Origin of the sequence: Paranoxybacillus vitaminiphilus, from assembly GCF_003259935.1 — a bacterium.
Taxonomy (GTDB): domain Bacteria; phylum Bacillota; class Bacilli; order Bacillales; family Anoxybacillaceae; genus Paranoxybacillus; species Paranoxybacillus vitaminiphilus.
Window position 1 is genome coordinate 1 of sequence record NZ_QLMH01000015.1, and the last position, 57,671, is coordinate 57,671.

The window sequence follows — 57,671 nt, forward strand, 5'->3', positions numbered from 1 at the left end:
AAAGAGATTATCCAAAAATATATTCAAGAACAAGGTCGTTAGGGCTTACATCCCCTAGCCTAAAGGCGTAGGGGTTTTTCGCCCATCCTTATAAAAGCATTCCATCTGTTGTTCATTGTTATCACCTTTTCACGCCTATTGAGATATCGGACACTTATTTGGAGTTCTGCTTTTTTGGGGGATTAACTTTCTTAACCTTTTCTCCCCCATCAAAATGTCGACCGTATGTTTTTTACAAAGTTATTGGTCTTCATGTTTTATCCATGTTTTCATGGCAACCCCACTTCTCAAAAAATGTTAAAAATTCAATGAATCGCTAAACTTCTCTTTCTCAAATTTTACCTAATAACAAGCTAAAATAATGTTGAAACATGTCGAAAAAAGATGAAAGAAAACAATTTTCTATTGTGCGATATAGATGAAATCATCAAAAAGACTCTGTCAGAAGCTTTGTAAAAAAACCAGGTAAAACCGAAAAAATGAATCAGTTAAATGATAAGCATTAAGTCATGATTAAGGTTTTGTTCAACCATTCACAATTCACAGACTAATAAATTGAGACATTTGGCTTGTTCTCTTATAATTACCATCAATAAGTAAATATTTTTAAATGGGGGAGAAAATATGGAAGCGAAACAAACAGTATTTGTGAATGAATTTACGAATGGGATTTTAGATCCCAATGGTGAAATGCTTGGACCTGTAAAAGATGGCGGGTATATTATTGCTAATACTGCTCCTGGATGTTGGGGACCGATGATTACACCTTGTATCCGTGGCGGTCATGAGGTAACTAAACCTGTTTTTGTAGAAGGAGCAGAAGTGGGAGACGCTATTGCCATTAAAATTAAATCAATCCGTGTAACTTCAATCGCCACTTCATCGGGAAATGATAAGCCGGTAGAGGGAAGATTTTTAGGGGATCCATTTGTTGCTGTAAAATGTCCTGAATGCGGAACGCTATATCCGGAGACTAAGATTGAGGGAATAGGCCAAGAGGCCATTCGTTGTGCAAATTGTGGTGCAGATGTATCACCATTTGAATTTACTAATGGTTATACGATCGCTTTCGATTCCAACAAGAATATAGGAGTTACTTTGCATAAAGAGGCAGCAGAACAGATTGCTAGAGAAGGTCGCTATTATATGGCGACACCTGATAATTCAGTACAAAATCCGATTGTAACATTTGCTCCGCACGATTTGGTTGGAACAGTTGCAAGAGTTCGCCCATTCTTGGGTCAGCTTGGTACGACACCTGCACGACCTTTACCAGATTCCCATAATGCCGGGGATTTTGGTCAGTTTTTAATAGACGCTCCGCATGAATATGCTATAACACGGGAACAATTAAAAGATCGTACCGATGGACATATGGATATTAATCGGGTACGGGAAGGCGCTGTTCTCATTTGTCCTGTAAAAGTGCGAGGCGGCGGTGTTTACCTCGGGGATATGCACGCTATGCAAGGAGATGGTGAAATAGCAGGGCATACGACTGATGTAGCCGGAATAGTAACTCTTCAAGTGAAAGTCATTAAAGGTTTAAATATGGATGGTCCTATTCTTTTACCTGTAGAAGAGGATCTTCCTTATCTGGCAAAACCTATTACTAAGAAAGAAAAAGAGATGGCACTTGATATAGCGGAACAATGGGGTGTAAAAAAATTAGAGGAATCCCTCCCTATTTCCTTTATTGGAACGGGGGCAAACTTAAATGAAGCAACTGAAAATGGTTTAAAAAGAGCCGCCGAGGTTTTAGGGATTACAGTTCCGGAAGTAATGAATCGGGCAACGATTACAGGTTCTATCGAAATTGGCAGACATCCAGGCGTAGTAACGGTAACGTTCTTATGCCCTGTAGAATATCTAGATAAGATTGGCATTACTCAATTAGTACGCGATCAATATATCCATTCTTTAGAGTAGTTTATATAGAATCGCATGGTAGTCGTAATCATGTCAAGGAAGTACTTAACACAATTTAGCGCAAGAACAGACAGCTATTGTTGTTCTTAGGAACAAGCAAAATTATAAAGATACCCCATACCGCGATGAAGGGGTATGGGGTTGTTTTTTGTACATTTCTTATTTTATACAACCAAACGGAACTTTTCTAAATGTCGAATCATTTCCTTTCCAATTTCAATGGAAGCAGTTGCGGCCGGAGAAGGGGCATTTAAAATATGAATAGAACGATTGCCATGAACAATATAAAAATCATCAACAAGCGTCCCGTCTTCTTTTAGTGCTTGTGCCCGCACTCCTGAAGGACCTGGAAGCAAATCATTTTCTTGAATATCAGGCATTAATTTTTGGACACTTTTCACAAATTGTCTTTTTGAAAAAGACCTTACCATTTCTTCTACTCCCTCTTTCATATATTGAGATGCAAGCTTCCAAAATCCTTTAAAATAAAGTACGTCTTTCATATCTCTTAAGCTAAAATCTGTTTTTAAATATCCCTCCCGCTTAAAGCTCAACACAGCATTAGGACCAACATCAACGGTGCCATCGATCATTCTTGTAAAATGGACCCCTAAAAATGGAAAATTGGGATTCGGTACGGGATAAATTAAGTTTTTTACTAAGTATCTTTTTTCCGGCTTTAATTGATAATACTCTCCCCTAAACGGAACAATTCTTACATCCGTTTTAATATTAGCCAGCTTTGCAATGCGGTCTGAATGAAGACCAGCACAATTAATATAAAAAGAGCCTTTTATTGTCCCATGATTCGTATCGATCACCACTTCATCCGCTGTTTCTGTAATCGATTCCACCATGTGATTTAAAAGAATGTGTCCGCCTTTTTCCTGGATGAGTTCGGCCATTTTTTCAGCTACTTTTTTATAATTGACAATCCCGGCCATCGGAACATGAATCGCTTTCATTCCATTTACGTGCGGCTCCAAAGTTTATTTCAAGAAAAATTTTAAAAAATTAAGAAAATAAATCGAATATTAGTGCAACATTGTTTTTCTCCCCCATCTAATTACGTTGGTTTGAAACGATTATCTGTTATTTTTGAGGAATTTTAAACCGCTGTTGTTGTGGGGATTTTATCATCGGCTTTAACGGTCGGTGAAAGGAACGCTCTTCAACTGGTAATAGTGACTTAAAAACGGCATGTAAATAATCTTCTCCTCCATAGTGGTCAAGAATACAAGCATATCTCCCAAAATGACCACCAACTACGACAAGAATAGAGAATAAAAACGAATAAGCGAACAGTGACAGGCACTGCTCGCTATATTCGCTCCCAAACATTTTGCATATACCCGATCTTATTCTTCCACTGCATTTTGCTTATCGTAAGATTTTATTTTCTACTTTCTGTAACACTTACCGGTGGAAAAAGCTCTTAGAGACCATGGAATGAAAATCATTTTTACAAGGTTGTTTCTTTCTACTCCAAAAGATAATGAAAATAGTAGCTATTAATCCTAATATACCTGCAAAATAAAATCCAGCTACGATCCCTATAGCCGAATTCAACATTCCTGCAAGCAAGGGTCCTGCAAACATACCAATCGCATACAAAGCTTGATAAGCCCCCATAGCTGTAGCTCTTTTTTCATGCGGAACGGATTCTATCGACATTCCTAATAACAATGGGAAAAGGAGTCCTTGTGAAAATCCATTAACACCCTGAACAATACATAACAACCCTTTTGTATCAATAAGCGGAGTTATAAGCGTGAATAAGGCACTGAACAAAAATGCGATAAATAAAGATTTCCACTTTCCTAAAATAGGAACAAATACTTTTCCCATAAAAAGTGTCGCAACTGCATGGGGGATCATAAACGAAAACACGATAAAACTGAGATCATTTGCCCGAAGCCCTATATGTAATGCATACATAGGTATAAATCCAAACATTGTCGTAAAAATAATGCTATGGGCTAAAATAGATAGTAAAGAGACTTTTAAAAGTGTCGGTTCTCTAATGACCGATACGAGGTCCTTAAAATGTATCGGCGCTCGCATAATTCCTTCTTTTTTCGGTTCATAAATGAAAAAAGAGAGAACCGTGCCAATGATACCGAGAATCCCACCTATCCAGAATGGGGCATGCCATCCCCACTCATTGACAATATAACCACTGAAAGACATACCCATTAGCTGGGCTAACACCACAACAAAGGAAATACTGCTCATTGCCCGATGAACTTCCTCATCTACAAAATAACTCGAATATAAAACGGTGAAAGCAACCCATGTCGCTGCCGCAACACCGGCAAATGCCCGAGATAAAAGCGCCCATCCTAAACTATCCGTTAATGCAAACGTCAAACCGCTCACCATCGCCATCAACATTCCGAGTATAATAAACGGTTTCCTTCGCTTTATAAAATCAGAAGCCATTCCAATAGGAAGCCGAAATAAAAACTGCATAAGTCCGTAACTGCTTAAAACAACACCGATAAATGTGTACGTCCCTCCTAATAACTCAAGATATGGAGATAAAATCGGCAGATAAATAAAATTTGAAAACCAAAACACAAATGAAGCGATTAAAAAGAGGTATCGATCTCTGGCAGAAGAAAGTGTCCGCAACTTATCACCTCCTTGTTATTTCGTTATTTCATTCGATTTTATGGCATATTATACTTTAAAATTCCCAATTAGTGTCTGTAACTTCTCCGCCATTTTGGATAACGTATGAGCAGCTGTAGAAACTTCTTCCATCGACGCTAATTGTTCTTCCGTTGCCCCGGATACTTCCTGTGTGCTGAGGTAGGCTGATTCTGTAATCTCCTCAACATGCTTCATCGACTGTACGATCTGTTCTGTTCCTGAGGCTATGTGTACGACAGTGGATGACACATTTTGTATTTGAGCAGTCGCATCGCAGACTGTATCGTGAATATGCGCAAACGATTCATCCGCCATATGGACTAATTGTATGCCAGATGCTACTTCTTCTGTTACATCCTCCATCGATGTGACTACTTTATTTGTCTCTTGTTGAACTTTACTGATTAATAAGGAAACTTGTTGGGCAGATTGGGAAGATTGTTCTGCCAGCTTGCGGACTGCATCCGCTACCACGGCAAACCCCCGTCCATGTTCCCCTGCCCTCGCTGCCTCTATTGTCGCATTTAACGCTAATAAATGCGTTTGTGCAGAAAATTCGGTAATCGCTTCAATAATGTGATTAATTTCTTTTGAATGTGTTCCTAACTCTTTTACTACATTGGACAATTCGCTTACCGTTTGACTAATTAACGTCATCTGTTGGACTAGCGTTTCCATTACTTTTCTTCCTTCTGCTGACTTTTCAGAAGCTTCTATCGCTTTAGAGGAAACAATTTGGATACGGTCTGCAATTTGTTGTACAGCGAAAGACATTTCTTGAACTGTTCGGGAAGTATAGTCGACATTTTCCACTTGCTTATGGATACCCGCTGATACTTCCTGCATCGTAGTAGCAATTTGTTCAGTTGCTGTTCTCGTTTGCTCGGCTGTTGCGGTTAATTCTTGGGAAAACGATGCCACTTGTTCGGCATTCCCACTTACTTCCTGAATAAGCTGGCGGAGATTCTCCCTCATAATATTAAACGATTCTGCCAACTCACCAATTTCGTCTTTGCTGTTGACTGGAACAGGACCTAACGTTAAATCGCCAAAGGCAATTTTTCGAGCAGCATTTGACACCATCACAACCGGCTTGACAATCATTTTAGAAACCATCCATCCAATGAACAACAAAAGAAATACAACGAAGAGACAAACCGGAATAAGTATGGAAAACATTCGCATAACAAGCCGATTATTTTGAGCGATTTGCTGCTCTAAAAGTTGCTGTTCGAGATTGGCTAGTTTCTTTGCCTCTTTCTGCATATCATTGGCAAATTTATTGAACATATCCGCAAATGAAGCGATTAGTTGAACGGATGCGTCATCATCCCTGTATTGAGTCACCTGCCCCGTTACATTCAAAAACCCTTTATTTAATCTTTGTAAATTCCAAATGTAACGTTGCTCTTCTTTTGTTTCTACTAATTCTTTTGTATTTTGTAGAATAGCTGCTAGCTCCCGATTGGCTTTCTCCATATCTTGGATAGACTGCTGATTTCCTGATATTAAAAATGCCTGTAACCGACTAATTTGCTCTAATGCTTGTAGTTGAATGTGATCCGTATTGCGCAATACGACCATTCTCCGATGAAGGAAATCGTCATACGAACGGTTGATCACGGTGAAATAATAATAGAATATACCTGCCGTCAAGAAGAACAACAGCCCTATCGCCAAAAAGACCATCCATACTTTTTGCCGAATGGTGGTAAATGGCTTTTTCTTCAAATACTTTCCCATACGTTTCATTCCTTATCCTCTAAACAATTGTCTTGATTCGGGTGTAATTGCGGACTTTTTCGGCTTTTCCAGATGAACCAAATTCCCTCATCTTCTGTTTTACTGTATCTTTCACAGCTTCCCGTGCCGCTCCTAAATATTTCCGCGGATCATATAATGTTGTGTTTTCTTCTAGCACACGGCGAATAGCCTCAGTAAACGCCATTTGATTTTCCGTATTGACGTTAATTTTCGCAGTGCCGCAGGAAATGGCGCGGCGAATGTCATGTATCGGTATGCCGGTACCGCCATGTAAAACAAGCGGAACGCCGGTTAATGTTTGGATTTGTTTCATTTGCGAAAATCCCAGTTTAGGCTCTCCTTTATACGGACCATGAACAGACCCTAATGCCGGCGCTAAGCAATCAACGCTCGTTTCTTTTACGAGACGCTCGCATTCTTCTGGAATCGCATACATCGCCTCGGCTTCATCGACGATAAGGTCATCTTCTTGTCCACCGATTCGTCCTACTTCTGCTTCTACGGAAACACCTAAAGCATGAGCGGCTTCCACCACTTTTTTCGTTTGGGCTATATTGATATCCAACGGATAATGCGATGCATCAATCATGACGGAAGTAAATCCTGCATACATCGCTTGCAGACATTGTTCATACGATGAGCCGTGATCCAAATGCAAGGCAACAGGAACGGTAATGTTGTACTCCTTCACTAGCGCTTTGACCATCGCTGCTGCGAGATGAAAGCCGCCTAAATGAGGAATATAGCCTGGACTCACGGCCAAAATGACCGGGGACTTTTCCTCTTCTGCTGCTTGTAAGATGGCCTGGGCAAATTCCAAATTATTAATATTAAAATGGCCAACGGCATACTTTTCTTCCAATGCATGGTGCAACATATTTGTCATCGATACTAACGGCATTTCACCTTCTCCTCCCCATGTATGTAAAAAATGTTTCAGCGATAATGAAAGAGTACCAAGCGGAAATCGCTTGATACTCAAGAACCGTTACCAACGAACCGTAACCATTTTCTTACGCGTATAGAACTCTACTCCATCCATACCATTAGCATGAAGATCCCCATAGAAAGAGTTTTTCCAGCCAGAGAACGGGAAAAACGCCATCGGTGCAGGTACGCCTAAATTTACTCCTAACATTCCCGCATCGATTTCTTCGCGGAATTTGCGGACATTGCCCCCATCTCTTGTATAAATGCAAGCACCGTTGGCAAACGGGGATTTATTGGCAACTTCGATCGCTTCATCCAATGTATTCACTCGAACAATCGATAAGACAGGAGCGAAAATTTCGTCTTTCCAAATCGTCATATCAGGTGTGACACGGTCAAAGATAGTCGGACCTATAAAATATCCGTTTTCATTCGCAGCAGGATCTTTACGGCCGTCCCGTATTAAAAGAGCCCCTTCATTTTCGCCCGTTTCGATATATTTCACTGTTCTTTCCTTGTGAGAGCCGCGAATCACTGGACCAAGAAATACGTCTTCGTCCAATCCGTTGCCAATTTTAATTTCATTAGCTGCTTTCACTAATTTTTCAATGAATGGTTCCGCAATGTTCCCTACAGTCACTACAACAGAAGTAGCCATGCATCGTTCTCCGGCAGATCCAAATGCCGCGTTAATAATTTGCTGAACGGCTAAATCTAAGTCCGCATCCGGCATCACAATGGAATGGTTTTTCGCACCGGTCAAAGCTTGCACACGTTTTCCATGAGCGGCTGCTGTTTTATACACATATTCACCGACCGGTTGCGACCCCACAAAGGAAATGGCTTTCACATCCGGATGCTCTAATAGTCCGTTCACGACATCGTGTGCTCCGTGAACAATGTTCAACACGCCGTCCGGAAGCCCTGCTTCTTTAAATAGCTCCGCCAACCGGTTCGCAAGCATCGGTGTGCGTTCTGATGGTTTCAAAACAAACGTATTTCCGCAGGCAATCGCTAACGGGAACATCCAGCAAGGCACCATCATTGGGAAGTTGAACGGCGTAATCCCGCCGACAACCCCGATTGGATAACGATACATGCCGGATTCAATACCGACTGCAATATCAGGAAGCTGTTTTCCCATCATTAATGTTGGTGCCCCAGCGGCAAACTCGACACATTCGATGCCACGTTGTACTTCCCCATACGCTTCGTTATAGCTTTTACCGTTCTCTAGCGTAATGAGACGAGCAAGCTCTTCCCAATGCTCGACAAGCAATTGTTGGTATTTGAACAAAATCCGGGCTCTGCGCGGTACCGGCGTTTTGCTCCATGTTTTAAATGCTTCTTTTGCCGCTTTTACGGCTTCATTTAAATCTTCTCGCCTGGAAATCGGAACATAAGCTAAAATTTCTCCTGTCGCCGGGTTCGGAACAATTTCCGTTTTTCCAGATGTCGATTCGACCCAGCGCCCTCCAATATAGTTTTTCAATGTCTGCACACTAGCTGTTGTTGTCATTTTTATCTTCTCCTTTCATTATTTAATATTTATTATGTCGTGATAATTTCTCCATTCTTGCATTTCCGGATGTAACTTTCGATTTGCTCCAATGTCGGCATTGCATCCGAACTACTATGGCTCGAAATAACAATCGAAGCAGCAGCAGCACCGTATTCCATCGATTTTGAGATGTCCCAGCCTTGCATTAATCCATAGATAAAAGCAGCTGCATAAGAGTCCCCCGCGCCAAATGTTTTGATAACATTTGCCGGAAAAATCGTTCCTTTGAATACTTCTCCTTCTTTCGTATACGCAATCGAACCGTCTTTACCGTGTTTAATAACGATGATTTTCGCTTGATAGTCAAACCATTTTTTCGCTGTTTTCTCATCATCGCCCCGGTGATCCTCAAATTGCTCCATTATATCAAATTCTTCCCGGGTTCCGATGATGACATCGCACTTTTCTGCAGCTAGATGATAATAAATAGCGGTTTCTTCTCTTGAATTCCAAGTGTAAGGACGATAATCAAGATCAAAGAAAACGACCGTACCATGTTTTCTAGCATAGTCAAGTGCCAAGAATACAGCTTCCCGGGACGGACTTTTAGCTAGGGCTGTTCCGGAAATTAAGATGGCTTTTGCCTGTTTGATGTACTCTTCTTTCACATCTTTCGGCTCCAATTTTAAATCCGCTACATTATCCCTATACATGAGGATACTGCAGTCGGTCGGACTTTTGATTTCAGTAAATGCAAGTCCTGTTACACTTCCAGATTTGTCAGTAATTACACTAGATGTATCAATTCTATTTTCTTTTAAGTAATTGATAATGAACCGTCCCATCTGATCGTCTGCCACACGACCGATAAATCCCGTTTTCATCCCTAAGCGGGACATTCCGATGGTAATATTGGCAGGGGATCCCCCTACATACTTCGTAAACGTCACCGTTTCCTCCATCGGGCGGTTCATTTCGTTCGCATTCAAATCGATGCATAATCGACCGATGGCGATAAAATCTAACGGCTTTTCCAGATCAAATGTTAAATGATTCATCAAACGGCCTCCCTTTCTTCTATGAACGTTTCGCTGCTAACTTACTTTCCATTACCCATTCATGATCCGGATCATTATGAAACTTCCATGTCCGAACCGGTCCAGCCATGACGTTCAAGTAGTAGACCTCATATCCCGGCGGTGCCGAAACAGGATGATAACCTTTAGGAACTAATACGACATCGCCATTTTTTACGATCAGTGTTTCATCTAAAGAGCGGTCATCCGTATACACTCGTTGTACCGCAAACCCATGACCCGGATGGATTTTATGATAATACGTTTCCTCCAAATAAGACTCATGAGGTAGATTATCTTGATCATGTTTGTGAGGAGGGTAACTCGACCAATTCCCTTCAGGTGTAAACACTTCTACCACTAGTAAGCTATCTGCCGGCTTTTGTTCAGGAAGAATGTTATGAATCTTTCTTTCAATGTTTCCAGCTCCTCTTATTTCTATCCCAACGTCCTCAGGAGCAATTAATCGGGCAGGATACGTGCCTTTTCCCGGTGCCAAACAAACAGCGATTTCGAGATCGGTCACCGCCTCTACTTCATAAAAATCCTCAGATGGAACATAAACAGAATATGGCGGGATTTTTTCAAATACATTCATTCGCTCGCCAATGTTTTTCCATTGTTCTTTTTTCGTTGAAACCGTTGCTTTTCCGCTCAGAAGGACGAGGCAAGCTTCTTGCTTACCGGTTTCTCTTTTCAAAGTCTGTCCTTTTTGTAGGACATAGACTTCAAACCCCACATACCCCCAGCCAGCCGATTCCGGGGTAACACTCAATACTTTTCCTTCTTTATCGGGCCTGTGACTGGGAACTATCAAGTGGCTCATACATCTCCCACTCCCTTATCTTTGTTTCACATCCATGACAGATTGGATGATAAAATCAATATATTCCTTCGCCATTTTTGCGTATTTATATGGATGAGCTACAGCCGGATCCTGTTCTGCTTCTACAATGATCCAACCATCATAGTTTTTTTCTACTAATTTCTCGAAAATAGGAGCAAAATCAATACAACCGTCTCCTGGCACAGTAAACATCCCTCTCAGCACAGCACTACGGAAGTCCAAATTTTCCCTCCTAACCTCTTCAAGAACCTCACGTCGAACATCTTTTAAATGGATATATTGAATTCGATCATAATAGTTGTTCAAAAGTTCTAATGGATCATAGCCACCATATAGAGCATGACCTGTATCGTACAATAAATGTACGAGATTCGGATCGGTCAACTCCATTAAACGGTCAATCTCTTCAGCAGTTTCAACGACCGTGCCGGCATGAAAATGATAGACTAGCTTCATGCCATATTCACGGCATATATTGGCTGCTCGATGCAACCCATCGACTAGCGATTGCCATTCTTTATCTGTTAACTTTTGAATTATTTTATCATCAGAAGAACGTCGAGGATCCCAGTGCATCGAGCCGCCCATTTCACACACAATCACATGCTCGCAACCCATTTCTTTTAGATACTTAACCCATTGACTAAACGATTGAAGCTCTTCTTCCAGACGGCCCTCATCAGAAAATAATACGCCTACAAATTTGCTTGCCAGTTGTATTCCGTACTTTTCTAATTTCGCCTTCAAGGATGAAGGGTCTTGTGAGAAAAGCCGCCCCATTTCCGTGGAAATGTACCCAAGGGAGGACATTTCGGATAAAACTTGATCTTGCGTATAATGGTCGCCAAGACCAGGAATATCATCATTGACCCAGCTAATCGGAGCAATGCCGATGCGAAAGTTGGTCTGTGTCTGATTTATTGGCATCATTCACACCTCTATTTTGGATTTGATTTTTTACGATTTGCTTCTTTCTCAGTATTTTCTTGCCTTTTTTAGATTGTTTTCCTTCTTCAAATAAGCCTCATTTACTTTTGGATTATTTGAAGTGCCTGCAATGCCAACATGCCACCATGATTCATAACCGTGGGTCATCGTTTTTGGAAGAACTTTAATATCGATTAATGTAGACACGGTTTGTTTTTTGGCATCTTCAATGGCTTCCTTAAGTTCTTTGAGAGTATGAACCTTATAGGTTTTCACACCATATCCAGCAGCGCTTTGGGCAAAATCTATTTTCATCAGTTCTCCATCCAGACGACCAGTTTCTGGATTGCGATAGCGGAATTCCGTTCCAAAGCTGCCCATTCCATTTTCCATTTGCAGGTTGTTGATACATCCGAAACCAGCGTTATCCAATAAAATGACGTTGATTTTTTTGCCTTCTTGAATGCTAGTGACAAGCTCAGAATGAAGCATTAAGTAGCTTCCATCACCAGCAAAGGCATAGACTTCTTTATCCGGTTCAGCCATTTTCACTCCAAGAGCGCCGGAAATTTCATATCCCATGCACGAGTAACCGTATTCCATATGATACGTATTCGATTTTCTGGATACCCACATTCTTTGCAAATCCCCTGGAAGACTTCCCGCAGCTCCCACGATAATCGCATCTTCATCAATAAGTTGGTTGACTAGGCCTATCACTTCTGTTTGAGTCAGGCATGAGCCAAATGATTCGTGGAATTCAGGAAGTACCTCATCGAGATGACCCGCTACCTCAGGCGTAAATCCTTTTTCTTTGTATCGTATTTCATACAAACGGTTCAGCTCAGTCTTCCATGCATCTTTTGCCGCTTCGATTTCACTCGTATAACTTGAACGATAGCCAATCGCTTCTAGTTCTCGTTCAAGAGCAAGAAGAGCTAACTTGGCATCGGCAACAATCTTGACCGCATCCAGCTTGTAAGCATGATATTCGGAAACATTAATCGTTAAGAAATCAACCTCAGGATTTTGAAACAACTGTTTGGATCCAGTTGTAAAATCTGAATATCTTGTGCCTATTCCAATAACGAGATCCGCTTCTTTCGCAATTAGGTTGGCGGCAAGGTTTCCGATTACTCCAATCCCCCCCAGATTATATGCGTGGGTGCTTTCAATCGCACTCTTTCCTGCTTGAGTTTCACCATAAGGGATATTGAACTTTTCGGAAAAACGCTTTAATACATCGGCCGCTTCCGAGTAACGGACACCCCCGCCGCAAATGATGATAGGCTTTTTCTTTCTCTTTATCAGCTCCACCGCATCTTTCAGATCAGACGCAGTCGGTACACGTCGTTCAATACGATGAACCCGTTCTTTAAAGAAATACTCAGGGAAATCATAAACCTCACCTTGAACATCTTGCGGCAGGGCAATCGTCACCGCACCTGTATCGGCAGGATCCGTCAATACACGCATCGCATGAATCATTGCTGTCATCAGTTGTTCTGGGCGGCTAATCCGATCCCAATATTTACTGACAGCACGAAATGCGTCATTGGTAGAAATCGTTAAATCATGATAGTGCTCGATTTGTTGAAGAACAGGATCAGGCTGCCTTGTCGCAAACGTATCCCCCGGAAGTAGTAAGACGGGAATGTTATTGGCAGAAGCCGTTGCTGCCGCTGTCACCATATTCGCCGCTCCCGGGCCAATAGAAGAGGTGCATGCCATAATTTGCTTGCGATGCTTTTGCTTGGCAAAAGCGACTGCTGCGTGAGCCATTCCTTGTTCATTTCTTCCTTGGTAGATTTCGAGTTCACCTGGGCCCTCTTCTAATGCCTGACCAAGACCAAGTACATTCCCATGACCGAAAATTGCGAAAATTCCTTTGACAAACTTTTGTTTCTTTCCATCAAATTCAATATATTGTTGATTTAAAAATTTAATTAACGCTTGAGCCGTCGTTAATCGAATTGTTTTCATTTTGTTCGTTTCCCACCTTCTTATTGGTGTTAAGCGCTTTATCTATTTTGCTTAAAATTATTCTATTTCAAAATATTTGCTTACCAGCTTCTCCATCTTTTCTTTCCCTACTTTGATCGCTCTCTCGACATCCCATTCCCAATACTCCGGTCTAAATAGTTCGATAGACACCATTTCCCGATAGCCAATCTTTTTTAATGTGCTTAAGATTAATTCCAAATCAATGGCACCTTCTCCTGGCCATACTCTGTGATGATCCCTTAATGCACCAACGGGTAGATCTTCACAGTCATCAATATGAAAGACAAAAATTTTATTCGGATCTGCTTTCTTTAAGTCTTCAATATTCGAGTTCATAGCATGGAAGTGAAAACAATCTAGAACGATTCCTACATTATCCCTGTTCACCTCTTTTACAATTTCATAGGCTTGATTGAACGTATTAACGGAACAGTTAGGATATCCACAAAACTCGAATGCTAATTTTACACCATAAGGTTCTGCTAAATCTGCCAGCTCATTTAGAACTCTTACAGTTTCTACTTTTATCTGTGATTTGGTGTAATCTCCAATATCAAAGCTTGGAACAACAATAATCTTTTTGCAATTTATCGCTTCGCCAACTTTACACAGGAATTGCAAATCATTTATAATTTGTCGATATCCAGCTTCATCTCTGAAATTAATAAATTCTAGCGCATTAAAAGCATATGGCTTGATCCTATTATTTTCGAAGAAGGTTTTTAAATCTTCTACAGAATGATCTAACAAAAATTCCTTTAACTTATCTAACCTAATTTCAATTAATTCATATCCATATTTTTCACAAAGCTCTAAATCCATTTTTAATGTTGATTTTTTCATTGTTGTAGCTTGATTAAACGCTATTTTCATCGTAAATTCCCTCACCTATCATTAACCTTAGGATTTTCTGTTCTTCCGGGAATCAATAAAGACAGCGACCGTGATAATGACCCCTTTTAATATTTGTTGCCAATACGGAGATACATTTAATAGATCAAGTCCATTATTCATAACACCTATGATAAGGGCGCCAATAATGGTTCCACCAATGGCTCCAATCCCCCCAGCCAGACTCGTACCGCCAATGACGGCTGCGGCAATCGCATCCAGCTCATACATGACTCCTGCTGTTGGCTGACCAGATGAGATGCGGGAAGTAAGAATAATTCCTGCAACGCCTGATAATAAACCAGCATATCCATAAACAAAGATTTTGTACCTATCGACATTGACTCCAGCGATCATCGCGGCTTGTTCATTACCGCCGATTGCATATACATATTTTCCAAATTTAGTTTTATTTAAAAGAATATAGGAAATCAAACCCACAACTCCAAAGATAATAATCGGAACAGGTATACCCAGTACAGATCCTTGACCTATAAACTTGAAGGAATCAGATAAATTCCCAACCGGTCTTCCATCGGTAATTAGCAACGCCGCACCTCTTGCAGCAGTCATCATACCTAAAGTTACGATAAAAGGAGCAATTTTCGCTTTTGAAATAATCGTTCCGTTGATTACACCCGTAAGAAGTCCTAAACCAAGTCCGATAGCAATCGGAACAATAAGAGGATAGGTATCCGGATGAGCAAAGCTAGCTGCTGCAACAGAAACAAGCGCAATGACCGAACCTGACGATAGATCAATACCTGTAGTGATAATGACTATCGTAACGCCTATGGCCACAATTCCTACTACGGACATTTGCCTCACGATATTAAGTAAGTTTCCAGTTGTAAAGAAAGTTGGTGAAAGAATCGACATCAAAATAATTAAAGCAATAAGAATAAACAGCATTCCGTATCGATTCAAAATACGAGAGACTTTTTCTTTGGAACTACTAGATACTTTAGACTTTTCACGTTTATCCACAACCGAAACTTGGCTACTCATCTGTACACCCTCCAGTCATTTATTATTGATCTTTAAACCTTACTCAACTCACCGGTTGCCAATTTCATTATTTTCTCCTGTGTAGCCTCCTCTCTGCTCAATTCTCCCATTTTTCTACCTTCGTGCATTACTAAAATCCGGTCACTTAATCCTAATATTTCTGGCATCTCTGAGGAGATAACTACAATAGCCTTTCCTTTTTCGGCTAGATCAAAAATAAGGTTATAGATTTCTGATTTAGCGCCTACATCAATCCCTCTTGTTGGCTCATCTAAAAACAAAATATCAGGATCGCGAAGGAGCCATCTGGCGATTAAAGCTTTTTGTTGGTTCCCGCCGCTTAAATATTTGATTATTTGGTTTAGGCTGGGCGTTTTGATAGCTAATTGTTCGGAAAGAGTTTTACAATCAGCATGAATTTTCTTTTGCTTTAGAAAACCGCCTTTTGTATATTCGTTTATATTGACAGTAATCATATTGTCTTGAACTGAAAGAGGCAGAAATAAACCTGTTAATTTTCTATCCTCTGTCAATAATCCCATCCCATATTTAATCGCATCACGCGTGGAGCGAATATTCACTTTTTTACCATTAATGTAGATTTCACCTGAATCAGGTGGAGTGATTCCGAATACGCTCTCCAATACTTCCGTTCGTCCGGACCCCATCAAACCAGCAAAGCCTAGTATTTCACCTTTTCTAACTTCAAAACTTACATTTTCAAATTTGCTTTTTTTCGATAAATTTTTAACTGACAAGGCTACTTCTTTGATTTCTACGATTTCTACCTGTTTTTTATTAAATATTTGATTTAATTCCCTTCCCACCATCATTTCGATTAATTCATCTTTTGTGATTTGAGTACTTGGTTTTGTTCCTACATACTTTCCATCCCTTAAAACGGTAACTTCATCAGTAATTTGTGATAGCTCATCCATTTTATGTGTAATATAAATAATCGATACCCCGTCTTTTTTAAGAGAACGTATAATTTTAAACAGATGATTAACCTCTTTTTCAGTAATAGCGGATGTTGGTTCATCCATAATGATGAGCTTCGAGTTATAAGAAATCGCTTTCGCAATTTCGACCATTTGTGTATTGGCAATGCTAAGATCAGCCATCTTTGCATTCGGATCAATATCAATTTCTAGTTTTTCAAATAATTGTCTTGTCTTTTCTTCAAGTTCCTTTGCTTTCACCCAGCCCGTAAATCCATAGCTAGGTTCTCTTCCTAAAAAAATATTTTCTGCCACAGTCATATTCGGTATCGGACTGAGCTCTTGATGAATCATCGAAATCCCTTTATCAAGCGCGGTTTTAATACTAGAAAATTTTAACTCTTCACCATCGAATTTAATGATACCGCTATCGGGCGTATAAATCCCAATCAATATTTTCATTAACGTTGATTTACCTGCACCGTTCTCACCCATTAAGGCATGCACAGTTCCTTTTTTTACCTTGAGCTGTACATTATCCAAAGCTTTAACACCAGGAAATTCCTTTGTGATATTTAGCATTTCTAATATATAGTCTCTACTCATACCCTTTACCCCATTTTCGATAGGATTAATTTTTTGGTGAAAGGACTGACCCATAAGTTCACGTGCATGTCACAATCTATTGTTCATTTATCCAATGCTATGTCCTCTATGTTGGTTGTAGGTCTGGCACTTGGCTCTTGGGTCAGTCTTATTTTGCGATTTATTGTTATGAGTCTAAGACACTACTGCCATTTTTTGATATACTCTTCGACATTATCTTTCGTTACCAATTCATACGGGATCCAGTTGAACTTTTCTACATTTTCACCTTTAGCTGCTTTAATAGCGATTTCTAGTCCACCTTGACCCTGTCCCTTGGCATTTTGGAAAACGGTTACCTTTAATTTTCCGGATTTTACATATTCTAAAGCATCTGGTGTAGCATCAATTCCCGCTACAACAACGTCTTCTAGTTTTCCTGCATCTTCCAATGCCATAATCGCTCCGATCGCCATTTCATCATTATTAGATACAACGGCATCAATTTTCTTACCAGACTGAAGCCAGTTTTCCATTAAGGTCATACCTTTCGCTCGATCCCATTCTGCTGTTCCTTCGAGTACTACCTTCATATCTGGATGTTTTTCAATAATTTGTTTATTTCCTTCCGTTCTTTTAATTTGTGCCTCATGGCCCATCTGACCATTCATAATCGCGATATTGCCTTTTCCGTTAAGTAATTTCGCCACTTCTTCCATTTGCATTAAACCGGCTTTAATGGACTCTGAACCAACATAAGCAGTAGCATTCTCTACGCCTTCATATTGTCTGTTAACAACTACAATAGGTACGTTTGCTTCATTTGCTTTATTAACCATTTCCGGTGCAGAGACGGTGTCGACTGGTACGAGTACAATTGCATCGACCTTCTGTTGTATGAAGTTCTCTACTTGGGATAACTGTTTACTGGCATCATTCATCGCATCCACATAAATAACTTCCACATCTTTTTGCGCTTTTTCGTATTCCTTCATCCCATCCTGCAAATAGCTCAACCACTTATCATCAAAATCAGGTAGCGCTGCCCCAATGACAATCTTGTCTTTTTCTCCTGATTGACTCGAAGTTTGTTGCGACGATTCTTGTTTTTCGCCGCATCCAGAAATGAAAGCCGCACTGAGCAGTAATAAGATAATGAATAAAATCAACCTCTTTTGAACTTTCATAGATTCAATCCCCCTTGTTTAACTTGTTTAAACTATTTAACAAGTATGTCACAAAACCTCTTACTCTACTAAAACGTACATAGATTTAATAACTTTTTCCCGAACATCCCCCCTTCACGTGAACAGTTTTGCCACTATCAAAGGATTCAGTAGCCGCAATTGCGATTTCAAGATTCACTTTACCGTCTATTTCCGTGACCTTTGGTGTTTGCTTATTTTGAACACATTCGATAAAATGAACTAGTTCTAAACGATACGCATCATTAAATCTAGTTTGGAAATCTGGAATGATCTCATAAGTACTACCTTTAGAATTTAATAAAGTTACATTTTGATTTCTAAGTGTTCCGATAAAAATTGAGCCTTCCGTACCAATAATTTCTGTTCGAATGTCGTGACCATAAGGTGAGTTTCGGCTTGCTTCAATATCTCCTGCCGCACCAGAGTCAAAATGCACATACGTAATCGCTTGATCGACATCCTTAAATTCTTCCATAAACGGGTGTAATAATACTCTTCCGTGTGCAGAAACCGAGGTAATTTCCGCTCCCATTAGATATCTCGCAATATCATAATCATGAATCGAAACGTCTAAAAATACGCGACCACTGTGCTTAATAAACTCAGCAGGCGGTGAACCGGCATCACGAGTAATTCCTTTAAAATAAATCGGCTTGCCAATGTCTCCTGCTTCGATTCTTCGCTTTGCTTCTGCATAGGCCGGATCAAATCTTCGCATAAAGCCAACTTGACAAATGACGCCAGTTTCTTTAATTGTTTGAATGATTTCATCTGCTTCTGCTAAGTTTTGTGTTAATGGTTTTTCAACAAAAACAGCCTTTCCGTTTTTTGCGGCTCTTTGAATCATGTCTGCATGAGTGCTGGTAGGGGTAACGATGACGACTGCATCAACACGAGGATCTTCAAATACTTCATCCGGGTTTTGTGTCCAATGTTCAATGCCGAATTCCTTTGCAAACTGTTCAGAACGACCTTCCATCGGATCAACGACACTAACCAATTGGGCCCCGCCAATTTGATGGGTGGCTAAATTTTTGGCGTGATGATATCCCAATCGCCCTAAGCCAAGTACCGCACAACGAATCGTCATGAAACAACACACCTTTCAATAAAATGTAATCGCTTTCTTTAAGTTGTGTATATAATGGTACAATCCAGTTGTTTTTAACCCCCAATTAATTCCCTCAATTTTAATAATTCAGATATTTTCACCCATTTTCCTGTTCGAACTGATTGTTCAACCGCTTCAAGCACCGCCTGATTACGAACTCCATCCTCGAAATTTGGTGCAGGACTGTACCCTTTTGAAATTCCATACATCATCTCTACCAACAAATTGATAAATGTATGTTCGTAGCCAATAATGTGACCGGCCGGCCAATAAGACGCAGCATATGGGTGTTCGACTTCGGTGCAATTGATCGTCCGAAACCCTTGAAGCCCCGGTTCGTCGTCTTCCAAATAAACTTGCAAGTTGTTCATATTTTCCATATCCCAGCGAATCGAACCTCTTTCGCCGTTAATTTCAAAACGATTTCCTGCACGATTTCCTCGACTAAAGCGAGTGACTTCAAAAACACCTAAAGCTCCATTTTCGAAACGTGCCAAAAATGCAGTAGCATCATCTACATTGACCTCTCCCCATTGACCGCTTTCTGCACGTCCCTTCAAGTGAATATCCATATCACCTAAAGGACGTTTTTTAATAAAGGTTTCCATCATTCCAATAACTTCACTGAACTCTCCAACTAAGAAACGTGCCAAATCAATAATATGTGCCCCAAGATCGCCATGGGTACCTGAACCGGATACTTCCTTACGAAGGCGCCATATCAACGGAAAATCCGGATCCATCAGCCAATCTTGAAGGAAAGTTGCACGTATATGATAAATTTTTCCTAATCGACCTTGCTCAATCAATTTTTTCGCAAACTGTACGGCCGGAGCAAATCGATAATTGTGACAAATCATATGAACAACACCGGCTTTTTTCACTGCATGGAGCATTTCCAAGGACTGATCCAAAGTTAACGCTAACGGCTTTTCACAAATAATATGTTTTCCCGCTTCCGCAGCTGCTATCGCAATCTCCGCATGCGTATTGTTCGGTGTAACGATATCAATGACATCAATATCATCACGCTCGATGAGACGGCGCCAATCTGTTTCATACGATGCCCATCCCATCTTTTCTGCAGCCTGTCTAACACCTTGTTCATCGCGTCCGGCGATCGCTTGCAAGATCGGCACAACATCTGTATCAAAGAAAAACGGAATATCCCGAAAAGCATGACTGTGGGCTTTGCCCATAAACTTGTAACCAACCATTCCTATTCGAACTTGTTTTTTGCTCATATTGTCACCTACTCTGTTTTATTGTGATGGTGCTGTTTGACGGAAATCGATCATTTTACCAGTTTTAGCGCTTTCATAAATGGCCTCCAGCAATTGAATGGAACGGAATCCATCCTCAGCTGTCACAGGAGGCTTCGTTCCATGAACAATAGCATCAATAAACAAACGATCTTCTTCGGCATAACCCCATTTTTCCTCTATAGACAGTTGATAAAAATCACTAATTTTCGCAGGTTGATTCAAGCTAGGAGAATACATCACTTTCTCCAGTTCTTGTGTTGCGATGGTAGAATATTTTCCATAAACTTCTAAACTCTCAAATGGGAAACTCCATCCAGCATGTGCATAAGTAACAAAATTGGCAATTGTTCCTGATTTAAATGTCATCATAATCGCAAATGTATCCATTTCCGCATCAGAAATATTTTGTCTCCCTTCACAATAAACGGTCTGCACTTCTCCGAATAAGTAACGGCACATATCCATTAGGTGAAAAGGAGTTTCATAAAGGAACCCACCTGTAACCTTCGGATCAGCTGTCCAAGGGGGATTTAACAACTCTCCACGATTCATTTTTATATGCGCTAAATACGGTGTTACCTCTCCCGAAGCGATTAATTGCTTTACTCTTTTATAAACAGAAGCATAGCGACGATTCATTCCCAAATTGTATACCGCTTTTGATCTTTCTGCCGCCTTTTTAATTTCCTCTGCTTCCTTCAAAGAAGTGGCCATTGGTTTTTCAGAAAATACATGAATGTTATTTTGCAGACACTTTAATACCGGTTCTACATGCAATGTATTAGGAGTCGTTACATATACCGCATCAACACCAAGCTCAAATAAATCTTCTAAACTTCTAACTGCTTTTGCCTCTCCTATTTCATTAGCTAAAGCAACCGCTCTTTCTTCCGAAATATCAGCAACACCAATAATCTCTACTCTTTTATCTTTCTTTAGAATAGAGGTGTGCACCTTAGCAATTCCACCTGCTCCTAAAATTCCAACTTTTACTTGTGACATATATAAGTCTCCCTTCGAATTGTTAAATATTTTCGGTAGAATAACCACAGTCTGTCAATTTGTTTCAGATTGTAGATAAACTTATTATCCCAACTTTAACAAATGTGGTTAAGCGCTTTCTCTAATATCACTTCATGTTCTTTACAAGTTTTTGAAAACAAATTATATTAAGCTAATTCGATGACTTTCTGGAAAAACTTTATGGAGATCTGCTGTTTTTTCTAAATGATGAAAATGAAAGTTTTGATTCACTTTACAAACCATATCTATATAAATCAAACTTGATTTTTCAACCTATTTTAAAAGGCGAACAGAACACTGGTTGATTTTTATGCTTAATTCACATGTTGAGAGTTTAAGTTGGATTTATATAAATATACGATTGCGTTTTTCTCTCCTTCCCTTAAAATTTTCTTTGTTAAAGAACTTATTTTCAAATTTTTGAGTAAGCGCTTTCCTTTTGTTTTTATTTTATATATTCCCTCCGCTTTTTGCAATACTTTTTTTAGAATTTATTGAATTTTTAAAATTCATATTTAATTTATGCTCATATTTATCCTTCACGTTAGAATTCCTAAAGTTTATCAAATTTGTTTAGATTGAAAAAGCGATACAAATAAGAGATTTAGGTTCGGGCAAAAGAGAAATTGTGACGTTTTATATATGTTGAAAAATCAATCTGCATTTATATATCCCCCCCAATCTTCCACTAAATAAATGATTAAAACTTCCCTATAGGATAAGGACAAACACATTAATAATCCGAAGTAAATAGAAAATGTAGGCAAAGAAATATTCTTTCACTAAGATGAAACGTAACCATTGAACATGCACATACTAAAAATAACCAACAAAAACACGACTATTCTCTTAAAGAGATGAGCGTATTTTTGTTGGTTATTCAAGTTAGTGAAACATTCTATTTCCTCTTCTTATATTCAATTAATTTTGTGTTGAAGTTCCTGTGGAGAAAACAAGCGGAAAAACACTTATATGAGCGGCTCGATCTATGCAAAATATTCCATAAAAAATAGAGCTGTTCCAAAAGCAAAGTGTCATATCTCACAATACAATATATAGAACGTAGCACTAGATAAATGAATGAATAATTGCATTTTGAAGTGTATGTGAGATCAGACACTTATGGATCAGCCTCATCAAAAAAGATTCTCTTAACTTGATGGATATGAGATACAACTCATATTTTCCTATATAAGGAAACGAAAAAAGCTACTTACTTACATTTTCTTTTGTAGAATTACGAATGATTAGCTCAGGTGGCAAAATCACCCGTTGCTTTGTATGTTTTTCTTCTTCTATTCCGCGTACCAGTAAGTCTACCACTTGACGCCCCATTTCATCTATCGGCTGTGCAATAGTAGTCAACGGAGGATCTACAATAGTAGCTAATATCGTATTATCAAATCCTACAACAGATAAATCATTAGGTATATTAAGTCCTAATTCTTTGGCAGCTTGATATACGCCAACAGCAAGGGCGTCAAAGCAGGCAAAAATGGCTGTCGGCCTTTGTGATGATTTAAGCAACTCAAGTGCTGCCCGTTTACCATCCTCCATAGAATAGTCTGTACATATTACTAACTTTTCATTATATTCCAATCCGTTTTCCTCTAGTACTTGTCGATATGCTTGAAAGCGGTATTTGTCACTGGTTCGGCTTAAGTTTCCTAGCATAATTGCAATCTTTTTATGACCTAAAGACACTAAGTGAGAGGTAGCTAGATACCCCCCTAAAAAGTCATCTACTCTTACTACATCAATGGCTAACTCTGGGATATCCTGAGCAATAAGTGCAATAGGAAAATTTTCACGCAACAATTCATTTAATACGGTATAATTTTTAGTTGTTGTCCCAATAATGATTCCATCTACACTTTTCTGTTTTAATAAAGAAAGATACATTTCTTCCGTATCTGGGTTATTATCTGTATTACACATTAAAACGTTAAAGCCTAATTCTCTTCCCCGGTCTTCTACCTTTCTGGCTATTTCTGAAAAAAATGGATTGGCGACATCGGGGATAATGAGCCCTATAGTACGTGTGCGTTTTCCAGTTAAAGCGGATGCTACTATACTTGGCTGATAATGCAATGTTTCCATTACTTCTAAAACTTTTTTTCTCGTCTTTTCACTAATTCGACCGGTATTATTGATTACTCTTGAAACAGTAGCAATGGATACACCGGCTTTTTTAGCAACATCGTAAATAGTTACCTTCATTTTTCACCAATCTTTCGTGTGTAAATCGTTTTAGGCTAACAACTAAAGTTTTTAAAACTTATGGGTTTCACCGGATTAGGAAAGCGCTTGCTCAATCTTATATCTTAAGTTTACACCTCACTGCGTCTTTTTTCAACATTTCTGAATTTTGATTTTTTAATTAAAGTACTTAAATCTCTTTCTAAATAAATAAAACAAGTAAACGTATTTTGCGCAAAATTAACCACAAAACGTTCTTTACTTATATTTTTACCATTACTGCCTTATTTCTAAATCCTATATATGTACCTTAAATACGAGAATCCTTCTTTAATATACGTAATTCCATCATAGATATTTTCTTTATCTCTCCAAATAACACTAAATATCATATAACTCTCCATCATAAGTGGATTTCTCTGTCTTTGTTCTTCCCGCTGATACAAAACTGGCAATCTGATTCTGTGCGAACGTTTGGGGACTTATTACTCACGTCTTTCTTCCCGTTTCGGTTTTACATCTTGCGGAACTTGCTCCGGTGTAACGTGTAAATATTTGACATCAAAGGTCCCCTTATATCCAAACAATGGTCCCCACGTCTCATTCTTCACATTTACCTCAATACAAAATTTCCCTTTTTTGTCATCGTACCATTCACATACATCTGCAATCCCCGAAAAAAACAAAGGAAAACGAAAGCCAATCATCCCTTCATAAAAACGCTGTTCGCCGGAGCGCAGGCGCAATCCTCCGCGCTCATCTACATGCAAATCAATGTCTACGGCAAGATGCTGATGCGTACCCAGATAATCAACGATCCGGTTCCGCTCTTCACTATAAATCATCGTTGCATCAAAACGATGGAGATGTTCATTAAAATAAAACTTGCGCACCCAAGTAACGGTCTCACGGCCGTAGCGATCCTGATAGGCATAGTTCTCAATAGTAAATGGAATGTTTTCTCCTTTTCGCGGAAACATAATATTTCTCCATGTACCGATATATAAAAACGGCAACGTATAAAACCGGCCGTACCAAACCTTTTCCATGATTCCTTTCCCAATAGAAGCACGATGGTCTTGACTGTTGAAACCGAATCGCTCTTGAATTTTGGGATGCAGCTTCCAAAATTCTGATCCCAGCGCTTTTTGATAGATCGATTCCATCTCCAAATCTCCTTTTTCGCTGTTTTTCTATATATTTAATGAACCTCTACCACCTACACTCCGCTTAGAGGTGGGAGACTTCTCGGTGGACATGTTAAATAAAGCTCCTCTACCAAACTACTTGATTCCCCATTTACAATTGGAGGCGCTTGCTGTGTCTCGTAAGGTAATTAAACCGATGAAAGAAAGAATAATCACTGATACATTTAACGTAACAGGGTTAAAGGGTTCACGGAAAACAGTCGGATCTGAGGCAAAAGCTCCTAACGTTAAAAAGAGAATGATGCCTATGTTCCAATAATAAATCCATTTCGTTCGTCGAAATAAGAAAAGAAAAATGCCAAACAAAATTTCACTAAAACCGATAAAAGAAAGAAGGAAGGATTCATAACCCGCAAACAGCTGCAGATCTTTTATCATTTCCAGTTCACCACTATCAGGAAATAACAATTTTGGCACCAGTCCTTGATAGATCCAGATCAAAACCAAAGTGAAAACGACAAGAAGGTGAATCAGGCTGCGCTGAACCGAATAGAGTGGATGAATCTTTTTTTCGATCCACAAACGGAGGCAGTCAAAGCTCCAGGCGGTAGCCCAAGCCATGATCGGACGGAACATCCATCGGTCAAACACCTTGCCCATAAAGCCAAATCTTGTTTCATAATGGTATATCGTGTAAAATCGAATTCCCTCTTTGTGAGGCGTATATTTCCAATACCCACTTCCTTTTTTAATTAAAGATATAGGTTGGTCAGACCAAAATTTTAAAGAAGAGGTCCGTTCTCCGTTATGTATTCTTGTTCCAACCGCCTCCCCTTCTCCTGAAATGGAAAGGCCAAATCCAATCTTAGTAGTATAAAGAAAGCGTTGTGCTTCACTTTCATGTTTTTTGGGCAAATACTTTATTGTTGAAAACCGCAAGTCCCATTGTTCATGCAGTTCAGGGTTTTGCGTATATTCCCATAACGTTTCCATATCTGTCTTCACGATCGTCTCTACGTAAATAGAACTTGATTTTCCCATATAAATCTCATCCTCTCCCATAGAATCCGCGTAAAATAAACTCACGCTCCGATACTTGAAACCGTTCAAACAAATCTAAAAAAGCTCCTATTTATCATTAAGGAAACACACGCCCTATCTAGCATAAGGATTATGGCAACAACCGGGTACACAATCATTGTTGCGATTGAAAGCGGTGAACAATCACTTTCTTCCCTCCATTTTTCACTATATTTATCTTTATCCTAACTAAATACAGACTCCATAATATTCCAATATTTTACAAACTTCTCCTTCCGTAAGCTCCGCCATATAAGGGCAATTTCGGCTATGCTCATCCGTTTTGCCGACATAAGATCGCGCTCCGTTTAACTCTCCTTTGTAAACCTTTCTCCAAGCCTTCCTTTCAACCTTCTTCTCGAACATCTTCAGCCCTTCTTCTACCACGGCCATTCAGCGGATCCCTTCATTTCCCGACTGTATTTCTTCCATTTTACCATAAATTGTGACAAATCAATCGCATGGAATTCCATGTGCGGACTCCAGATAAAATTCCCACAAATGAAGCACGGTGTGAAAGCGGCCGGTTTCGTGAGGAAATAACGGATAATTGCGGCTCAGAATCCATAATCGTTGGAGGAATAAAAATTTTTTAATGATCAATTTTTAAATTGATACAGCACTAGTGATATTTCCTGCAAAATAAATATGTTAAAATGAGAGAAAATACCTCTTTATGGAAAGGGATGAACAATTTGGCGAATACACATACATTTACGAAAATAGAGGAAGCAGTTAACTGCATCACTCACGGGATTGGAGCATTGCTAAGCATAGCGGGACTTGTGATTTTAGTTGTGATGGCATCGATTTATGGAAATGAATGGCATGTTGTAAGTTTTAGTTTGTTTGGCAGTACAATGCTTATGCTATATTTAGCCTCTACGATCGTTCACGGTCTGCCAGAAGGAAGAGTAAAACAACTGTTCCAGATTTTCGATCATTCCTCCATTTATTTTTTCATCGCTGGGACATATACTCCTTTTCTTTTTTTAGCGGTAAAAGGAGCAATAGGTTGGACATTATTTGGAGTAGTTTGGGGCTTGGCTGTGGCAGGTACTGTTTTTAAATGTTTTTTTGTCAACCGATTTTTATATACTTCAACAACTTTATATGTCGTTATGGGCTGGCTCATTGTTTTTGCATGGAAGCCACTAGCAGCTAGTCTTACCTCTGAAGGAATGATGTTCCTTGTATTAGGAGGAATATTATATACAGTCGGGGCTGTATTTTATGTATGGCGGGGATTTAAATTTCACCATGCCATCTGGCATCTTTTTGTATTAGCAGGATCCATCGCCCATTTCTTCGCCGTCTTGTTTTTACTTCCGGTTTTTTGATGGATTTACATTTTTATAAATCGTTCTAAAAAGAGAGCCGAACCGCATTTAGGATATCAGGTGGCTCTCTGTTTCAACAATCTTCCGACGTGCTTTGGAATCGTGAACCATTATTCTGCACCATTCTTTCCAAAGCCCTCGCCGAATTTCAGTGAATGCAATTGCCCGTTAGAAGCCCAATTTTCTCTGTCATATTCATCAAAAAGAACTGTTACCCACTCTTCTTTCACATTTAAAATTCTAGCAGCTTCTTTTGTGATAGTTTCAACAAATTGTTGTTTCTGCTCCATCGTTCTCCCTTTAGCCATTTTTACAGTAATGATAGGCATTGACCATCATCCATCCTCTCACGTAATTAGCGAAATCTTTTCCAATCACCTTGACGAACAGTGATAGACAGCTAGCGCCATGACTGACATCGCAGTACAATTCTCTTTTTCTTTATATCTCAACTTTCGACAAAATTCAGATGGTGCAACAGTCACCCTATACTGCTGAAATTCATTGACAGGCATGATATCAATGAATATGGGCGACGCTATGAATCGCTTTTTCCAACTCGTTAGTGGAGAAATGCCCTTCTCGTTGATATTCCTCAGAAAGTCCAAATATCATTGCCAATAAAATACGATCAACAAACATAATATCGGCATTTTTACATAACTGTTTGGCGCTTTGCGTAAAAAAGTTAGAAGTTATAAAATAAGCAAAAATAGGGGTATATGCTTTTATTTCCGTTGTAATCCCTTTATACGGTTCATCCACTACAGCAAAACTTCTGCTTCTCAACAAATAAATAGAGCCGGCTAATTCCCTAACTTCCTTTGCTTCCACTTTCCCATGTTCATAATGCTTCGCTTGACCAATTACAAAGATTTTACTAACTGCATTCCCTCGATAAAGAAGCTTTCTTTCCTTTTCCTCACGTATAATACCAACAAAGTCTATCCCTTGATCATGGGTACGCTTTGTGCTATGAAAAGGCGAGCAACCTATATACTTTAATACAAGTGCACACAGCCGCTCGAAATCAACTGCTGACATAGAGCAAATATAAATTAAAGCTTTACGAATATTTTCAAGCTCCCTCTCGACAAACTGAATATTAAATGTATCAGGATCGATATTATATAAATCTTTCTGAAAAAGTTCCTCAACATCTTTTTCATAATTTATTAATTCTTCTGCAAAATCTTGAATGATATCCAGTCGATCGGTAAAGTCAGGAAATTTCGATGCGATAAAGGAAAATAAATTATCAAATTGATCATAATGTCTAATGAGTTGTTCTAACCATGATTTAAAAACTTCTTCCTTCAAGCCTCTATGCAAACTAATCCCTCTTTTCAACCTGAAGAAGTGTTTTCATTCCAGTAGTCAGAACGTCGATTTTCTCAATTATCTCAATTACTTCTTGTTTTGTTTCATTATCCATTTGTATTAAAGAACTCATCGTAATTTTCTCTAAGCTTGATTTAATCGACTTTAAATTTTTCTTGAATCCTTCCTTAGTATAATAATTACTTTGTTCGACTGCCTCTGCAAGACTTCTCTTCTCTTCCATAATGGCAAGTGCTTGTTCATCATGAATGATTTTATTTAAATCTCTAATGTCATCTCGTTTCGGAATAATCGGCGGCCGTTCTGTTTCCCCATCATCCATTGGTGACAACCATGAAAATAAGCGGTTTAAATTTTTTTTATTTTTAAAATCATTGAGTTCTTGATCCCAACCAAGCCAATCCCGCAAATCTTTCCTTCCCATAATTTCATAAAAAATGCCTGACATCTCTTCATTAAAGTAGTAACCAAATTCTTCATCATTTTTATACTTCTCCATGATGATATAAGCATTTAAACGTCTTTTTACTTCAGCCGGCTTTATACCAAGCCGTTCTGCTATTTCTTTTATACTCATTCCATATTTTCTATATAAATCCGTCACTAACTCTGATTGTTCGTATTCACTCCACTTTTTCACGCCACTAACATGCCGCAATCCCATTAACAGCAGTAACTCTTCTTCACTAGCTTCATACAAAACCACCTCTAAAGAGGAAAAAATCGATTCATTTAAATTACCTATAGAGAATCCTTCTTCCCAATCCTTTTTTAAAGCCTTTAAAGTAGCAACACGTCGATTCCCTTCAATTACAACAAAGTAATTTGTATCCATATACTTTTTTACTAAAATATTATCAATTTTTAAGTAACCATTCGCTTTAAAGCTTTCTAACAAATCACGAATTTCTAAACGATTTTCTCCCTCTATCATCGATTGAGTACGTTTTTGCACTAATGGATTACTAAAATTATTTTCTTCAACATAGCGATAACGCGGATGTCCATGCAACCGATAATTATTTGGATCCAATAGCAGTTGGTCTAAACTTACTTGTAATGCGTTCAAATCAAACACCTCAACATTACCAAATTTCATCAATACGATAAATTCGATAAAAATAATAAAATATCCTTCACTAGTATAGCAATTTGGTCGGTATTTATATACATATCATATACCCGTGGTGCTAGATAAAGATCGTTGGAACATAAAAAATAGCGCTCAAGATGCGCTAGGCACGGCTCCTAATATGAATCCTTTAGCACATTTATTAATTATGCGTCTGGCAGAGTTTCTTATCCCGTTACAACTAATCCTGCCGTTACCAAAGAATGGAGTAGAAAGCATAAAAACAGATCTTTCATTACTTAGTATCATTCAAAAAATCCTTTTCTCCTCCATTCCACTGACTCTTTTCTAGTTTAAAAATATATAATAAGCAAAAAAAATCCTGCCGAACCTTGTCGTAAAGTTAAAAAAAGACAGAAACTCAACCGCTTCTGTCTTAACGAATTTACGCAAACATTTCTATAAACCGCTGCGCTGCCTTGGAAAGGTGACGTTCTTTCAGCCAAACAAGCGCTATTTCCGATTGCAAGGAGGCATCAGTAATAGACAATACGGTTAATTCTCTTTCCACTAGAGGGGATATTACCGTTTTCGGCAAAATGCTCGCTCCTATGCCAGAGGAGATCAGCGAGAGGACGATATTAACATCTTGACATTCACAAACAACGTTAGGATGAATATTAAAACGGCTGCATTCCTCTATAATCTGCTCATACACCCCTTCTCCCTTCTCGCGGCGAATCAGAAGAAGCGGAATGCCATCCAACTCTTTCATCGTGACCGCTTTTCTCTTATCCAACTGTTGCCAGTCTTTCGGAGCGACAAATACAAACGGCTCCGTTCCTAACCGAACGACCGAAAGCCCCTTCTGATCGACGGGAAGGCTGACAATCGCCACTTCTATGTCCCGATGTTCCAAGCGTTCACGAATGCTGGATGGATCTCCTCCCCAAAGCCGCAATGTAACATGAGGGTATTGTTTGTGAAAACGTTGCAGCTTCTCCGGCAAATAAGATACACACAACAGCGCCACACCAAGCGACAGCACCCCCCGTACCCCTTCACCTGTTTCCTTTACTTCAATCATCGACTCTTCAAACACCCTCAATATATACTCTGCTTTTTCATACAATACTTTCCCCGCTTCCGTCAGTTCCATTTTCTTTCCGTTTCTCTTTCTCTCAAGCAGTGTTACGCCAAGCTCCTCTTCCATGAGACGAAGCTGTTGGCTCAACGGCGGCTGCGCCATGTTTAATTTCTTCGCCGCCCTTGAAATTTGTCCTTCCTTGGCAATCGCGAGGAAATACCGTAATTGTCGTATGTCCATCGCCATCCCTCCAAATATACAAAAAAAATATATATAACTTATTTTATAGATATTTTACATATGATTATAAGCGTGATATCCTAGAAAAGCAACAAAGCAAGACGACAGACAGAACGGAGGAGATATATGAAACAAGAGCGATTATGGACGAAGAACTTTGTTAGTGTTGCCGCCGCGAATTTCTTTACATTTATTACGTTTTATTATTTGCTTGTGACGCTGCCGATGTACGCTATGGAACATTTACACAGCAGCCCATCGTCCATCGGTTTGATCACGGCCGTTTTTTTAATTGCCGCTATCATTACACGTCCATTCGCCGGAAAATGGATGGAAAAGGCCGGAAAGTATGTCGTGTTTCTCAGTGCGTTAGCCATTTTGGGAGCGGCATCCTTTTTTTATTTTCTGCCGCATTCGCTGCCGGCGCTTCTTTTGCTTCGCCTTTTGCACGGCATCGGCTTTGGCATGGCCACCACCGCTAACGGGGCTATCGTTGCCGATTTAATCCCCGACTCAAGGAAAGGAGAAGGGATGGGCTACTACGGCTTAACGCAAAACCTTGCCATGGTCGCCGGTCCGTTTTTAGGCTTAACCGCGATGCAGCAAGGAGCGACAACAATGTTTGCCGCCAATGCTCTATTCGCTCTCCTGTCATTGGCAGCAGGATTATTCGTCCGTCTGCCGGAAAACCGTGCCGCCCGTCACGTAAAACTGCCAACAAACAAGATCCGGCTGTTGGAGACTTCCGCGATTCCCGTTTCGCTCGTATCTGCCTTTTTCGGTTTAATGTATTCTGCAATCATTTCATTTGTTTCGATTTACGCCAAAGAAGCCGGATTCGCCGAGGCGGCAAACTATTTCTTTATCGTCTACGCGGGCGTCCTTCTTCTTTCAAGACCATTTACCGGGAAGTGGTTTGATTTATACGGAGCAAATGTCATCGTTTACCCGGCGATTGTCTGCTTTGCTGTTGGCACGTACCTGCTAAGCATTTCGGAAACGGCGCTGCTATTCCTTGTCTCCGCCGCCCTGATCGGTCTTGGCTGGGGCACGGTATTTCCGAGCCTGCAAACGATCGCCATTCAAGTAGCCCATCCGCAAAACAGAGGACTCGCCACGGCAACATTCCTCTCCATCTTCGACTTCGGCTTCGCCATCGGTTCATTTCTCTTCGGTCTTGCCGCGGCGAAAATCAGCTATAGCTCTCTATACTTTTACAGCACCTTTTTCATCATCGCCGGCATCGGACTTTATTACTTGCTGCACGGGCACAGCGGTGCGGAAAACAGCAACCCGCCGGTCAAATATCGGAAACAAACGAAAGTTCAATAAAGTACAACTTCATCAGTGGGGATTTTCTTCATCCCCCACTGATGTTAGTTGAACTTATCGCACTTCTAGCGTCCGTTATCTCCCACCTGTAGAGGTGGAAGTCTTACGGACGATTAGAACGGGATAAAATATAAAAGAGGGTATCCCAAAAGCGACCGTGGCGGGACACCCCATATCCATCAAAGTGAAGCCCCGGAGCAGAGTGTTTCGAGGCTTCAATTTTCCTTTCTCACGATGAGTTCGGTGAAAGTATCTAAAAGAATAATATTTCTGTTAGAAAAGAGGCTGCCCCAAAAGCCAAGTGTCAGGCCCCACAACACAATATATAGATAGGTAAGGTATAGGACATCACATTGGATAAATAAGCTATATATTGTGAAATACGCGTGAGGTCAGACACTTATGGAACAACCTCTTCTATGTTATATTGTAACCGTTGATTGATTGTTTTCCTTCTTTTCACTTTTTTTGCGGAAATAGGTGGCTGCAATCGGTCCAGAGATGTTATGCCAAACGCTGAAAATTGCGCTTGGAACAGCGGCAAGCGGTGAAAAATGAGCGGTCGCCAGCGCAGCTCCAAGTCCGGAATTTTGCATGCCGACCTCAATCGAAATCGCTTTTTGTTTCGGCTCCGACATTTTAAGTAACTTCGCAAACCAATAGCCAAGCAATAATCCAAGCACATTATGAACAACGACGATAAGGAAAATAATAAGCCCGCTTTTCGCGATAGCCTGCTGATTTTGACCGACGACAGCAGCCACGATTGCCACGATAGCGAGAACGGAAACGAGCGGAAGAATTTGAATGGCTGCTTTTACTTGTTTTTGAAACAACATTTGTACGATTAGTCCGAGGATAATAGGAATAAGTACAACTTTGACGATTGACCAAAACAGAGCGCCGGCGGAAACGGACAGCCATTTCCCCGCAAGCAACAAAATCAGGGACGGTGTTAAAATTGGGGCAAGTAAGGTTGACACGGACGTAACAGCGACCGAAAGCGCCGTATCGCCTTTTGCTAAGTATGTCATGACATTGGAAGCCGTACCACCAGGACAGCAGCCAACAAGAATGATGCCGAGCGCTACTTCAGGCGAAACGGGCAATAAGGTAGCTAGCAAAAAGGCCAAAAGCGGCATAATAAGAAATTGGGCGATTACCCCAATCAGTACCTCTTTCGGACGTGCGAATACTTCCTTAAAATCGTTGGCCGATAATGTCAATCCCATCCCAAACATGACGACACCAAGCAGCGGCACGATATAAGGAGTGATCCATGTAAATGCTTTTGGCTCAAAAAAAGCAAGAGCCGCGAATATTAATACCCAAATGGCAAATGTATTGCCGACAAAGTTGCTTAGTTTTACAAGAGTCCCCATTTTTCCTTCTCCTTCCAATTTATGAATATAACAGCTATTATACATTTAATATTCAAAAAAGTTCAACTGTAAAAATATTGGATTACCAAGGACTCTCCTATTTTTCTTCAACATATACTCCAGGGTATCACAGGCACCTTTATTAAGCATTAAAAGAGAGCCTGGACTCTCTTTTTCTTTTACTCAGTCAACCTTCCATTTATTTCACGGTGTCGCAGATGCTGCTCATCCTAGCGGTCGAGAGCAGAACGTCGATCTTTCGGAAGCCAGTATGTTAGTATGCCGAATAATGGAAGAAAGCTGCACATGATCATGAGCGATTTCAACGTATATGTATCGGCGATTTTTCCGAGCACGACCGACCCAAGCGCTCCCATGCCAAACGCCAGACCAACGATTAATCCGGAGGCCATGCCGACATTTTCTGGAAGCAGCTCTTGTGCATACACGACAAATGTTGAAAAACTTAACGATAAAATAAACCCGGCTAAAAATACGACAGGCAGCACCCATCCAAGCGGAAGATACGGAAGGCTAAGTGCAAACGGGGCGGTGCCGAGTGTGGAAAACAGCATTAAATTCCGCTTTCCAAACCGGTCGGCAAGCGGACCGCCGACGAATGTCCCAATTGCTCCCGCGATCATAAAGACAAATAAGTATAGTTGCGCTTCCCGTATGGAAACGTCATAGTGTTCGATCAAATAAAATTGATAATAATTCGAGATGCCGGCTGAATACCATGAGCGCGCAAATACTAAAAAGATTAATAGAGATAAAGCAGAAATAATATGATTTCTCTCCTTTTGAGCGACTTTCGACACACTTCCTTGTTTGCGGGCGTGTCCCTTCTGTTCCAGTTTACGGGAATACCACTGTGACACGCGAAATAATACGATGATTCCAATCATTGCCACAATCGTGAACCAACCGGCTCCTTTTTGTCCGAACGGAACAAAAACAAGCGCTGTAAACAGCGGAGCGAGGGCATTTCCAGTATTTCCGCCGACTTGGTAAATCGATTGAGCAAATCCCCGTTTCGCTCCCGCTGCGAAATAGACGACGCGCGCCCCTTCTGGATGAAAAACTGCCGAACCAAGACCGACTAATAATACCGACAATAAGACAAAAAGAAAATTAGGGGCAAACGCCAAACCGGCCATCCCCAGCAGGCTCGCTGCCATTCCGAGCGGCAGGAAGTACGGAGAAGGATGCCGATCCGTAAATAAACCGACGATCGGCTGCAAAATGGAAGATGTCATATTTAACGTAAAGGCGATCCAGCCAATTTGCGTATACGATAAATCCATTGATGCTTCCAAAATCGGAAACAACGCGGGAATAACCGCCTGCATGGCGTCATTCAGCAAATGACCGACACTAATAGCAATCAAAATCGGATAGACCGTCGTATGTGCACGGGCGCCCTGTTCAACGTTTGTGTGCATAGTTTTCCTCTCCCAAGAATGAATTAATAGTTACATTATAATCCTTTTTTTGAATGTTTCAATTTTTTAGCTTTTCCCGAAGCCATTTTTTCTTACATGAATACTTGTCAATTGCTTAATTCCATACAAATAATTTGGTAGAAGTACATCTTTGTTAGAACGCTCCCCTTCTAGTATATAATACAAATCCTCTTCATTCTCATGAGAGTAGGAGGCTGTATGCCGGCATGAAGAAAGAGAGCTGACTGTCATTACAGTGCAACTCTCCTTCGCTTCAATACGATCAACCTTGGTTAAGCCAACCGTGCCCATTTTCTTGATCCTCCTCAACGATCAAGTAACTGTTTTGTTTCTTTTGACAATGGTTCTGTCTCTATGCTGCTTTTTGGGTCTTTTGTTTCTAAGAGATGTAACTTGCCATTTTGCATTTTTGCAACAAATAAAATTGGGGATTCTTCCTGTGAGCGTTGACCGATTTGCGATGCTAAAGGAACCTCAATATATTTTCGAATCGTACGTTTTAAAAACCTTGCTCCATATCGTTTGTCAAATCCTTCTTCAATTAAATATTTTCGGGCAGTTTGCTCAAGTTGAAGTTGACAGTTATATTTTTTAATTCTATGGTTAAGAGCTTGAATATTCGTATCAAGAATATGCTCCAACACATCTTGTTTTAGCCATTGAAAGACAAAGATATCATCGAATCGATTGATAAATTCAGGACTAAAGCGTTTTTCCAGCTGTGAAAGAACAACAGAATGAAGGAAATCTTCTTCGCTCTTTCGCCAATTGGACGGTTGTAAAAACCATAACAATTTACGAAACGTATATTTGAAGCCCCCATCAGCATAGCTCATGATTTCTTTTGATCCAATATTGCTAGTCATGAAAATCATGGTGTTGCGAAAGTTAATCACTTTCTCCCCTGAAGTCATTACAAGAAGACCATTGTCCATTACATTTAGAAGTGAATAAATAACTTGATCGTTTGCTTTCTCCAATTCATCAAAAAGGACAATACCAGGTTTACTATAGGATCCTTCAATTTTTTCCTTTTCGAATAGAGAGTTTCCTTCTTTACTTCCTACGTACCCTGGAGGCGCTCCAGTTAAGGCAGCGGTATAATGTTCCTGTGCCAATGTGTTCATATCAATTCGGCAGTAAGCTTCTCGATTTCCATGAATCGCTTCACTAAGGGCACGAACGATTTCCGTTTTTCCAACGCCTGTCGGCCCTAAAAATAAGGCAACATACAAAGGACGGTCAGTTTCTGTAATATCCGCCCAAATAATATTTAACATTTCTTCTAACCGCCTAAGAACATCATCTTGCCCCCAAATTTTCGAACGAATATGCTTAATCACTTGATTGACATCAAAACGAAAACGGGTCACTAGACGAGTTCCTTGAAGAATATTTTGCTGCTGATGTTCGTTCAAATCTTTTAATTTCGTCGTAATGAATGACATCTGCTCATCACCTAGATACAAAGGAGGACTGACCTATAAATATGTGAAATCATGCATATTTTAGAATATATTATGCTGCACAATCTGATACATTGATTTTAGGTCAGCCTTAATCCTTATATTTTTATATTTCTATTTACTTTCCAGCTGCTTTTTCTATTTCTTCATGAGGAATTCCTGCAATTGGACATTCAGCAGTACCTACTGTAGAACGAGTAATTTTTTCTACATTTTCGCGAGCTTTCTCTGCATCAAGTACCCACGTACGATAAAAATCAAACGGGCACTCAGCAACTCCACGATCACCATCTCCAGATTTAATCAAGCCGGTATATCCACGATGAAGTAATTTAAATAAGTGGTTTTGTGACTGTGAATTCTTGCGAAAATCGGGAATTTGTACAAGGAATGAAGGAGAAATATGGGCCAGATACAGTTGTTTCTTCAGTTATGTCCAGTACATATACTGGAATTCAGATGATATTGAATGCGGTGAATGCTCTACAATCTACTGAAAGAAAGCAAATATTAAAATATTTATATAAAAAAACGTTCTCATCACCGAGCGGACAGATTAGGATTGAATCTAACCATCATTTGTCTCGTGAAATAAGAATTGGAAAAGCCAATTTGGACGGGCAATTTAAGATTGTTTGGAGTTCGGAACAGCCAATTCCCGCCAAACCGCTTTTGACCAATACGGTCTTCGATTCCATAGATGAAAAATCTATATGGGAATCTTTAGTTGAGGAAATCGGTAAAGAAACATCTGATGGAATTGTAGTTGTTGATCAAAACAGAATGATTGTATATGTTAATTCAGCTGCTTATACTCTACTTCGCGCTAAACAAGGCGATTTTCTCAAGGAAGTCCATTTACAGGAGCTTGATTCTACTTATCAAGTGATTCAAAGAAATATTGGGAAAGCCAATGAATTCTCGCTCTTCTTGCTAAAGAAAGCAAAACAGCCGTCTATTCTAATTAAAAAACCATCTACACAGGAGTATAAGTTTGGTCACACTAGCTGTGTATAAACTCCCTTTAATTTTTTTTATAGTTTGCTTTTTTCAGCTCCATTTTTGGTAAAAGGGTTATTAACAACAAGACCGAAGTCATAATGAAAGTGAAGAATAAACGCCCCAAACCATTTGTTACTGTACCCATCTGCTTCACCAGCTGTGTCCCAATGAATGGCCACTTCATCAAGTAAATAGAGGATGACAATCAAACTTAACAAATAACTAAAAATCGTCAACATGACCAAGAATCGATTCGTTTTTGTTTTCATCATTCATTCCTATCCTTTTCAAGCTCACCCAAAGAAAACGTTTTCTTTAGAAAAGCAGATAATAATCTTTTAATCTGTTCCAAACGATGTACATTCCTAATAGTAGGCGTGACAAATGCTAAACTAAAACACATTTTCCAAATGTTCATATATGTGTAAAACTTTTCTCACAAAAGCATCATCTCTATTTCATAATTTGTTTATATAGTGGAAAGCGAATACATAATGAAAGGAGATAGAGATGATGAATTTTCCAACTGTAGAGTTTCCTTGGTTCGGCAATGGAAACATTGTAGCAATAATTGCGATTATCCACGTGTTGATTAGCCATGGAGTCGCTATTGGTGCTACAGCGCTTGTTGTGTCAAGCGAGTATTACGCAATCGTGACGAAAAATGAAAAACTTGATCAACTCGCTAAACAGTTAACAAAATGGATTTTAATTATTACTACAACTGTTGGAGCGATGACAGGCGTAGGAATTTGGTTTTCAACAACCGTCATTCAACCTGATTCTATTGGCTCGTTGTTACGAATTTTCTTTTGGGCATGGGTCGCTGAATGGGTTGTGTTTGTATTAGAAGTTGTTTTCTTACTCATTTATTACTACACATGGGAAACATGGAAAGAAGGAAAAGCAAAAAGAAAACATCTCAATGTCGGTATTATGCTTGCCGTATTTTCATGGCTGACGATGTCCATTATTACAGGAATTTTAGCAGCAAAGCTAACACCTGGTCGTTGGGTTGAAACTCTCTCATTTTGGAACGCATTTTTCAATCCAACCTATTTACCTTCACTAGGGTTTCGTACGTTTTTATCCATTATGCTGGCAATTGCTTTATTTACAATTTTTGTACGTTTATTCGTAAAAGACGAAGAAGTGCGTATGCCATTGCTTCGCATCTTCTCTATTTGGGGAGCGATTTCACTTCCGGCCACTGTTGTGCTTGGGATTTGGTATTTGCAGTCGATTCCTGATCAAGCTGCGAAGCTAATTGTATGGTCAACAGGTTTACCGGAAAAGACGTTTGATGTATTAAATATGATCGCTTTTGCTCTAATCATTGTATTTCTCTTCTGGCTGGCCATCCGTCCTAAAAAACTCCCAATCTTTTTATCGCTTGCTGTTTTCATGTCAGCGATTGGATTTATTGGAGAGTTCGAGGTCGTGCGTGAGTCCATTCGCAAACCGTATATAATTTACAACTATATGTATGTCAATGGAATTACAGCAGTCAAAGCGGAGGAAATGAACCGGGATGGCTACTTAGCACATTCCACCGTCGCAAAAATCAAAAAGGTGACAGAAAAAAATAAAGTGGAAGCAGGGCGTGAAATTTATCAAGGTCAATGCCTAGCCTGTCATACTATCGATGGCTGGCGTTCCAAACGTGCCCTCGCCAACCGTTTAAAAGGGTGGCCACAACAAAGTATTGAGTCATTCATTCCAACCATGCATCAAGTACGACCGATGATGCCTCCATTTGTTGGAACAAAAGAAGAAGTGGAAGCGCTCGCAGCTTACTTATATAAAGTCGCCAATGAAGAGAAATAAAAAAGAAAGCGGGGATGAATAAAATGGGTGTTTTACAACTATCGATTCCACCTGATTTCCCTTTACCAATTCCGGGTAACTTAACGTTACTACAGTTTTTAATTGTCTTAACATTTGTACTCCATATTATATTTGTAAACTTTACACTATCGTTTGCCACTGGTGCAGTTATATTAGAAGCGTCTGCGATGAAAACGCATTCCCGTCGTTTGGATGACATGGCTCGGATTTGTTCTCTTCATGCATCCATTCACAAAAGTATCGCTGTTGTGTTAGGCGTTGCTCCATTACTGATCATTAGCGTCATTTATACACAATACTTTTATACGTCGACTTTACTAATCGGCAAAGCGTGGCTCAGCTTAATTATTCTTTTAATTACCGCATTTCTGCTTTTGTATGTATATAAATTTTCATGGGAAAAATGGGAAAATAAAAAAGGATTACATTTTCTCGTTGGATTTGCTGCTATGCTTATTTTACTCTTTGTTCCACTTATTTTTATTGTGAATGTCGTGTCGATGTTATACCCAGAAAAATGGTCAGGAGCAAACGGATTTTTCCATAGCCTTTTACATTATCCACAAATTTGGCAAAGATACGCTCACTTTATTTTAGCAAGTTTAGCAACTGGCGGCTTTTACATGTACTTATATTTCTCAGTAAAACAAAGAAAACAAACTCTTTCTGATGTTGAACAATCTTTAAAATTAGGAGGTGTTAAAGTAGCATTTTGGATTACTCTTTTGCAACTCGTCTTTGGCTCATTACTTCTTATATCGTTTGACCGAAACATTATGCTTCTTTTTATGGGCGATGATGCGTTGCTTACAGCGCTGTTGCTTCTATCGGTTTTCTTAACTATTTTGCTGTGCGCTTTGTTATATGTCGTAAGCAAAAACGATCGTCCGTCTATGTTTTATGCATCGCTTCTATGCTTTGTTCTCATTGTCGGAGTCATGGGATGGATGCGTCACGAAGTTCGTGAATCATACTTGAAGCCATATATAAATGAGTATCCAAGAACAATCGAGATGAAAAAAGAAAACATAAAACCTGTTAATAAACAATAACGATAGATATAAGGAAGGAAAATGAAATATTTTTTAACTTTATACTCTTCTCAAAAGAAAAAAAGCCGCTCCCCGCGGCTTCTGTACATGAACATATTATATTTTCTAATGGGAAACAGCAGTTACTTGCTCTAATTTTTTTGTGGAATCTGTCATGTTATCCAACAAATGCCGCAGTTGCTTCAACGATCCCATCACATCTTCCACCATGGCCAGCAGTTGCTCACTGTTAGCGGCATTAGATTGAATATTCCTATGCATCTGTTCAAATACGCCAATGACTCCTTGGCCGTTTTGGAACATAGTTTCAACGAAATCTCCCAACTGGACAATTTTTCGTGACGACTCCCTGGTAGCATCAATCAAATGATGAAAAGAATCTTTAGCTTGCTGAATTCCCTGCTTGCTGCTTTCAATGACTGACAGCTGATTGTCATTTCCTTCTTTCGTACTGGCAATTTCCTGCTTAATATCCAGTAAGATCTGGGCAATTTTTTCTGTTGCCCTGCTGCTTTCCTCCGCCAGTTTCCGTACTTCGTCAGCCACTACGGCAAATCCTTTTCCTTGTTCTCCGGCTCGAGCTGCTTCAATGGCTGCGTTCAATGCCAGCAAGTTCGTCTGTCCTGCAATGCCCTGAATGAGCGCAATAATTCCTCCAATTTCCTCCGAACTTTTGGCCAGCTTTTCGATTCGTTTGCCGCTTTCCCCTACTTCTTTGTAGATATTTTCGATCACTTTCGTCATATGCTCCAATCCCCGAATACTGCTTTCCGCCAGACCCGCGGCTCTGTTTGAGAAGTCTTCAAGCTCGGATGCCATGCAGGAAACATCAGACAAAGTACGGGACATCGTCTCTACGATTTCCCCGGCTTCATGTAACTGTTCTGCTTGCTGTTGGTTGTTTCGTGCAGTATCTGTCACTGCTTTGGAAACCTGTTCTAATGTTTCCAGCGTCGTATTCATTTCCGAACTGTATTCCTTCTGCGCCTTCGTTACAGCAACTAAATTGCTCTGGATGACTGACAACATTTGCTGATACTTTTGCACCACTTCTGTAATGGCTTCTTGAATCTCTCTTAATTCTTCTGCTTTTACCTGCTCCCATTTTACTGCCTGCCCGTGCCCCACTTCCCGCAAGACTTTCGAAAAAACTTTCAACGGTCTCAGCACCGACCGGATCACACTAAACAGAACCAAAAGAAACAACAAGGAAAAGATAAAAATCGACAGCATCATTTTATACCCTACCTCATTAATCAACTGCTGGAACTCCTGTAATACTTGTTTGGTGGATACGGCATGTTGGAAATAAGGGGCAGCATCTAACAAAGTATACAACACATAGCGCACATTTCCATCTGCTCTTACCGGAACATATGCCTCCACATGATTGTCTTTCAGGAAAACTTGTGCTTTTCCGGAAGAAAAGACTGACTGTACATTTTCGTTTTTCATTTCATTTCCTTTTTCCCACAGCGGTGTTTGTCCTTTTTGCAATATTTCCATCAACACCACTTGTTCTTGATCAAACAAGTAAACTGCTTTCACTTCTTCTTTTTCCTCGATGTACCGGCTGAGAGAAGATTCAAAACTGCTTACATCTAACGCCGATTCCACAATTCCCTTCCCATCAGCGCGGGGAATCGCCATAAACTTGAAAATCTCCCCGGTTTCTGCCTTTATCTTCAGGGGCGAAGGCAATATTTGCGCTTCACCTGTCAACAACATGCGGTATCCGTCCCAAATATCAAACAGATTAGTCCCAAGTGCCGCCTTTTCTGTAGATACGACAAAAATTCCTTCTCGGTTTGTCAGATAAAAATCGGTCATCCCCGTCTGAACAGCCAGACGCTCCAAATCTTCGTTATTTAACGTTCTCCCCCGATCCAGCTCCTGCAATAAATAGGCAGCATTCAGCATATTTTTCTCCATCGACTGTTCCAATTCAACTAGATTTCTGGAAATTTGATTCGCAAACGCCTCTACTTCTCCCTGTACTTTTTCTTCTGTTCCCTTCCATACAACATCCACCATTTCATTTCCTTTTTTATCCAAATCATTTTTTTCCATCCATAATAACAAAAAAGTGCTGGACAACAACAGAAAAACAAAACCTGCCACTAAAACAAAGAGTTTGGCTTTTATGGTCATGCCGTCATCCCTCTCCCCTATTGAATAGATAAATATGTAAAACCGCAGTGGTAGTTGTTATTGTCTTTTTTAGAAATTCAACATTTCCCCGTCTATATTTCTAAACTGCGGCAAATCAATCGCACGGAAACTTAAGATGTGGGCTCCAGATGAAGTGTTTTTACCTTTTGGCAAATGAAACATGGCGTAGAAGCAGTTGATTTCATAAAGAAATAACAGATCGTTGTGGAAATAGTTAAGGAAAATGATGGATACACTTTTATTAAAGCGGAAGAAAAAAGAGAAATCAAGATTATAAACAGAATTTTCTGATAAAAATAAAAAGAGAGCCATTTGGCTCTCTTTTTCTGCTATTCTAACAATTTTCGACCTGCTTCGAGGCGTGCCGGACACCGATTAGTGCGCCGCATGGCCAGAAGTCAATACCCAAACCGATCCGGCAACAATGACGATTGCTACAAAAGCGGAGTACGCCATATTAATGATGTTCGTTTTCCCATCTTCTCCCTCTGTCACATGCATAAACATAAAAAGTTGGAGACCAGCCTGCAAAACGGCTAAAGAACCAATAATCCACATAACAATGGTAAACGATAGTTGTGCTTCTAGTGCCACAAATACTGCGGCAAACGTCAACAAAAGCGAAAGGAAAAAGCCGATGATATGGCTAATTGGATATTTGCTGTTTGTCTTATATTCCACTTACCCCACCATCCCTTTTAAATACACAAATGTAAAGATAAAAATCCAAACAACATCAAGAAAATGCCAATATAAACTAATAATAAACGTTTTTCTCGCTGTGACGGGGGTTAATCCTCTCTGAATTAACTGGATAATAATCATCACCGCCCAGATAATTCCGAACGTCACATGCGCTCCATGTGTACCAAGCAGGACGAAAAAGCTGGACAAGAATGCACTTGTCTGCATCGTCGCTCCTTCATGGACATAATGAATAAATTCATTAATCTCCACGAACAAAAATCCGATTCCAAGCAGCAAAGTCACAATCAACCATGTAAGCAAACCTTTTAAACGATGCCGGCGCATCTCAAAAACGGCTAACCCGCACGTAAAGCTGCTCGTTAATAACAATAACGTTTCAATCATCACGTCTTTCAGCTTAAAAATATCATTTGGGGTCGGACCATTGGCATAACGCTCACCTAAAACGCCGTATACCGCAAACAGCGTCGCAAACAATACGATTTCTGCACCTAAAAAAATCCAAAAACCAAGGATATTTAACCGGCTTTGCTCCGTTTGATATTCAAGCGGCAATGAAGTATTGACGTTAGCCGACATGATGTTTCACCCCACCTTCAACCTTTCTCCATTTGCTTTCGATGTTTTTAATCTCTTCAACAGGAACATGATAGCCATCGTCGTAATCAAATGACCGAATGATCAGCCCGATGACAATACCAATCGCTGCAACAGCTGCTGCCATATGCCATTCAAACACGAGGAAAAACCCTGTAATTCCAAACACAACAGCCATATAAAACGGCAGGCCGGAATTGCTTGGCATATGGATCTCTTGAATCTCTTCTTCTTTTAAAACCAAACCGCTGTTTCGCTTTTTCATATGCCAAAATGCATCGATTTCTTTCACTTCAGGCAATACAGCGAAGTTATAAAATTGGACAGGAGACGCTGTTGCCCACTCAAGTGTTCTCGCATCCCACGGATCGCTCGACACATTGCGCTTTGCATAACGGAAACTCCAGTAAATGTTATAACAAAATACCGCAAAACCGAGCGCCAAAATAATGGATCCGATTGCTGAAACAAGGAACAACGGCGCAAAGCCTGACTCAGCCGAATACGTATAAGCGCGGCGAACCGCACCTTGTAAGCCAAGGAAGAACATTGGCATAAAAGTAATATTAAAGCCGATGACAAATAACCAGAAATGGTATTTACCTAACTTTTCGTTAAGCATAAAGCCGAACATTTTTGGCCACCAGTAATATAGCCCGGCAAATACCGCAAAGACGACACCAGGAATTAATACATAATGGAAATGGGCAACCAAGAACAATGTGTTGTGGTATTGATAGTCAGCGGCAGCCATCCCCAGCATGACTCCTGTGACACCGCCAATGACGAAGTTAGGAATAAAGCCAAGTGCCCACAACATCGCTGTCGTAAACTTAATTCTTCCTTTTCGCATCGTAAACAACCAGTTAAAAATTTTCACACCTGTCGGTACCGCAATTAACATCGTCGTAATGGAAAATACGGAGTTCACAGCTGGACCCGCATCCATTGTAAAGAAATGGTGAACCCAAACTAACAAACTTAACAAGGCAATCCCAACAATAGAAACCACCATTGATTTATAGCCAAACAACGATTTCCGTGAAAACGTAGCGATAACCTCTGAAAAAATCCCGAACGCAGGAAGAATAACAATATACACTTCCGGATGTCCCCACAGCCAGAACAAATTCGCCCAAAGCATATCGCTTCCGCCGGAAGAAAGCGTAAAGAAATGCGTACCATATAACCGGTCAAATGTCATTAATGCAAGGGCGACTGTAAAAATCGGGAAAGCCGCTACAATGATAATGGACGTAATCAATGTCGTCCATGTAAACATCGGCATTTTTATTAATGTCATGCCTTTTGTCCGCATTTTTAAAATCGTAACAATAAAGTTAATTCCCGTCATTAATGTACCGAGACCTGCGATTTGAAGTGCAATCGCATAATAGTTATTCCCAACACCCGGACTGAATTCCTTCCCTGCCAACGGAAAATAAGATGTCCAGCCGGCATCCGGCGATCCACCGACAACAAACGAAATATTAAACAACATCGCTCCGCTAAAAAACAGCCAAAAGCTTAACGCGTTCAACTGCGGGAAAGCAACGTCCCGCGCGCCGATTTGCAGCGGAACAACGACGTTCATCAAACCGATAAGAAAAGGCATCGCCATGAATAAAATCATGATGACCCCATGGGTCGTAAAGATTTCATTGTAATGTTGCGCGTCTAAAAAATTCATTTCCGGTCTTGCTGTTTGCGCCTTCATTAATAATCCGTCTATACCGCCGCGGAAAAACATTAAAACGCCTGATAGAATGTACATAATCCCGATTTTTTTATGATCAACTGTTGTAAGCCATTCTCTCCAAAGCCATCCCCACTTTTTAAAGTAGGTTAATCCTCCAACAATCGCAATGACCGTCAGCACAATCGCAATTTGCGAACCAAGAATTAATGGATCTCCTGTAATGAGTATTTCATTCCACTTAATGTCCATGATGTCCACCTCCATGTGATTCGTTCTCGTTTACATCCTCATGTTCATGGTGTCCATGATTAGACTTCGGCGTATATGCATCATTTTTGTAGTTATCTTCTTCTTCAAAAATCTTTCCTTTATATCCGTGTGTTTTGTAAGCTTCCGGATTTGTATATGTCTTCGAATTTGCATCCGCGTGATTAACCCAATCTAAATGAGTGTTTGAAAACGTCAATCTGCCTAAATGCGTCGGCAGTAAAATTTCTTCGTACTTTTCTTTCGTCAGCTTAGGAGCAGTTTCTTTCACTTCACGCACCCATTTTTCAAATTCTTGCGGCGTTTGGGCTAACACTTCGAACTCCATATGTGCATATCCGCGGCCATTGAAATTCGTGTTCCGTCCTAGATAAGAACCTGGATGATCGGCCACGACGTACAGCTCTGTTTCCATTCGATTCATCGTATACTTTTGGCCTGCTAATGCAGGAATCCAAAATGATTGCATCGTACCCGCTGATGTAAGTTTGAATAGAATCGGACGATCTTCAGGAATGTTTACATAGTTGACTGTTTCAATTCCTTCCTCAGGATAGCTGAAAATCCATTTCCAATCCGCTGATGTGACATGAATCACGAGCGGCTCTTGATCTTCATATCCTTTTGGCGGCTTTTCTAAATCATATAAAGTTTTTACCGTTGGAATCGTTAACGCAATAACAATGAGAATCGGAATAGCCGTCCAGACAATTTCAAGAACAGTGCTGCCATGCTCTTCCGGCGGTTCGTAATCCATATTGTCAGGTTTTTCTCTATACTTCCAAACAATATAAGTAAACAACGCAAATACAACGACGACCACAAGAAGCATCCAAAGGAGCGACCAATTAATCAACTGCGTAATACTTCTCGCTGCCGGCCCTTGCGGCTCAAACACCACCATATTCGTCTCACAACCGCTCAATAGCGGAAAGATGATTGCCCCGAATAAAGCAAACACCTTTTTGAGCTTCATACGATTTCACCTCTTTACAAAATCTTTTGGAAACAAAATTGTGAAAAAATGCACAAAAAAACAGCCACTTATTCAGTAAAAAGCTTTTTAGTATTATCACTGTTGAAATGATTTTAACATGTACGATAAATTTAATTGTGACAAAAAAAGAAAGGAAGAAAATGAAAACCCCCAAAAAAAGCACGTAAATACTTGACGAAATACATTCCTTCTATTCAAAAGGCCTTTATTCCCCAAAAAAATTCATAAATAATGGAAAAAACAAAAAGAAAAAGCCTTTCACACGAAAGGCTGTCACATTTTATCCAAATTTTTTTCATTAAATGTTCATAAATTCACTTTTAAAAAAAGCCATAAACAGCTATTTTTGCACCTGTAATTGGAATTTATTTCAAGATTAATCAACTTTCTTTTCCTCTTATCTTGTCGAATTTTAATAACGTTCAGGGAGTGACATTACACCAATCTTAAAGATAGAAAAAGGGAAACTTAAGCTTTATCTTCTCTTGTAGAACATTCTGTAAAACAAAATTTTTCGAACGGTGACATACATTATTTTCTAATTTTGCTGTTGTCTGTTTCTTTTGGAAGTTCAGTATCTTTATAGTGGACATACACGATGCGGTCGCGTCCCATTCGGTTTCAAAAGCCCGTTCAAAAAAGAGCCAGCAAACAGCACAATGACACCTTTATACCATTGCGGCATGCGTTGCTTTGTCAGCCTGCAACATTAAGTTTCTAATGCCTACATGAAGGTTGGCAAATCTTTCGTCGTCTACTTTACCTATTTTATAACGGTAATATATTTGCTGCAGTACTACAGCTATTTTGTAAAAAGCAAAACTAAGATAATAATTAAGCTTTGAAATATCTCGTCCAGATGCTTCAGCGTATAAAATGGCCAACTCTCTTCTTGTCATAAAACCTGGTTGATTCGTTACAGCCGTCAAGCCGGTTTCTTCATCTCCCTCTTCTGTCCAATAAGCAAGGCTGATGGCAAGATCGAGAAGAGGATCTCCGATTGTCGACATTTCCCAGTCCAATACGGCAGTAATTTGATCAGGGTTTTCAGGATGAAACATAATATTATTCAATTTAAAGTCATTGTGAATAATGGTAACATCTGTAGAATCCGGTATACTATCAATCAACCAATTTTCTAGTTTTTCAACAAACGGCAAATCATCTGTTTTGGATTGTCTATAGCGTTGAATCCAACCATTCACTTGCCGCTTTAAAAACCCCGCTGGTTTTCCCAGCGAATCTAAATGATTTTGATAGACATCAATATTATGCAAATCGACTAATTCTTGAATAAACGCTTTAGAAATCTGTTGCTTTATTTGAGAAGTGTTCCAATCAGCGGGAAGCTCTTCATCTAATACAACACCTTTTTTGAACTCCATGACATAAAAGTGCTTATCCATTATATTCGGGTCTTCGCAATATAATAATGGTTTTGGTACTTTTGGGTATACAGAATAAATCTTTTTTAACAGGTTATGCTCACGCTTCATATCATGTGCTCTTGCCGGCAATTCTCCAAAAGGAGGTCTTCGTAATACTCCCTCCCACTGGCCGATGCGCACTAGATACGTTAAATTTGAGTACCCGGAAGTAAACGGTCTAATCTCCAATTCCCCAGCTTCATCCATTAAATTTAACTCTGTCCTTAAATATTTTTCGATACGGCTCCAATTAATATTTTTGGTCACAAAGATCCCCCTCCATGTTTTGTTCAAACTCTTTGATCATCGAACGCGCAACAACCATGCGATGAACTTCATCCGGTCCGTCATAAATTCTCGCAGTTCTTGCTTCACGATAAAATCCTTCAAGAGGAGTATCGCCCGTTACCCCGAGAGCTCCGTGTACTTGAATCGCTCTGTCAATAACGTTATGGAGAACTTGGGCGCCAAAAAATTTGATGGCGGAAATTTCTTTTCTTGTCTCCTTTCCGGTATCCATCATCCACGCAGCCTTTAAAGTCATTAAACGGAAAGCTTCAATCTCCACTGTAGAATCAGCGATAAAATTTTGGATGGTTTGATAACCGGCTAATCGTTTTCCGCGTGTCTCCCGTTTTAATGCATAACCTATCATTAAATCTAAACTTCTTTTGGCTATGCCTATCCAACGCATGGCATGTGTAATGCGCCCTGTACCAAGCCTCAACTGAGCTAATTTAAATCCTTCCCCGCGCGGCCCTAATACATTTTCTTTTGGAACTCTGCAATTGGTATATCGAACTTCGCAATGCCCTCCTGTGAAATGGTCGCCAATAACCGGGATCTCCCGGACGATTTCAAACCCGGGATTATCGTGTTCTACTATAAACAAGCTAAACTGTTTATGAAGGGGAGCATCCGGATCCGTCTTTGCCACAACAATGGAAAAGCTGGAACCGACGGCGCCTGTCGTAAACCATTTATGTGCATTAATCACCCATTCATCTCCATCAAGTACCGCCGTTGCTTGTAAAAACCGCGGATCGGATCCAGATACTTCAGGCTCGGTCATTGCAAAACAGGAACGGATATCTCCATTTACAAGAGGATATAAATATTTGCATTTCTGCTCTTCTGTCCCTGAGTGCCATAATATTTCACTATTTCCGGCATCAGGAGCCATTGAACCAAAAATGTAAGGTCCTATAGGACTGCGCCCAACCACTTCAGATAGCAGCGCTAAAGAAACAAGCCCCAAGCCCGCTCCCCCCGCTTCTTTCGGCATATGCGCCGCCCAGAGCCCCATATCTTTTGCTTTTTGTTGAAGCGGTTGAAGGATTTCCTGAGGCAAACCCCGATGCGGAACCATATGCTTTTCATTCGGATATACATATTCCTCCATAAATGCTGTCGCTTTTTCGATCATTTCTTTTTGTTCAGATGACGGACTGAAATTATACATACGACCACTCCTTAACTTTTTTATAAACATTTACATGCATTTTTCATGCCAAATGAAAGTTGAATAAGCATTTTACTTTTACACCGGGAAAATGATGAAAAAATGAATCGAATAATTCATAATATTAAAATATTAAAGAAAAAGGAGGGGTAATTATTCAAACTTTACTTGCGAAGACAGAGAAACTGCAAAAACATATTCAGGAGTTAAATACGGAACTGAAAGAATTGCGGGAAAAAATAAGCCTATACGAGAAAGCAATGAATGCCAGCTATGATCCAATCTTTATAGCAGACAAGAATGGATATGGAATAAAAATGAACGAGGCATATACCCGGGTTACAGGCATAACAGAGGATCAGTTGATTGGCCGGCACTTGAAAGAGGTTGTTAAAAAGGGAATTATATCCGAATCCGTTTCACTAAAGGTTTTAAAAGAGAAAAAAAGGGTGACAATCATTCAACATGTAAACGGGAAAGAACTTTTAGTTACAGGAAATCCGATTTTTGATGAAAACAGGGATGTTTCCCATGTTGTTACAAATCTCCGAGATATATCAACTTTAAAGAACTTAGAAAAAGAATTAAACAGAACAAAAGAGCTCGCAGAGAAATATTTACAGGAACTAAAGGCTTATCAAAAGAAGGAAGATGTGATCCATCACGAGGGAGTTATCGCGAATAGCAGCCAAATGTTAAACGTTATTCATTTAGCGCAGAAAATAGCGCCATTTAACTCAACAGTCTTACTGTTGGGAGAATCAGGCGTTGGGAAAGAAGTGATCGCCAATCTTATTCAGAAATTAAGCAATCGGTCAGATAAACCGTTTATTAAAGTGAACTGTGCAGCCATTCCAAAAGAATTGATTGAATCTGAGTTATTCGGCTACGAAAAAGGGGCTTTTACCGGCGCCGACAGCAGAGGCCGTCCTGGATTATTCGAACAAGCGCACACTGGAACTATATTTCTTGATGAAATTGGGGAAATGCCGCTGCAGCTTCAAGGAAAACTCCTGAGAGTATTGCAAGAATTTGAAGTTACCAGAATTGGCGGACGACGAACCATGAAAATTGATGTTCGTATCATATCGGCAACTAATAAAGATTTGGAGTCTTTAGTTAAACAGGGCGAATTTCGTGAGGATCTTTATTATAGATTGAATATTATTCCGATTAAAATTCCCCCCTTGCGCGAACGCCAAGAAGACATTCCTCTGCTTGCAAATTATTTTTTAGATATAGCAAACAAAAAATATCATCTTAACAAACAGTTGACAGATGATGCTTTGCTTGCGATGAAGACGTATTTATGGCCGGGGAATGTTAGGGAAATGCAAAATTTGATTGAACGGCTTGTCATTATAACAGAATCGGATTACATCCATTCCTCTCATTTGTCTTTTTCCAATCCAACCGTTTCCGAATCCCATCCTATACAAAAAACAATGAAAGAAGTCATTCAAGATATCGAGAGAGAAATGATTTTGAAAGCGATTTCTAAATATAAAACGACAAGAAAAGCGGCAGAGATTCTTGGGATCAGCCAATCCGCTTTAGTAAAAAAAATGCAGCGATTAGGTATATAACGGTACTGATTCATTTTTTCATCAATGATTCTTTCAGGAATCATTTTTTTATTGTAAGGAACAATACAGTTAATAATATTCATAACTTTTTAAATATTTTTATTGGCATACAAATTGCATTTAATTAAGTACAGCAAGCTGATTTTAAATTAAGGATAAAGAGGTGTAAATGATGGATATGAGCCGTTTTCCTTCTTTTCGGCTAGATGGGAAAGTTGCGCTTGTTACAGGCGGAAGCAAGGGAATTGGTTTGGCGATGGCATGCGCCCTGGGACTTCATGGAGCGAATGTTGTTATTGCAAGCCGCAATGCTGACGATTTAAAAAAAGTTACAGAAGATATGAATCATCAAGGATTGAATTTCTCATGGATACAAGCAGATGTAACAGATAAAGAAAGTGTTCATTATATGTTTGACAAAATTATTGAACAGCACGGCCGTCTGGACATCTTGGTGAATAATGCCGGGATGAATATTAGAAAGCCGCTTATTGAAGTAGAAGAAGAAGATTGGGATCGAGTATTAAATACGAATTTAAAAGGCATATTTTTAGTCGGTCAGGCAGCTGCAAAACAAATGATGAAACAAAGAAGCGGGAAAATCATTAATATTTCTTCGATACTCGGTGGAATCGGAATGCCATTTCAAACGAGTTATGCCGCCAGCAAGGGAGGCATTAATCAATTAACGAAAGTGTGGGCAAGCGAACTTTCTCCTTACAACATAAATGTGAACGCGATAGCCCCGGCTTATATAAAAACGCCAATGACATGCGCTTGGCTTCAAGATGAGGAGCGATATAAGGAAATTGTTCGAAATACAATGATGAATCGGATTGGCGAACTCGAAGACGTAGCCGGCCCGGTTGTCTTTCTTGCATCTGACGCATCCAATTATATAACAGGACACATCTTGTATGTAGATGGCGGCTGGACTGCGAAATAATCATCATTAAGGGGGAGTTTTATGATTATCGAAGGGCAATTATACGGACGGAATGTGAAAATGTTCGCTGAAAGACCGGCTCATATATATGAAATGTTGGTCGATTCCGCGAAAAAATTTCCAACAAAAGAAGCATTGGTAAAAGACAATGTACGATTAAATTATTCGGAGTTAAAAAAACAAGTCGATATAGTGGCTGATAACTTCATTCAGAAGCAAGTAAAAAAAGGAGATAGAATCGCGCTATTGCTCGGAAATGAAATAGAATTTGTCTTAACCGTGCTGGCATGCGCGAAAATTGGCGCTGTTTTCGTGCCGCTTAACATAAAGCTTACAGCGAACGAATTAATCTATATGATGACAAACTCTGGTGCAAAGATGCTGATAACCGATAGTAAACTTGTTAAACCACTCGAAGACTGGCTGATCAACAGCAAATTTATTCAATACTGCTATTTAATAGATGACCATCAACCGTCAAAAAATATGTACTCGTTTAAAAATGAGCTTCTAAAAGAAACCGGATCTGAAACTGTATATACAGCGCCATTAGAAACAGAAGCTCTTTATATCATGTACACTTCTGGAACAACTGGACTGCCAAAAGGAGCTGTCGGAAGTCATATTAACGCCATCCACAGCTGTCTGAACTACAAACATGTTTTAAATACAGATCATAACGTACGCACCTTAATTGCTGTTCCGCTTTTTCATGTTACAGGTCTTATTGGCCAGCTTCTCCATGTAATTTTAGTAGGCGGAACAATCGTCTTAATGGATCGTTATCGGACGGAACGATTTATTCGATTAATCAATTCCGAAAAGATTACTTTTTTATTCAATGTACCGACAATCTATGTGATGATGATGTCTCATCCATTATTCAAATCGTTCTCTTACGATTTTGTACAAATAGTTGCGTATGGCGGCGCCCCTATGTCCAAGGAAACCATCAAGGAATTAAAAAACTATTTTCCAAACGCTTCAATGCATAACGCCTATGGTGCTACTGAAACGACTTCACCAACCACTATAATGCCTAAAAATTATCCAGTTGAAAAAACAAACTCTGTAGGATTACCTGTTCCAGTCGCTGACGTAAAAATAGTCAACGAAGATGGCACCGACTGCGGACCTGCTGAAATCGGCGAATTGTATATTAAAGGACCAATGGTTATTAGAGAATACTGGAATAATAAAGAGGTTAACCTTGCTTCTTTTAACGAAGACGGCTATTGGAAATCTGGTGATATTGCTTATATGGATCAAGATGGCTTTGTTTATATTATGGATCGGAAAAAAGACGTGATTAATCGCGGCGGTGAGAAGATATATTCAGTCGAGATTGAAAATATTTTATATGCTCATCCAAAAATTCTTGAGGCTGCAGTGGTAGGGATTACAGATCCTTTGTTTGGAGAGGAAGTAAAAGCTTATATTGTTAAAAAGCCAGGCGAAGAACTAACTAAAGAAGAAGTGATTGCTTTTGCGCGCAAATACCTTTCTGAATTTAAAGCCCCAAAACAAGTAGAATTCATTGAGGAGCTCCCGCGAAATCCTGGAGGAAAAATCTTAAAAAATAAACTGATTGAGATGTCTAATGACCAATAAATCATGACAAATATCGAGATGACTTCTATATGATCTAAACATGCAGGAAAAGATGTGACGGCTATTGCGGTTAGATCAGTTATTCACCAGCATGAAGTCATTTTTGAAAGCGTTACCATAATAACACCTGATAAATGTAGAGGCGAATCCCTCCACTGTTCCTTGTTCTATTACAAAATTTCAGAGGCTGCCCATTTTATAGAGAAAATTCCGGAAACATCAGCTAGAAAAATTTTGATTTCTACAAGGAGGTCATAAATATGCAAACAAATGTACAAACAAATGCTTCGCTCAACAAACAGAAAAATCATTTCATGTCAAGATTGGCACTCTTTTTTGCTCGAATTGCAGAAAGATGGCTGCCTGACTCATTTGTTTTTGCCGTCATTCTTACGATCATTACTTTTCTAGGCGGCATAGTTGTCAATGGAAAAAGCCCGATTGATATGATTACCTATTGGGGGGATGGTTTATGGGCGTTATTGGCATTTACTGCTCAAGTGATTACCACTTTTGTTATGAGCTATGCTTTAGCACTTACCAAACCGGTTTCCCGGTTGCTCGAAAATATCGCTGGCAAGTGTAAATCCCCTCATTCAGCCATATTACTTGTAACATTCACTTCATTAGCAGCTTCATTAATCAGCTGGGCTTTCGGATTAGTTGTTGCTGGAATTATTGCAAAGCTTGTTGCAAAAAAAGTTCGTGATGTTGATTATCGTGTACTTGTCGCTGCTGGTTATTCTGGATTTGTTATATGGCAAGGCGGTCTCTCATCCTCTGCTGCTCTATTTGTCGCTACCAAAGATCATGTTTTCCAAGATCAAATAGGTATCATCCCGACTTCAGAAACGATATTCTCTGCTCTTAATATGGCAATTATAGCCGTTGTCTTTTTTACATTGCCTTTCATTATGAAATTAATACATCCAGTAAGAAAGGAAGATCGATTTATTATTGATCCAAATCTGCTTGATGACTCGATTGAAGAACAGGATGAACAGACAAATTTTGTAAACGATAAAATAGAAAAAAGTCGTATGATTACCGTTGTGGGAGGAATTCTAGGATTAGCCTATTTAGTGATCCATTTTTCTAAAAATGGTTTTTCTCTCGACTTGAATACGGTAAATCTTATTTTTTTCACTCTTGCGCTTTTATTATTTGGAAATGTTAGAGAGCTTGGAAGAGGTTTAATAAAATCTTCTAGTAGTGTTAGCCAAATTATTTTACAGTACCCTTTTTATGCAGGGATTATGGGGATGATGTCCGCATCCGGATTAGCCGAATGGTTATCTAACTTTTTTACTAAATTCTCAACCAGTGAAACACTCCCATTATTCACCTTTTGGTCTGCTGGATTTTTGAACATGTTTATTCCATCAGGTGGAGGACAATGGATAGTACAGGCGCCAATTGCCATTCCAGCTGCACTGGAAATGGGGATTGATCCAGCTAAAATGGTAATGGCTGTTGCTTGGGGTGAATGGAGCAATATGATTCAACCGTTTTGGGCAATCCCGCTGCTTGCCATTGCCGGTCTTAGAATCAGAGATATTATGGGGTTTACCACTATCACATTTATTTATGTTGGTATAATTGCTTCTATATTCCTGCTTATTTTATAATTAAGACCAAAACATGTAGTATTCATTAAAAAGAGTATGAAAAACTAAAATAAACTGAAGATAGGGTGACTTATCTATCTAAAACAATTGTTGATAAGTCAGCCCTATTTTTAATATCATATGGCGCTGTTTTGCTCAGTTCATATAGCCAGAGAAACACTTTTTCATGCTCGGCCGGGATAATACAGTCATTCATCTGCCCTCTTCCGGTTGGAACAAGCAGAAAGATGTACCACATGATCGCTTTCAAATCCGCAACCAATTTCGCCATTTCTTCTAGATGGTCATAATTGTAATGTGAAATGATCGTGTTAATTAATTCTGTACAAATGGAACATCGTTTTTAGATAAGGAAACGCAACAAACAAAGACAATCATCCGAAAAGCCGTAAACGTAAAATCAGCGAGGACTATTCTGAAATAATGCTAGGCATTCTTGTATAGAAAGTATTTCCAAAGACTCTTGCGAATGTAGAGAGTGCCGGGCTACCTCCATTTAAGCGAAACACTGCTTAACGAAGAATAATAAATGTGTTCTATTTTCATATTTTGAACATCATTCGTAACCCAATTGCCATGTCAATGCATGAAAAATTGATGCGCTCTATGTTGAAATGACTGGAATATGTTATAATGATAGAGATAATTAAAATGAAGAAAGGAGCATGTCCATGGCCGAAATTACAAATGAAATGATTTTGCAAGCGATTAAAGAACTGGCTGAGCAGCTAAAAAATCATACGGAAGAAACGAATAAGCGGTTTGAACAAATTGACCAACGCTTTGAGCAAATCGACCAACGCTTTGAGCAAATTGACCAGCGGTTTGAACAAATCGACCAACGCTTTGAGCAAACGAAGCAGCAATTGGTCGAAATCAATGAGCGGTTCGACCAAATCGAACAAAAGATCGCGCAGATGGACAAACAGCTCACTGATGTAGCAAACGGTCAAAAAATTCTCGTGGAAGAATTGTTTGACAATAAAAAAGAAATCAAGCGAGTCAAAAATGTCCTGAACATGTATTAGCCGCATTCCGTCTATTGGGCGATTTTCTGTTTGGACAAAAACTCGATTCGCTTGCCAAACGAATCGCGAAACGAAAACCGAATGACGCATGGAATCAGCCTTTTACTTTGTATCGGCACACTGTTTTCTTCTCAATAGCGTCTGACTTCTGTGATCTTTTCCGCTTCAAATGCCGGATGGCTTTACTACTCTTTTCCACATCCGACATGCAACTCGATATCTCTTGCTTTGTACCAAAGATCGCCATTTGCTTTGAGATCCTTGGGCTTTTTACTTCGGTTACTTCGAAGCGTGTCAGGCAAAGATTCCAAAAATTCACTCTCACCTAATCACCAATAACAAGCTTGTCAAAATCATTCCATTCGAATAGACTTAAGGAAAGGAGATTTTTTTGAAAGGAGTAAAAAAATGGAACAGAAGCTGGACTTAATTTTAGAAAAAGTGATGTCTATTGACAATGAACTAAAAAATGTACATGCCCGGCTAGATCGTATCGAAGTGCGCTTGGATCGAGTAGAAGAACGGTTAGATCGAGTAGAAGAACGGTTGGATCGAGTAGAAAAGCGATTAGACCATGTTGAGCAGAAACAAAAATCGATTAAACAAGCTGTAATGGAAACAAATGAAGAAGTGAAAAACCTTCAAGAAAGCTTCAAATCTGTTTACGAAATTATCGGTGAACATGACGTTGCCATCCGTACGTTACGAAAAAAAATCATGTAACATACAGCCACCTCAAAAAGTGATTGCTTCACTTTTTTCTTTTTTTCAAAGTGCTTCACAAAGTTTCATGACCCCTGTTATTTTCTAAAACCCCGCGTAC

At 39.6% G+C, this 57,671-nt stretch carries 48 protein-coding genes and 3 pseudogenes; 12 read left to right on the forward strand and 39 right to left on the reverse strand.

What is annotated here, in order from left to right:
• The first annotated feature begins 624 nt into the window (after positions 1-624).
• Complete coding sequence (locus B0I26_RS13955; RefSeq protein WP_111646040.1) at positions 625-1,929, forward strand: acetamidase/formamidase family protein; 1,305 nt, start codon at positions 625-627, stop codon at positions 1,927-1,929.
• 164 nt (positions 1,930-2,093) lie between these two features.
• On the opposite strand, the pseudogene lhgO reads toward B0I26_RS13955, so the two are convergent.
• The 21 genes and pseudogenes from lhgO to B0I26_RS19095 form a co-directional block, all read right to left on the reverse strand.
• A pseudogene (gene lhgO, locus B0I26_RS13960) lies at positions 2,094-2,915 on the reverse strand (L-2-hydroxyglutarate oxidase); the annotation flags it as partial.
• Between the two features lie 430 nt (positions 2,916-3,345).
• Positions 3,346-4,563, reverse strand: coding sequence for an MFS transporter (locus B0I26_RS13965; protein ID WP_111646042.1), 1,218 nt, complete (start codon positions 4,561-4,563; stop codon positions 3,346-3,348).
• Between the two features lie 48 nt (positions 4,564-4,611).
• The gene (locus B0I26_RS13970) at positions 4,612-6,336 is read right to left on the reverse strand and encodes a methyl-accepting chemotaxis protein (protein ID WP_245934804.1); all 1,725 of its coding nucleotides are present in this window, start codon (positions 6,334-6,336) and stop codon (positions 4,612-4,614) included.
• A gap of 10 nt (positions 6,337-6,346) precedes the next feature.
• A complete protein-coding gene (gene fba / locus B0I26_RS13975; protein WP_111646043.1) occupies positions 6,347-7,249 on the reverse strand; it encodes a class II fructose-1,6-bisphosphate aldolase in 903 nt (300 codons plus the stop codon).
• Between the two features lie 87 nt (positions 7,250-7,336).
• Complete coding sequence (locus B0I26_RS13980) at positions 7,337-8,797, reverse strand: CoA-acylating methylmalonate-semialdehyde dehydrogenase (protein ID WP_111646044.1); 1,461 nt, start codon at positions 8,795-8,797, stop codon at positions 7,337-7,339.
• A 32-nt stretch (positions 8,798-8,829) separates the two neighbouring features.
• The gene (gene iolC, locus B0I26_RS13985) at positions 8,830-9,837 is read right to left on the reverse strand and encodes a 5-dehydro-2-deoxygluconokinase (RefSeq protein WP_111646045.1); all 1,008 of its coding nucleotides are present in this window, start codon (positions 9,835-9,837) and stop codon (positions 8,830-8,832) included.
• A gap of 19 nt (positions 9,838-9,856) precedes the next feature.
• On the reverse strand, positions 9,857-10,681 hold the full coding sequence (gene iolB, locus B0I26_RS13990; protein WP_111646046.1) for a 5-deoxy-glucuronate isomerase: 825 nt from the start codon (positions 10,679-10,681) through the stop codon (positions 9,857-9,859).
• A gap of 15 nt (positions 10,682-10,696) precedes the next feature.
• Entirely contained in the window at positions 10,697-11,629 is a 933-nt protein-coding gene (iolE, locus tag B0I26_RS13995; RefSeq protein WP_111646047.1) for a myo-inosose-2 dehydratase, read from the reverse strand.
• Positions 11,630-11,677: 48 nt separating this feature from the next.
• Entirely contained in the window at positions 11,678-13,612 is a 1,935-nt protein-coding gene (gene iolD / locus B0I26_RS14000) for a 3D-(3,5/4)-trihydroxycyclohexane-1,2-dione acylhydrolase (decyclizing) (RefSeq protein WP_111646048.1), read from the reverse strand.
• A gap of 57 nt (positions 13,613-13,669) precedes the next feature.
• Positions 13,670-14,506 carry a sugar phosphate isomerase/epimerase family protein gene (locus tag B0I26_RS14005; protein WP_111646049.1) on the reverse strand — a complete coding sequence of 279 codons (837 nt, stop codon included), beginning with the start codon at positions 14,504-14,506 and terminating at the stop codon, positions 13,670-13,672.
• Between the two features lie 27 nt (positions 14,507-14,533).
• Positions 14,534-15,532: an ABC transporter permease gene (locus B0I26_RS14010; protein ID WP_111646050.1), complete on the reverse strand. Its 999-nt coding sequence runs from the start codon at positions 15,530-15,532 to the stop codon at positions 14,534-14,536.
• 32 nt (positions 15,533-15,564) lie between these two features.
• Positions 15,565-17,079 (reverse strand): sugar ABC transporter ATP-binding protein, encoded by a 1,515-nt coding sequence (locus B0I26_RS14015; protein ID WP_111646051.1) that lies wholly within the window; start codon positions 17,077-17,079, stop codon positions 15,565-15,567.
• A 182-nt stretch (positions 17,080-17,261) separates the two neighbouring features.
• Positions 17,262-18,245 carry a sugar ABC transporter substrate-binding protein gene (locus tag B0I26_RS14020; protein WP_111646052.1) on the reverse strand — a complete coding sequence of 328 codons (984 nt, stop codon included), beginning with the start codon at positions 18,243-18,245 and terminating at the stop codon, positions 17,262-17,264.
• An 85-nt stretch (positions 18,246-18,330) separates the two neighbouring features.
• A complete protein-coding gene (iolG, locus tag B0I26_RS14025) occupies positions 18,331-19,356 on the reverse strand; it encodes an inositol 2-dehydrogenase (RefSeq protein WP_111646053.1) in 1,026 nt (341 codons plus the stop codon).
• A gap of 74 nt (positions 19,357-19,430) precedes the next feature.
• The gene (locus B0I26_RS14030) at positions 19,431-20,621 is read right to left on the reverse strand and encodes a Gfo/Idh/MocA family protein (RefSeq protein ID WP_111646054.1); all 1,191 of its coding nucleotides are present in this window, start codon (positions 20,619-20,621) and stop codon (positions 19,431-19,433) included.
• An 18-nt stretch (positions 20,622-20,639) separates the two neighbouring features.
• On the reverse strand, positions 20,640-21,644 hold the full coding sequence (locus B0I26_RS14035; RefSeq protein ID WP_111646055.1) for a Gfo/Idh/MocA family protein: 1,005 nt from the start codon (positions 21,642-21,644) through the stop codon (positions 20,640-20,642).
• Positions 21,645-22,874: 1,230 nt separating this feature from the next.
• Positions 22,875-23,885, reverse strand: a complete 1,011-nt coding sequence (locus B0I26_RS14040) for a LacI family DNA-binding transcriptional regulator (RefSeq protein ID WP_111646056.1) — start codon at positions 23,883-23,885, stop codon at positions 22,875-22,877.
• A 464-nt stretch (positions 23,886-24,349) separates the two neighbouring features.
• Positions 24,350-25,030 (reverse strand): DUF4166 domain-containing protein, encoded by a 681-nt coding sequence (locus B0I26_RS14045; protein WP_111646057.1) that lies wholly within the window; start codon positions 25,028-25,030, stop codon positions 24,350-24,352.
• Between the two features lie 117 nt (positions 25,031-25,147).
• Positions 25,148-26,053 (reverse strand): DoxX-like family protein, encoded by a 906-nt coding sequence (locus tag B0I26_RS14050; RefSeq protein ID WP_111646058.1) that lies wholly within the window; start codon positions 26,051-26,053, stop codon positions 25,148-25,150.
• Positions 26,054-26,281: 228 nt separating this feature from the next.
• Positions 26,282-26,485 carry a hypothetical protein gene (locus B0I26_RS14055; protein WP_111646059.1) on the reverse strand — a complete coding sequence of 68 codons (204 nt, stop codon included), beginning with the start codon at positions 26,483-26,485 and terminating at the stop codon, positions 26,282-26,284.
• Positions 26,476-26,644: pseudogene (locus B0I26_RS19095) on the reverse strand (Rpn family recombination-promoting nuclease/putative transposase); the annotation flags it as partial. The pseudogene B0I26_RS19095 and the gene B0I26_RS14055, both read right to left, overlap by 10 nt.
• Before the next feature lie 143 nt (positions 26,645-26,787).
• Here B0I26_RS19095 and trhA point away from each other — a divergent pair.
• A complete protein-coding gene (gene trhA / locus B0I26_RS14065; protein ID WP_181502915.1) occupies positions 26,788-27,432 on the forward strand; it encodes a PAQR family membrane homeostasis protein TrhA in 645 nt (214 codons plus the stop codon).
• Between the two features lie 110 nt (positions 27,433-27,542).
• Here the strand turns inward: trhA and B0I26_RS14070 are convergent, their stop codons facing one another.
• The 4 genes from B0I26_RS14070 to B0I26_RS14085 all read right to left on the reverse strand — a co-directional run bounded on the left by B0I26_RS14070 (position 27,543) and on the right by B0I26_RS14085 (position 31,172).
• Positions 27,543-27,761 (reverse strand): tautomerase family protein, encoded by a 219-nt coding sequence (locus B0I26_RS14070; RefSeq protein ID WP_111646061.1) that lies wholly within the window; start codon positions 27,759-27,761, stop codon positions 27,543-27,545.
• 190 nt (positions 27,762-27,951) lie between these two features.
• Entirely contained in the window at positions 27,952-28,764 is an 813-nt protein-coding gene (locus tag B0I26_RS14075; protein ID WP_111646062.1) for a restriction endonuclease, read from the reverse strand.
• Position 28,765: 1 nt separating this feature from the next.
• Positions 28,766-29,842, reverse strand: a complete 1,077-nt coding sequence (locus tag B0I26_RS14080) for an RNA polymerase sigma factor sigma-70 region 4 domain-containing protein (protein ID WP_146612814.1) — start codon at positions 29,840-29,842, stop codon at positions 28,766-28,768.
• A 448-nt stretch (positions 29,843-30,290) separates the two neighbouring features.
• On the reverse strand, positions 30,291-31,172 hold the full coding sequence (locus tag B0I26_RS14085) for a LysR family transcriptional regulator (protein WP_111646064.1): 882 nt from the start codon (positions 31,170-31,172) through the stop codon (positions 30,291-30,293).
• 126 nt (positions 31,173-31,298) lie between these two features.
• Here B0I26_RS14085 and B0I26_RS14090 point away from each other — a divergent pair, with 126 nt between their 5' ends.
• On the forward strand, positions 31,299-32,504 hold the full coding sequence (locus tag B0I26_RS14090; RefSeq protein WP_111646065.1) for an MFS transporter: 1,206 nt from the start codon (positions 31,299-31,301) through the stop codon (positions 32,502-32,504).
• Positions 32,505-32,926: 422 nt separating this feature from the next.
• Here B0I26_RS14090 and B0I26_RS14095 read toward each other — a convergent pair whose 3' ends face one another.
• The 5 genes from B0I26_RS14095 to B0I26_RS14115 form a co-directional block, all read right to left on the reverse strand.
• Positions 32,927-33,886: a bile acid:sodium symporter family protein gene (locus B0I26_RS14095; RefSeq protein WP_111646066.1), complete on the reverse strand. Its 960-nt coding sequence runs from the start codon at positions 33,884-33,886 to the stop codon at positions 32,927-32,929.
• Between the two features lie 230 nt (positions 33,887-34,116).
• Entirely contained in the window at positions 34,117-35,331 is a 1,215-nt protein-coding gene (locus tag B0I26_RS14100; RefSeq protein WP_111646067.1) for an MFS transporter, read from the reverse strand.
• Between the two features lie 66 nt (positions 35,332-35,397).
• A complete protein-coding gene (locus tag B0I26_RS14105; RefSeq protein ID WP_111646068.1) occupies positions 35,398-35,643 on the reverse strand; it encodes a hypothetical protein in 246 nt (81 codons plus the stop codon).
• Between the two features lie 14 nt (positions 35,644-35,657).
• Positions 35,658-36,800, reverse strand: a complete 1,143-nt coding sequence (locus B0I26_RS14110) for an AAA family ATPase (RefSeq protein WP_111646069.1) — start codon at positions 36,798-36,800, stop codon at positions 35,658-35,660.
• Between the two features lie 136 nt (positions 36,801-36,936).
• Positions 36,937-37,125, reverse strand: a complete 189-nt coding sequence (locus B0I26_RS14115; RefSeq protein ID WP_458295089.1) for a hypothetical protein — start codon at positions 37,123-37,125, stop codon at positions 36,937-36,939.
• 47 nt (positions 37,126-37,172) lie between these two features.
• Here B0I26_RS14115 and B0I26_RS14120 point away from each other — a divergent pair, with 47 nt between their 5' ends.
• Complete coding sequence (locus B0I26_RS14120) at positions 37,173-37,835, forward strand: transporter substrate-binding protein (RefSeq protein ID WP_111646070.1); 663 nt, start codon at positions 37,173-37,175, stop codon at positions 37,833-37,835.
• A 17-nt stretch (positions 37,836-37,852) separates the two neighbouring features.
• On the opposite strand, the gene B0I26_RS14125 is transcribed toward B0I26_RS14120, so the two are convergent.
• Positions 37,853-38,092 carry a DUF1648 domain-containing protein gene (locus tag B0I26_RS14125; RefSeq protein WP_111646071.1) on the reverse strand — a complete coding sequence of 80 codons (240 nt, stop codon included), beginning with the start codon at positions 38,090-38,092 and terminating at the stop codon, positions 37,853-37,855.
• A gap of 238 nt (positions 38,093-38,330) precedes the next feature.
• Here B0I26_RS14125 and B0I26_RS14130 point away from each other — a divergent pair, with 238 nt between their 5' ends.
• Positions 38,331-39,647 carry a c-type cytochrome gene (locus B0I26_RS14130; RefSeq protein WP_245934805.1) on the forward strand — a complete coding sequence of 439 codons (1,317 nt, stop codon included), beginning with the start codon at positions 38,331-38,333 and terminating at the stop codon, positions 39,645-39,647.
• Positions 39,648-39,670: 23 nt separating this feature from the next.
• Positions 39,671-40,720: a cytochrome ubiquinol oxidase subunit I gene (locus tag B0I26_RS14135; RefSeq protein WP_111646073.1), complete on the forward strand. Its 1,050-nt coding sequence runs from the start codon at positions 39,671-39,673 to the stop codon at positions 40,718-40,720.
• A gap of 105 nt (positions 40,721-40,825) precedes the next feature.
• Here B0I26_RS14135 and B0I26_RS14140 read toward each other — a convergent pair whose 3' ends face one another.
• The 7 genes from B0I26_RS14140 to B0I26_RS14170 form a co-directional block, all read right to left on the reverse strand.
• Entirely contained in the window at positions 40,826-42,871 is a 2,046-nt protein-coding gene (locus tag B0I26_RS14140; RefSeq protein ID WP_111646074.1) for a methyl-accepting chemotaxis protein, read from the reverse strand.
• Between the two features lie 396 nt (positions 42,872-43,267).
• A complete protein-coding gene (gene qoxD, locus B0I26_RS14145; RefSeq protein ID WP_111646075.1) occupies positions 43,268-43,573 on the reverse strand; it encodes a cytochrome aa3 quinol oxidase subunit IV in 306 nt (101 codons plus the stop codon).
• Positions 43,574-44,179: a cytochrome aa3 quinol oxidase subunit III gene (gene qoxC / locus B0I26_RS14150; RefSeq protein WP_111646076.1), complete on the reverse strand. Its 606-nt coding sequence runs from the start codon at positions 44,177-44,179 to the stop codon at positions 43,574-43,576. It abuts the gene before it with no gap.
• Positions 44,169-46,145: a cytochrome aa3 quinol oxidase subunit I gene (gene qoxB / locus B0I26_RS14155; protein WP_111646077.1), complete on the reverse strand. Its 1,977-nt coding sequence runs from the start codon at positions 46,143-46,145 to the stop codon at positions 44,169-44,171. The genes qoxC and qoxB overlap by 11 nt, the downstream gene beginning before the upstream one ends.
• Positions 46,135-47,139 (reverse strand): cytochrome aa3 quinol oxidase subunit II, encoded by a 1,005-nt coding sequence (qoxA, locus tag B0I26_RS14160; RefSeq protein ID WP_111646078.1) that lies wholly within the window; start codon positions 47,137-47,139, stop codon positions 46,135-46,137. The genes qoxB and qoxA overlap by 11 nt, the downstream gene beginning before the upstream one ends.
• Before the next feature lie 689 nt (positions 47,140-47,828).
• Positions 47,829-48,854, reverse strand: coding sequence for a phosphotransferase family protein (locus tag B0I26_RS14165; protein ID WP_245934806.1), 1,026 nt, complete (start codon positions 48,852-48,854; stop codon positions 47,829-47,831).
• The gene (locus tag B0I26_RS14170) at positions 48,838-50,049 is read right to left on the reverse strand and encodes an acyl-CoA dehydrogenase family protein (RefSeq protein WP_111646079.1); all 1,212 of its coding nucleotides are present in this window, start codon (positions 50,047-50,049) and stop codon (positions 48,838-48,840) included. The genes B0I26_RS14165 and B0I26_RS14170 overlap by 17 nt, the downstream gene beginning before the upstream one ends.
• A gap of 227 nt (positions 50,050-50,276) precedes the next feature.
• Between B0I26_RS14170 and B0I26_RS14175 the strand changes: the two genes are divergently transcribed.
• The 4 genes from B0I26_RS14175 to B0I26_RS14190 all read left to right on the forward strand — a co-directional run bounded on the left by B0I26_RS14175 (position 50,277) and on the right by B0I26_RS14190 (position 55,820).
• A complete protein-coding gene (locus B0I26_RS14175; RefSeq protein ID WP_281268717.1) occupies positions 50,277-51,635 on the forward strand; it encodes a sigma-54 interaction domain-containing protein in 1,359 nt (452 codons plus the stop codon).
• Between the two features lie 169 nt (positions 51,636-51,804).
• A complete protein-coding gene (locus B0I26_RS14180; RefSeq protein ID WP_245934808.1) occupies positions 51,805-52,581 on the forward strand; it encodes an SDR family NAD(P)-dependent oxidoreductase in 777 nt (258 codons plus the stop codon).
• A gap of 21 nt (positions 52,582-52,602) precedes the next feature.
• Entirely contained in the window at positions 52,603-54,192 is a 1,590-nt protein-coding gene (locus tag B0I26_RS14185; RefSeq protein ID WP_111646082.1) for a class I adenylate-forming enzyme family protein, read from the forward strand.
• Between the two features lie 260 nt (positions 54,193-54,452).
• Positions 54,453-55,820: a short-chain fatty acid transporter gene (locus tag B0I26_RS14190; protein ID WP_111646083.1), complete on the forward strand. Its 1,368-nt coding sequence runs from the start codon at positions 54,453-54,455 to the stop codon at positions 55,818-55,820.
• 100 nt (positions 55,821-55,920) lie between these two features.
• Here B0I26_RS14190 and B0I26_RS14195 read toward each other — a convergent pair.
• Positions 55,921-56,136: pseudogene (locus B0I26_RS14195) on the reverse strand (radical SAM/SPASM domain-containing protein); the annotation flags it as partial.
• 355 nt (positions 56,137-56,491) lie between these two features.
• Here B0I26_RS14195 and B0I26_RS14200 point away from each other — a divergent pair.
• Together B0I26_RS14200 and B0I26_RS14205 are read left to right on the forward strand one after the other, a co-directional pair.
• Entirely contained in the window at positions 56,492-56,848 is a 357-nt protein-coding gene (locus tag B0I26_RS14200; protein ID WP_111646084.1) for a hypothetical protein, read from the forward strand.
• A 408-nt stretch (positions 56,849-57,256) separates the two neighbouring features.
• Positions 57,257-57,571, forward strand: coding sequence for a hypothetical protein (locus B0I26_RS14205; protein WP_111646085.1), 315 nt, complete (start codon positions 57,257-57,259; stop codon positions 57,569-57,571).
• Positions 57,572-57,671: the final 100 nt, after the last annotated feature.

Excerpts from the sequence above, each read along its gene's own strand:
- B0I26_RS13955 (WP_111646040.1), top strand. The coding sequence starts at position 625 with ATGGAAGCGAAACAAACAGTATTTGTGAATGAATTTACGAATGGGATT.
- B0I26_RS13970 (WP_245934804.1), bottom strand. The coding sequence starts at position 6,336 with ATGAAACGTATGGGAAAGTATTTGAAGAAAAAGCCATTTACCACCATT.
- fba (WP_111646043.1), bottom strand. The coding sequence starts at position 7,249 with ATGCCGTTAGTATCGATGACAAATATGTTGCACCATGCATTGGAAGAA.
- B0I26_RS13980 (WP_111646044.1), bottom strand. The coding sequence starts at position 8,797 with ATGACAACAACAGCTAGTGTGCAGACATTGAAAAACTATATTGGAGGG.
- iolC (WP_111646045.1), bottom strand. The coding sequence starts at position 9,837 with ATGAATCATTTAACATTTGATCTGGAAAAGCCGTTAGATTTTATCGCC.
- iolB (WP_111646046.1), bottom strand. The coding sequence starts at position 10,681 with ATGAGCCACTTGATAGTTCCCAGTCACAGGCCCGATAAAGAAGGAAAA.
- iolE (WP_111646047.1), bottom strand. The coding sequence starts at position 11,629 with ATGCCAATAAATCAGACACAGACCAACTTTCGCATCGGCATTGCTCCG.
- iolD (WP_111646048.1), bottom strand. The coding sequence starts at position 13,612 with ATGAAAACAATTCGATTAACGACGGCTCAAGCGTTAATTAAATTTTTA.
- B0I26_RS14005 (WP_111646049.1), bottom strand. The coding sequence starts at position 14,506 with ATGAAAATAGCGTTTAATCAAGCTACAACAATGAAAAAATCAACATTA.
- B0I26_RS14010 (WP_111646050.1), bottom strand. The coding sequence starts at position 15,532 with ATGAGTAGCCAAGTTTCGGTTGTGGATAAACGTGAAAAGTCTAAAGTA.
- B0I26_RS14015 (WP_111646051.1), bottom strand. The coding sequence starts at position 17,079 with ATGAGTAGAGACTATATATTAGAAATGCTAAATATCACAAAGGAATTT.
- B0I26_RS14020 (WP_111646052.1), bottom strand. The coding sequence starts at position 18,245 with ATGAAAGTTCAAAAGAGGTTGATTTTATTCATTATCTTATTACTGCTC.
- iolG (WP_111646053.1), bottom strand. The coding sequence starts at position 19,356 with ATGACGATTCGTTGTGCGGTACTTGGCTTAGGGCGATTGGGATATCAT.
- B0I26_RS14030 (WP_111646054.1), bottom strand. The coding sequence starts at position 20,621 with ATGAGCAAAAAACAAGTTCGAATAGGAATGGTTGGTTACAAGTTTATG.
- B0I26_RS14035 (WP_111646055.1), bottom strand. The coding sequence starts at position 21,644 with ATGTCACAAGTAAAAGTTGGAATTTTAGGAGCAGGTGGAATTGCTAAG.
- B0I26_RS14040 (WP_111646056.1), bottom strand. The coding sequence starts at position 23,885 with ATGAAGGTAACTATTTACGATGTTGCTAAAAAAGCCGGTGTATCCATT.
- B0I26_RS14045 (WP_111646057.1), bottom strand. The coding sequence starts at position 25,030 with ATGGAATCGATCTATCAAAAAGCGCTGGGATCAGAATTTTGGAAGCTG.
- B0I26_RS14050 (WP_111646058.1), bottom strand. The coding sequence starts at position 26,053 with ATGGGAAAATCAAGTTCTATTTACGTAGAGACGATCGTGAAGACAGAT.
- B0I26_RS14055 (WP_111646059.1), bottom strand. The coding sequence starts at position 26,485 with ATGGCCGTGGTAGAAGAAGGGCTGAAGATGTTCGAGAAGAAGGTTGAA.
- B0I26_RS14070 (WP_111646061.1), bottom strand. The coding sequence starts at position 27,761 with ATGCCTATCATTACTGTAAAAATGGCTAAAGGGAGAACGATGGAGCAG.
- B0I26_RS14085 (WP_111646064.1), bottom strand. The coding sequence starts at position 31,172 with ATGGACATACGACAATTACGGTATTTCCTCGCGATTGCCAAGGAAGGA.
- B0I26_RS14090 (WP_111646065.1), top strand. The coding sequence starts at position 31,299 with ATGAAACAAGAGCGATTATGGACGAAGAACTTTGTTAGTGTTGCCGCC.
- B0I26_RS14095 (WP_111646066.1), bottom strand. The coding sequence starts at position 33,886 with ATGGGGACTCTTGTAAAACTAAGCAACTTTGTCGGCAATACATTTGCC.
- B0I26_RS14100 (WP_111646067.1), bottom strand. The coding sequence starts at position 35,331 with ATGCACACAAACGTTGAACAGGGCGCCCGTGCACATACGACGGTCTAT.
- B0I26_RS14105 (WP_111646068.1), bottom strand. The coding sequence starts at position 35,643 with ATGGGCACGGTTGGCTTAACCAAGGTTGATCGTATTGAAGCGAAGGAG.
- B0I26_RS14110 (WP_111646069.1), bottom strand. The coding sequence starts at position 36,800 with ATGTCATTCATTACGACGAAATTAAAAGATTTGAACGAACATCAGCAG.
- B0I26_RS14125 (WP_111646071.1), bottom strand. The coding sequence starts at position 38,092 with ATGATGAAAACAAAAACGAATCGATTCTTGGTCATGTTGACGATTTTT.
- B0I26_RS14130 (WP_245934805.1), top strand. The coding sequence starts at position 38,331 with ATGATGAATTTTCCAACTGTAGAGTTTCCTTGGTTCGGCAATGGAAAC.
- B0I26_RS14135 (WP_111646073.1), top strand. The coding sequence starts at position 39,671 with ATGGGTGTTTTACAACTATCGATTCCACCTGATTTCCCTTTACCAATT.
- B0I26_RS14140 (WP_111646074.1), bottom strand. The coding sequence starts at position 42,871 with ATGACCATAAAAGCCAAACTCTTTGTTTTAGTGGCAGGTTTTGTTTTT.
- qoxC (WP_111646076.1), bottom strand. The coding sequence starts at position 44,179 with ATGTCGGCTAACGTCAATACTTCATTGCCGCTTGAATATCAAACGGAG.
- qoxB (WP_111646077.1), bottom strand. The coding sequence starts at position 46,145 with ATGGACATTAAGTGGAATGAAATACTCATTACAGGAGATCCATTAATT.
- qoxA (WP_111646078.1), bottom strand. The coding sequence starts at position 47,139 with ATGAAGCTCAAAAAGGTGTTTGCTTTATTCGGGGCAATCATCTTTCCG.
- B0I26_RS14170 (WP_111646079.1), bottom strand. The coding sequence starts at position 50,049 with ATGTATAATTTCAGTCCGTCATCTGAACAAAAAGAAATGATCGAAAAA.
- B0I26_RS14180 (WP_245934808.1), top strand. The coding sequence starts at position 51,805 with ATGATGGATATGAGCCGTTTTCCTTCTTTTCGGCTAGATGGGAAAGTT.
- B0I26_RS14185 (WP_111646082.1), top strand. The coding sequence starts at position 52,603 with ATGATTATCGAAGGGCAATTATACGGACGGAATGTGAAAATGTTCGCT.
- B0I26_RS14190 (WP_111646083.1), top strand. The coding sequence starts at position 54,453 with ATGCAAACAAATGTACAAACAAATGCTTCGCTCAACAAACAGAAAAAT.
- B0I26_RS14200 (WP_111646084.1), top strand. The coding sequence starts at position 56,492 with ATGGCCGAAATTACAAATGAAATGATTTTGCAAGCGATTAAAGAACTG.
- B0I26_RS14205 (WP_111646085.1), top strand. The coding sequence starts at position 57,257 with ATGGAACAGAAGCTGGACTTAATTTTAGAAAAAGTGATGTCTATTGAC.